Origin of the sequence: Klebsiella sp. JN_Kp126, from assembly GCF_033843325.1 — a bacterium.
Lineage (GTDB): Bacteria > Pseudomonadota > Gammaproteobacteria > Enterobacterales > Enterobacteriaceae > Klebsiella > Klebsiella michiganensis.
In genome coordinates this window covers 57,672-115,183 of sequence record NZ_JAWXQV010000042.1, presented here as the reverse complement: position 1 = coordinate 115,183, position 57,512 = coordinate 57,672, and the positions used below count along the sequence as shown (strand labels likewise).

Annotated in this window: 54 protein-coding genes, 1 pseudogene, 1 riboswitch and 1 other annotated feature (2 of these 57 cut by a window edge); of the genes and pseudogenes, 24 read left to right on the top strand and 31 right to left on the bottom strand. The window is 52.9% G+C overall.

The features are described from left to right. From acnA to topA, 4 genes are all read right to left on the bottom strand, one after another. Positions 1-2,329: the 5' portion of an aconitate hydratase AcnA gene (acnA, locus tag SIK97_RS03450; RefSeq protein WP_025106987.1), read on the bottom strand. 344 nt of this gene lie to the left of the window's left edge; only the first 2,329 of its 2,673 coding nucleotides appear in the window; it begins with the start codon at positions 2,327-2,329; the stop codon falls past the left edge of the window. Positions 2,330-2,724: 395 nt separating this feature from the next. Further along, positions 2,725-2,892: a YmiA family putative membrane protein gene (locus SIK97_RS03445; RefSeq protein ID WP_004121247.1), complete on the bottom strand. Its 168-nt coding sequence runs from the start codon at positions 2,890-2,892 to the stop codon at positions 2,725-2,727. Between the two features lie 245 nt (positions 2,893-3,137). Beyond that, on the bottom strand, positions 3,138-4,112 hold the full coding sequence (cysB, locus tag SIK97_RS03440) for an HTH-type transcriptional regulator CysB (protein WP_004121248.1): 975 nt from the start codon (positions 4,110-4,112) through the stop codon (positions 3,138-3,140). 331 nt (positions 4,113-4,443) lie between these two features. Next, positions 4,444-7,041 (bottom strand): type I DNA topoisomerase, encoded by a 2,598-nt coding sequence (topA, locus tag SIK97_RS03435; RefSeq protein WP_014229012.1) that lies wholly within the window; start codon positions 7,039-7,041, stop codon positions 4,444-4,446. A gap of 410 nt (positions 7,042-7,451) precedes the next feature. Between topA and SIK97_RS03430 the strand changes: the two genes are divergently transcribed. Further along, positions 7,452-7,703 carry a YciN family protein gene (locus SIK97_RS03430; RefSeq protein ID WP_032749442.1) on the top strand — a complete coding sequence of 84 codons (252 nt, stop codon included), beginning with the start codon at positions 7,452-7,454 and terminating at the stop codon, positions 7,701-7,703. A 55-nt stretch (positions 7,704-7,758) separates the two neighbouring features. On the opposite strand, the gene sohB is transcribed toward SIK97_RS03430, so the two are convergent. Beyond that, positions 7,759-8,805, bottom strand: a complete 1,047-nt coding sequence (sohB, locus tag SIK97_RS03425; protein WP_025106986.1) for a protease SohB — start codon at positions 8,803-8,805, stop codon at positions 7,759-7,761. A 254-nt stretch (positions 8,806-9,059) separates the two neighbouring features. Here sohB and SIK97_RS03420 point away from each other — a divergent pair, with 254 nt between their 5' ends. After that, positions 9,060-9,821 (top strand): YciK family oxidoreductase, encoded by a 762-nt coding sequence (locus tag SIK97_RS03420; RefSeq protein WP_014229011.1) that lies wholly within the window; start codon positions 9,060-9,062, stop codon positions 9,819-9,821. Continuing rightward, on the top strand, positions 9,818-10,408 hold the full coding sequence (gene cobO, locus SIK97_RS03415; RefSeq protein WP_004850148.1) for a cob(I)yrinic acid a,c-diamide adenosyltransferase: 591 nt from the start codon (positions 9,818-9,820) through the stop codon (positions 10,406-10,408). The genes SIK97_RS03420 and cobO overlap by 4 nt, the downstream gene beginning before the upstream one ends. Here cobO and SIK97_RS03410 read toward each other — a convergent pair. From SIK97_RS03410 to SIK97_RS03335, 16 genes and pseudogenes are all read right to left on the bottom strand, one after another. Further along, positions 10,380-11,354 (bottom strand): helix-turn-helix transcriptional regulator, encoded by a 975-nt coding sequence (locus SIK97_RS03410; RefSeq protein WP_032692731.1) that lies wholly within the window; start codon positions 11,352-11,354, stop codon positions 10,380-10,382. The genes cobO and SIK97_RS03410 overlap by 29 nt on opposite strands. Positions 11,355-11,367: 13 nt before the next feature. Then, complete coding sequence (locus SIK97_RS03405; protein WP_032749451.1) at positions 11,368-13,728, bottom strand: beta-glucosidase family protein; 2,361 nt, start codon at positions 13,726-13,728, stop codon at positions 11,368-11,370. 18 nt (positions 13,729-13,746) lie between these two features. Next, positions 13,747-15,110: pseudogene (locus SIK97_RS03400) on the bottom strand (MFS transporter). Between the two features lie 165 nt (positions 15,111-15,275). Beyond that, positions 15,276-16,163 (bottom strand): 23S rRNA pseudouridine(2605) synthase RluB, encoded by an 888-nt coding sequence (rluB, locus tag SIK97_RS03395; RefSeq protein ID WP_004121268.1) that lies wholly within the window; start codon positions 16,161-16,163, stop codon positions 15,276-15,278. Between the two features lie 206 nt (positions 16,164-16,369). Then, a complete protein-coding gene (locus tag SIK97_RS03390; protein WP_057174149.1) occupies positions 16,370-16,999 on the bottom strand; it encodes a phage baseplate protein in 630 nt (209 codons plus the stop codon). A gap of 26 nt (positions 17,000-17,025) precedes the next feature. After that, complete coding sequence (locus SIK97_RS03385) at positions 17,026-18,891, bottom strand: hypothetical protein (protein ID WP_239692907.1); 1,866 nt, start codon at positions 18,889-18,891, stop codon at positions 17,026-17,028. After that, positions 18,891-19,079, bottom strand: a complete 189-nt coding sequence (locus SIK97_RS03380; protein WP_057174150.1) for a hypothetical protein — start codon at positions 19,077-19,079, stop codon at positions 18,891-18,893. The genes SIK97_RS03385 and SIK97_RS03380 overlap by 1 nt, the downstream gene beginning before the upstream one ends. Positions 19,080-19,181: 102 nt before the next feature. Beyond that, positions 19,182-20,219, bottom strand: a complete 1,038-nt coding sequence (locus SIK97_RS03375) for a major capsid protein E (protein ID WP_319610923.1) — start codon at positions 20,217-20,219, stop codon at positions 19,182-19,184. A gap of 16 nt (positions 20,220-20,235) precedes the next feature. After that, positions 20,236-20,613, bottom strand: a complete 378-nt coding sequence (locus SIK97_RS03370) for a hypothetical protein (RefSeq protein WP_057174207.1) — start codon at positions 20,611-20,613, stop codon at positions 20,236-20,238. Positions 20,614-20,616: 3 nt separating this feature from the next. Further along, positions 20,617-20,838, bottom strand: coding sequence for a hypothetical protein (locus SIK97_RS03365; protein ID WP_057174206.1), 222 nt, complete (start codon positions 20,836-20,838; stop codon positions 20,617-20,619). A 583-nt stretch (positions 20,839-21,421) separates the two neighbouring features. Next, positions 21,422-21,760: a hypothetical protein gene (locus SIK97_RS03360; protein ID WP_057173360.1), complete on the bottom strand. Its 339-nt coding sequence runs from the start codon at positions 21,758-21,760 to the stop codon at positions 21,422-21,424. After that, the gene (locus tag SIK97_RS03355; protein ID WP_057173361.1) at positions 21,760-21,984 is read right to left on the bottom strand and encodes a hypothetical protein; all 225 of its coding nucleotides are present in this window, start codon (positions 21,982-21,984) and stop codon (positions 21,760-21,762) included. The genes SIK97_RS03360 and SIK97_RS03355 overlap by 1 nt, the downstream gene beginning before the upstream one ends. After that, the gene (locus tag SIK97_RS03350) at positions 21,985-22,395 is read right to left on the bottom strand and encodes a hypothetical protein (protein ID WP_057173362.1); all 411 of its coding nucleotides are present in this window, start codon (positions 22,393-22,395) and stop codon (positions 21,985-21,987) included. Positions 22,396-22,798: 403 nt separating this feature from the next. After that, on the bottom strand, positions 22,799-23,479 hold the full coding sequence (locus SIK97_RS03345; RefSeq protein ID WP_057173363.1) for a helix-turn-helix domain-containing protein: 681 nt from the start codon (positions 23,477-23,479) through the stop codon (positions 22,799-22,801). A 256-nt stretch (positions 23,480-23,735) separates the two neighbouring features. Beyond that, on the bottom strand, positions 23,736-23,909 hold the full coding sequence (locus SIK97_RS03340) for a hypothetical protein (protein ID WP_181936752.1): 174 nt from the start codon (positions 23,907-23,909) through the stop codon (positions 23,736-23,738). 1,095 nt (positions 23,910-25,004) lie between these two features. Next, positions 25,005-25,691, bottom strand: coding sequence for a DNA N-6-adenine-methyltransferase (locus SIK97_RS03335; protein WP_065366248.1), 687 nt, complete (start codon positions 25,689-25,691; stop codon positions 25,005-25,007). A 695-nt stretch (positions 25,692-26,386) separates the two neighbouring features. Between SIK97_RS03335 and SIK97_RS03330 the strand changes: the two genes are divergently transcribed. From SIK97_RS03330 to SIK97_RS03320, 3 genes are all read left to right on the top strand, one after another. Then, a complete protein-coding gene (locus SIK97_RS03330) occupies positions 26,387-26,947 on the top strand; it encodes a tyrosine-type recombinase/integrase (RefSeq protein ID WP_057173365.1) in 561 nt (186 codons plus the stop codon). A gap of 4 nt (positions 26,948-26,951) precedes the next feature. Next, positions 26,952-27,155: a hypothetical protein gene (locus SIK97_RS03325; protein ID WP_057173366.1), complete on the top strand. Its 204-nt coding sequence runs from the start codon at positions 26,952-26,954 to the stop codon at positions 27,153-27,155. Positions 27,156-27,269: 114 nt separating this feature from the next. After that, positions 27,270-28,199: a hypothetical protein gene (locus tag SIK97_RS03320; RefSeq protein ID WP_057173367.1), complete on the top strand. Its 930-nt coding sequence runs from the start codon at positions 27,270-27,272 to the stop codon at positions 28,197-28,199. 300 nt (positions 28,200-28,499) lie between these two features. Here the strand turns inward: SIK97_RS03320 and SIK97_RS03315 are convergent, their stop codons facing one another. From SIK97_RS03315 to rnm, 4 genes are all read right to left on the bottom strand, one after another. Beyond that, complete coding sequence (locus SIK97_RS03315) at positions 28,500-28,850, bottom strand: hypothetical protein (protein WP_057173368.1); 351 nt, start codon at positions 28,848-28,850, stop codon at positions 28,500-28,502. An 81-nt stretch (positions 28,851-28,931) separates the two neighbouring features. Then, positions 28,932-30,587: a tyrosine-type recombinase/integrase gene (locus tag SIK97_RS03310; RefSeq protein WP_057173369.1), complete on the bottom strand. Its 1,656-nt coding sequence runs from the start codon at positions 30,585-30,587 to the stop codon at positions 28,932-28,934. A 461-nt stretch (positions 30,588-31,048) separates the two neighbouring features. Continuing rightward, positions 31,049-31,669 (bottom strand): L-threonylcarbamoyladenylate synthase, encoded by a 621-nt coding sequence (locus SIK97_RS03305; RefSeq protein ID WP_004850139.1) that lies wholly within the window; start codon positions 31,667-31,669, stop codon positions 31,049-31,051. Between the two features lie 9 nt (positions 31,670-31,678). Continuing rightward, positions 31,679-32,548 (bottom strand): RNase RNM, encoded by an 870-nt coding sequence (gene rnm, locus SIK97_RS03300; RefSeq protein WP_032749459.1) that lies wholly within the window; start codon positions 32,546-32,548, stop codon positions 31,679-31,681. A 227-nt stretch (positions 32,549-32,775) separates the two neighbouring features. Beyond that, positions 32,776-32,871, top strand: a sequence feature (Trp leader region). Positions 32,872-32,906: 35 nt separating this feature from the next. On the opposite strand from rnm, the gene SIK97_RS03295 reads away from it, so the two are divergent. From SIK97_RS03295 to trpA, 5 genes are read left to right on the top strand one after another with little or no spacing between them, the layout of a single operon-like run. Then, on the top strand, positions 32,907-34,469 hold the full coding sequence (locus SIK97_RS03295; RefSeq protein WP_032749461.1) for an anthranilate synthase component 1: 1,563 nt from the start codon (positions 32,907-32,909) through the stop codon (positions 34,467-34,469). Continuing rightward, a complete protein-coding gene (trpD, locus tag SIK97_RS03290; protein WP_004850135.1) occupies positions 34,469-36,064 on the top strand; it encodes a bifunctional anthranilate synthase glutamate amidotransferase component TrpG/anthranilate phosphoribosyltransferase TrpD in 1,596 nt (531 codons plus the stop codon). Before SIK97_RS03295 ends, trpD begins: the two co-directional genes overlap by 1 nt. A 3-nt stretch (positions 36,065-36,067) precedes the next feature. After that, positions 36,068-37,426, top strand: coding sequence for a bifunctional indole-3-glycerol-phosphate synthase TrpC/phosphoribosylanthranilate isomerase TrpF (gene trpCF / locus SIK97_RS03285; protein WP_057173370.1), 1,359 nt, complete (start codon positions 36,068-36,070; stop codon positions 37,424-37,426). A 9-nt stretch (positions 37,427-37,435) separates the two neighbouring features. Then, positions 37,436-38,629, top strand: a complete 1,194-nt coding sequence (trpB, locus tag SIK97_RS03280; RefSeq protein WP_004850131.1) for a tryptophan synthase subunit beta — start codon at positions 37,436-37,438, stop codon at positions 38,627-38,629. Then, positions 38,629-39,438 (top strand): tryptophan synthase subunit alpha, encoded by an 810-nt coding sequence (trpA, locus tag SIK97_RS03275; RefSeq protein ID WP_057173372.1) that lies wholly within the window; start codon positions 38,629-38,631, stop codon positions 39,436-39,438. Before trpB ends, trpA begins: the two co-directional genes overlap by 1 nt. A 31-nt stretch (positions 39,439-39,469) precedes the next feature. Here trpA and SIK97_RS03270 read toward each other — a convergent pair whose 3' ends face one another. After that, a complete protein-coding gene (locus tag SIK97_RS03270; protein WP_014838208.1) occupies positions 39,470-39,925 on the bottom strand; it encodes a MarR family winged helix-turn-helix transcriptional regulator in 456 nt (151 codons plus the stop codon). A gap of 77 nt (positions 39,926-40,002) precedes the next feature. Here SIK97_RS03270 and SIK97_RS03265 point away from each other — a divergent pair, with 77 nt between their 5' ends. After that, positions 40,003-40,950 (top strand): quinone oxidoreductase family protein, encoded by a 948-nt coding sequence (locus tag SIK97_RS03265; RefSeq protein ID WP_057173374.1) that lies wholly within the window; start codon positions 40,003-40,005, stop codon positions 40,948-40,950. Positions 40,951-41,104: 154 nt separating this feature from the next. On the opposite strand, the gene SIK97_RS03260 is transcribed toward SIK97_RS03265, so the two are convergent. After that, positions 41,105-42,004, bottom strand: coding sequence for a LysR family transcriptional regulator (locus tag SIK97_RS03260; RefSeq protein ID WP_057173375.1), 900 nt, complete (start codon positions 42,002-42,004; stop codon positions 41,105-41,107). 121 nt (positions 42,005-42,125) lie between these two features. Here SIK97_RS03260 and SIK97_RS03255 point away from each other — a divergent pair, with 121 nt between their 5' ends. Next, the gene (locus tag SIK97_RS03255; RefSeq protein ID WP_047724022.1) at positions 42,126-42,830 is read left to right on the top strand and encodes an SDR family NAD(P)-dependent oxidoreductase; all 705 of its coding nucleotides are present in this window, start codon (positions 42,126-42,128) and stop codon (positions 42,828-42,830) included. 213 nt (positions 42,831-43,043) lie between these two features. Beyond that, positions 43,044-43,289 (top strand): YmjA family protein, encoded by a 246-nt coding sequence (locus SIK97_RS03250; protein ID WP_014228996.1) that lies wholly within the window; start codon positions 43,044-43,046, stop codon positions 43,287-43,289. A 121-nt stretch (positions 43,290-43,410) separates the two neighbouring features. On the opposite strand, the gene ompW is transcribed toward SIK97_RS03250, so the two are convergent. Next, positions 43,411-44,049, bottom strand: coding sequence for an outer membrane protein OmpW (gene ompW, locus SIK97_RS03245; protein WP_004121296.1), 639 nt, complete (start codon positions 44,047-44,049; stop codon positions 43,411-43,413). Between the two features lie 313 nt (positions 44,050-44,362). On the opposite strand from ompW, the gene SIK97_RS03240 reads away from it, so the two are divergent. The 5 genes from SIK97_RS03240 to yciA all read left to right on the top strand — a co-directional run bounded on the left by SIK97_RS03240 (position 44,363) and on the right by yciA (position 50,116). Then, positions 44,363-45,106 carry a YciC family protein gene (locus tag SIK97_RS03240; protein WP_004850117.1) on the top strand — a complete coding sequence of 248 codons (744 nt, stop codon included), beginning with the start codon at positions 44,363-44,365 and terminating at the stop codon, positions 45,104-45,106. Between the two features lie 52 nt (positions 45,107-45,158). Next, complete coding sequence (locus SIK97_RS03235) at positions 45,159-45,698, top strand: septation protein A (RefSeq protein WP_004101360.1); 540 nt, start codon at positions 45,159-45,161, stop codon at positions 45,696-45,698. 99 nt (positions 45,699-45,797) lie between these two features. Then, a riboswitch (Fluoride riboswitch) is annotated at positions 45,798-45,859 on the top strand. A 79-nt stretch (positions 45,860-45,938) separates the two neighbouring features. After that, entirely contained in the window at positions 45,939-47,255 is a 1,317-nt protein-coding gene (locus SIK97_RS03230; RefSeq protein ID WP_057173377.1) for a voltage-gated chloride channel family protein, read from the top strand. 183 nt (positions 47,256-47,438) lie between these two features. Continuing rightward, positions 47,439-49,619 carry a TonB-dependent siderophore receptor gene (locus SIK97_RS03225; RefSeq protein WP_049080476.1) on the top strand — a complete coding sequence of 727 codons (2,181 nt, stop codon included), beginning with the start codon at positions 47,439-47,441 and terminating at the stop codon, positions 49,617-49,619. A gap of 98 nt (positions 49,620-49,717) precedes the next feature. After that, positions 49,718-50,116 carry an acyl-CoA thioester hydrolase YciA gene (yciA, locus tag SIK97_RS03220; protein ID WP_032749471.1) on the top strand — a complete coding sequence of 133 codons (399 nt, stop codon included), beginning with the start codon at positions 49,718-49,720 and terminating at the stop codon, positions 50,114-50,116. Between the two features lie 32 nt (positions 50,117-50,148). Here yciA and SIK97_RS03215 read toward each other — a convergent pair whose 3' ends face one another. Continuing rightward, positions 50,149-50,685, bottom strand: coding sequence for a YniB family protein (locus SIK97_RS03215; protein ID WP_049080475.1), 537 nt, complete (start codon positions 50,683-50,685; stop codon positions 50,149-50,151). Positions 50,686-50,814: 129 nt separating this feature from the next. On the opposite strand from SIK97_RS03215, the gene hxpB reads away from it, so the two are divergent. The 4 genes from hxpB to SIK97_RS03195 all read left to right on the top strand — a co-directional run bounded on the left by hxpB (position 50,815) and on the right by SIK97_RS03195 (position 54,601). Beyond that, positions 50,815-51,483 (top strand): hexitol phosphatase HxpB, encoded by a 669-nt coding sequence (gene hxpB, locus SIK97_RS03210; protein WP_025106974.1) that lies wholly within the window; start codon positions 50,815-50,817, stop codon positions 51,481-51,483. Positions 51,484-51,631: 148 nt separating this feature from the next. Then, positions 51,632-52,393 carry a 2-dehydro-3-deoxy-D-gluconate 5-dehydrogenase KduD gene (gene kduD / locus SIK97_RS03205; RefSeq protein WP_014228989.1) on the top strand — a complete coding sequence of 254 codons (762 nt, stop codon included), beginning with the start codon at positions 51,632-51,634 and terminating at the stop codon, positions 52,391-52,393. Between the two features lie 91 nt (positions 52,394-52,484). Further along, the gene (locus tag SIK97_RS03200; RefSeq protein WP_032749476.1) at positions 52,485-53,075 is read left to right on the top strand and encodes a metal-dependent hydrolase; all 591 of its coding nucleotides are present in this window, start codon (positions 52,485-52,487) and stop codon (positions 53,073-53,075) included. 134 nt (positions 53,076-53,209) lie between these two features. Then, positions 53,210-54,601, top strand: a complete 1,392-nt coding sequence (locus tag SIK97_RS03195; protein WP_047724028.1) for an L-cystine transporter — start codon at positions 53,210-53,212, stop codon at positions 54,599-54,601. A 76-nt stretch (positions 54,602-54,677) separates the two neighbouring features. On the opposite strand, the gene cedA is transcribed toward SIK97_RS03195, so the two are convergent. Further along, positions 54,678-54,932: a cell division activator CedA gene (gene cedA / locus SIK97_RS03190; RefSeq protein WP_071532283.1), complete on the bottom strand. Its 255-nt coding sequence runs from the start codon at positions 54,930-54,932 to the stop codon at positions 54,678-54,680. Positions 54,933-55,113: 181 nt separating this feature from the next. On the opposite strand from cedA, the gene katE reads away from it, so the two are divergent. Then, positions 55,114-57,372: a catalase HPII gene (gene katE, locus SIK97_RS03185; protein ID WP_025106972.1), complete on the top strand. Its 2,259-nt coding sequence runs from the start codon at positions 55,114-55,116 to the stop codon at positions 57,370-57,372. A 42-nt stretch (positions 57,373-57,414) separates the two neighbouring features. On the opposite strand, the gene chbG is transcribed toward katE, so the two are convergent. Next, positions 57,415-57,512, bottom strand: the 3' end of a protein-coding gene (gene chbG, locus SIK97_RS03180; RefSeq protein WP_032749478.1) for a chitin disaccharide deacetylase. It continues 661 nt past the right edge of the window; 98 of the gene's 759 nt are visible here — the last part of the coding sequence; its start codon lies beyond the right edge, outside the window — the gene reads right to left on this strand; its stop codon occupies positions 57,415-57,417.

Sequence of the window (57,512 nt, the reverse complement as noted above, 5' to 3'; positions counted from 1 at the left end):
TGGAGCCGGAACCGTACTCTTTGCCTGCGATCACCGCCAGCGGCGTGCCCTCCGCTTTGTAGAGCATAGCGGCATCGTAAATAGCGATAGGTTGACTATCCGGAAGATGACGGGTCATCCCCCCTTCCACGCCGGGGACCATTTCGTTACGAATACGAATATTGGCAAACGTCCCGCGCATCATCACCTCATGGTTGCCGCGACGGGAGCCGTAGGAGTTAAAATCAATGCGTTCGACGCCGTGATTTTGCAGATAACGGCCCGCGGGGCTATCGGCTTTAATGCTGCCCGCCGGGGAGATATGGTCGGTGGTAACCGAGTCGCCCAACATGGCCAGAATGCGCGCGCCGTGAATATCCTCTACCGGTTTAGGCTCAACGCCCATCTCATCAAAGAACGGCGACAGGCGAATGTAGGTGGAATCATCCTGCCAGTCGTAGGTATCAGAGCGATCCACTTTAATCGCCTTCCACTCGGCTGTCCCTTCAAACACTTCGGCGTACTCTTTACGGAACATCTCCGTTGAGACTTGCTCAACCGCCTGCGCGACTTCGATTCCGCTCGGCCAGATATCCTTCAGATATACCGGCTGACCATCTTTACCCGTCCCTAACGGCTCACGGGTCAGATCGAGATTCATATTCCCCGCCAGGGCGTAGGCGACCACCAGCGGCGGCGACGCCAGCCAGTTGGTTTTTACTAGCGGATGAATACGTCCTTCAAAGTTGCGGTTCCCGGAGAGCACAGCCCCGACGGTCAGATCGCCCTGCTTGATTGCGCGCTCGATCGGGTCCGGCAGCGGTCCGGAGTTACCGATACAGGTGGTACAGCCATAGCCGACCAGGTTGAAGCCCAGTTCATCAAGATACGGCGTCAGCTTTGCGTGGGCCAGATAGTCGGAAACGACCTTCGACCCGGGAGCCAGCGACGCTTTAACCCACGGCTGCGGCTTCAGCCCTCGCTCAACGGCTTTTTTGGCCAGCAAGCCGGCGGCCATCAGGACGCTGGGGTTCGACGTGTTAGTACAGGAGGTAATGGCGGCAATCACCACCGCACCGTCAGGCAGCGAATACTGCTGTCCGTTCAGCGTGTAGTCAATTGGCCGTTTATCTTTCTGCGCGTGATTAACTTCCAGCTCGGTGCTGGCGGCAAAGGCCTGGGGCACATCGCCGAGCGCTACGCGGTCCTGCGGGCGTTTCGGCCCGGCCAGGCTGGCTTCAACGGTTCCCATATCCAGCGCCAGCGTGCTGGTGAATACCGGTTCATCTCCGGGCTGACGCCACATGCCCTGCGCTTTCGCATAGGCTTCTACCAATGCCACCTGCTCTTCGCTGCGGCCGGTCAGGCGCATATAGTCAAGCGTTACCGCATCGATCGGGAAAAAGCCGCAGGTCGCGCCATACTCCGGGGACATATTGGCAATCGTCGCGCGGTCCGCCAGCGGCAGAGAATCGAGGCCATCGCCGTAGAATTCAACAAACTTACCCACAACGCCGTGTTTACGCAGCATTTGGGTGACCGTCAGGACCAGGTCCGTCGCGGTAATGCCTTCACGCAGCTTGCCGCTCAGCTTGAAGCCAACAACGTCCGGGATCAGCATGGAAACCGGCTGACCGAGCATGGCGGCTTCCGCTTCGATACCGCCGACGCCCCAGCCCAGAACGCCTAAACCGTTAATCATCGTGGTATGGGAATCGGTGCCGACCAGGGTGTCGGGGAAAGCCACCCACTCGCCGTTTTGCTGTTCGCTCCACACCGCCCGGCCAAGGTATTCGAGGTTTACCTGGTGGCAAATACCGGTACCCGGCGGTACTACGCTGAATCGGCTGAATGCCTGCTGCCCCCAGCGCAAAAAGACGTAGCGCTCATGGTTGCGCTCCATCTCAAGCCGGACGTTCTCTTCAAAAGCATCATCGTCACCAAAACGGTCTACGGTGACCGAGTGGTCAATCACCAGGTCGACGGGCGAAAGCGGGTTCACTTTGGCGGTATCGCCGCCCAGGCGTTTGACCGCTTCGCGCATCGCCGCCAGGTCCACCACGGCAGGAACCCCGGTAAAGTCCTGCATCAGGACGCGCGCCGGACGGTAGGCAATCTCCCTGTCGGCATGGGCATGCTTCAGCCATCCGGCCAGGGCATGAATATCTTCGGCGGTCACGGAATCGCCGTCCTGCCAGCGCAGCAGGTTTTCCAGTAGCACTTTGAGCGATTTGGGCAAGCGCGAGAGATCGCCCAGTTGTTTAGCGGCCAGCGGTAAGCTGTAGTAATGCCAGGTTTTATCTTTAACCTGGAGCGTATCCTTACTGGCTGCTCGTAGGGTTGACGACATAGCTCCTCCTTTACCTTAGGGATAGCATCCCCTGATCCTCCTCAGGGTCATTATTAAAGATAACACATCTTTGATGTAACATTTTGATAACAACCCAAATTGCTAAAATAGGCGTAACGCATTAAGACAGGAAATTTGAATAATGAGGGCGGATATATTGAGAGGGATTGAAGAAGTCAGGTTTGCGTCGGCGAGCGCGTCGTATTAGTACACGAGTACAAAGAAAGACTAATCGCCATTATTCTGGCGATTAGTCCAATAGAGAAAATTTATCGAGCGAGTCTAAAAAGGGAAAAATTATATCCTCCTTATTACCGCTATTTTATCAGATACAAATAATTCTCAATAATTCACTTGTCATAAAACTGACATAACTGCTGTGACTGGAAGGTGCTCTAGCTTAGTAACCAAACGTTGCAGACAACCAGAGCAATGACGCTCCAGAACATCGCAAGCCCAAGGATAACGGCGCTCCAGGCCTTACTTCTCAAAACTGGATCTATCTCAGTCTTGTCACGTTCCTGTGACATCGCAAACTTCATATAATCGATATCACTAATCATTTTTTCACCACCAATCGCTAAGAATTACTAACCACAGATAAATCTTAATTATGGATTGACTATTAATCCAGTGAATTCGCTTTTCAGCAGATATCTTTCATCATTAATTTGATCGCGGCAGGTATATTTGCAAATGTGGTACGAGGAGTTAACAAAAATTGTGATTCAGACGAGGTTTAGATATTCCATTTCAGGCCATTATAGGCTTTGGCATCCCCGAGAGGATGCCATTATTTTTTCTGTGGTTATTTTTCCGGTAATTTAATATCTTTGAACATCGCTTCAATATCTTCATTTGAGCGCAAAGCAACGGCGGTATCGACCACATCCCGGGTCAGATGCGGCGCAAATCGCTGAATAAAATCATACATATAGCTTCGCAAGAAGGTACTGCGACGGAAACCTATTTTCGTGGTGCTGTGGCTGAAAATACCATTGGCGTCCAGCTTCACCAGGTCCGGGTCGGAAACCGGATCCACCGCCATACTGGCAATTACCCCTACCCCAAGGCCCAGACGCACGTAGGTTTTAATCACATCGGCGTCGGTGGCGGTGAAAACGATGCGCGGCGTTAAGCCGGCGCGATTAAAGGCGGTATCCAGCTCGGAGCGGCCGGTGAAGCCGAAGGTGTAAGTCACCAGCGGATACTGCGCCAGCTCCTCAATCGATACCGACTCTCGCGACGCCAGCGGATGCTCTGGCGTGACGACCACGGAGCGGTTCCAGTGGTAGCACGGCAGCATCACCAAATCATCATAAAGATGAAGCGCTTCGGTCGCGATAGCGAAGTCAGCATTGCCTTTCGACACCGCCTCGGCGATTTGCGTTGGCGACCCCTGATGCATGTGCAAGGAGACGCGGGGATAGCGTTCGATAAAGCCTTTGATAACGCCCGGTAGCGCGTAGCGGGCCTGGGTGTGGGTAGTTGCTACGTACAGCGACCCCTTATCAGGCCAGGTATGCTCCCCCGCTACCGATTTGATCGCATCGACCTTCGACAGGACCTCGCGAGCGATGCGTATGATCTCCTGGCCTGCGGGCGTGACCTGGGTCAAATGTTTGCCGCTGCGGGCGAAAATCTGAATTCCCAGCTCATCCTCCAGCATGCGAACCTGCTTGCTGATGCCCGGCTGTGAGGTGTACAGGCCTTCGGCCGTGGAGGAGACGTTCAGATTATGGTTAACAACCTCAACGATATAGCGGAGCTGCTGTAGTTTCATGGCTGATATCCGATAGCACGTAAAATAAACCCGCTTAATACATTTTACGCTCAGGTCACTTGGCGGTGGACGGGCTAGCCCGAACCTCCCTGCGACTCGCCGTGTTGGCGCCACAACGTATCCTGATGACGGTGATGTATAAGACGATAAGATAATAAAAAAGGGATTAGCTATAACCACTATATCATTTATATCTACAGTGTATAGATACTAACAAAAAATAATAAGGCGGTTATAAGGAGAGAGGAGGAACAGAGTAATATCTTGGATATCAACAACATGTGATGTCAAAAAAGGGCCGCGACGCGGCCCTTTTATCAGATGATAGCAGTTACTTCTTTGCTTCAGTCCATTTGCCATCTATATAGAAAGCTGACCAGCCGGTGGCTTTGCCATCTTTCTCTGAGGCAACGTACTGCTGCTTAGTTTTACGGCTAAAACGCACCATCGTTTTGTTGCCTTCCGGATCCTGCTGCGGCGCATCGGCCAGATAGCGCAGCTTCTCCGCCAGGCGGTCGCGGAAGCGGTACAGCTCTTCCACGAGCGGCGCGCGGGTTTCGCGCGATTTCGGGAAGGTGTTGGCGGCCAGGAAGACGCCCGCCGCGCCATCGCGCAGAACAAAGTAAGCGTCCGATTTCTCGCACGGCAGCTCCGGCAGCGGCACCGGATCTTCTTTCGGCGGCGCCACTTCCCCGTTACGCAGGATCTTACGGGTGTTTTTACACTCGTCGTTGGTGCAGGCCATATACTTACCAAAACGCCCCATCTTCAGGTGCATTTCGGAGCCACATTTTTCACACTCAACGATCGGGCCGTCATAGCCCTTGATGCGGAACTCGCCCTCTTCGATCTCGTAGCCATCGCAGGTCGGGTTATTACCGCAGACGTGCAGCTTGCGCTTCGGATCGATGAGGTAGCTGTCCATCGCCGTGCCGCATTTTTTACAGCGGCGTTTAGCGCGCAGCGCGTTGGTTTCAGCGTCATCGCCTTCCAGCACGTTGAGCACTTCGTTTTCCGGCACCAGGTTAATGGTGGTTTTACAGCGCTCTTTTGGCGACAGCGCGTAGCCCGAGCAGCCGAGGAATACGCCGGTGCTGGCGGTACGGATCCCCATCTTGCGCCCGCAGGTTGGGCAGTCGATGGTGGTCAGCACCATTGGGTTCGGCTGCATGCCGCCCTCTTCCGGATCTTTCTCTGCCGTCTGCAGCTGCGAGGTAAAGTCTCCGAAGAAGCTGTCGAGGACCTGCTTCCACTCGGCCTGATGGTTAGCCACCTGGTCGAGGCGGTCTTCCATCTGCGCGGTGAAATCATAGTTCATCAGATCGCGGAAGTTCTCTTCCAGACGATCGGTGACGATTTCGCCCATCTTTTCCGCATAGAAGCGGCGGTTTTCCACCCGCACGTAGCCGCGATCCTGAATGGTCGAAATGATCGACGCATAGGTGGACGGACGACCGATGCCGCGTTTTTCCAGCTCTTTAACCAGCGAAGCCTCGCTAAAACGCGCCGGCGGCTTGGTAAAGTGCTGCGCAGGGGTCAGCTCGACCAGGCTCAGGCTGTCGCCCTTATTGACCATCGGTAAAGTACGGTCTTCATCGCCTTTACGCAGAGCTGGCATTACTTTGGTCCAGCCGTCAAAGCGCAGCGTACGCCCGCGGGCTTTCAGTTTGAAATCGCCGGCTTTCACCGTCAGCGTGGTGGAGTCGTACTGCGCAGGCGTCATCTGACAGGCGACAAACTGGCGCCAGATCAGCTGATACAGTTTCTGCGCATCAGATTCCATATCTTTTAACGTTTCGGCCAGCACGTTGACGTCGGATGGACGAATCGCCTCGTGCGCTTCCTGCGAGTTTTCTTTGCTGGCGTACTGATTCGCGCTCTCCGGCAGATATTTCTTACCGAAGTTGTCGCCAATGTAGCCGCGCACCATGCTCAGCGCGTCCTGGCTCAGGTTCGTCGAGTCGGTACGCATATAGGTAATGTGGCCCGCTTCGTAGAGACGCTGCGCCATCATCATGGTTTTCTTCACGCCGAAGCCAAGACGCGTGCTGGCGGCCTGCTGCAGCGTGGAGGTGATAAACGGCGCGCCCGGCTTGCTGCTGGTCGGCTTATCTTCACGCTCCAGCACGCTGTAGCTGGCTTTCTCAAGCAGCGCGACCGCCGCCATGGTTTCATCACGGTTTACCGGACGGAACGGCTTATCGCCGTTATGCGTGACCTGCAGCGGTAACGCATCGCCGCCAGGGGTCGTGGTGCTGGCGTCAACTTCCCAGTACTCTTCCGGAACGAACGCTTTAATTTCGCGCTCGCGCTCGACCACCAGACGCACCGCAACCGACTGGACGCGGCCTGCTGACAGACCGCGGGCAATTTTTTTCCACAGCAGTGGAGAGACCATGTAGCCCACCACGCGATCCATAAAACGGCGCGCCTGCTGAGCGTTGACACGGTCAATATTCAGTTCGCCCGGCTTTTCGAAAGCCTGACGAATCGCATTCTTCGTGATCTCGTTGAACACCACGCGGCTATAGCGCTGTTCATCACCGCCGATAACTTCCCGCAGGTGCCATGCGATGGCTTCCCCTTCGCGGTCAAGGTCGGTTGCGAGATAGATGTGGTCAGCTTTTTCCGCCAACTGTTTGAGTTCAGAAACGACCTTTTCTTTACCCGGGAGTATTTCATAGTGCGCATTCCAGTCATGCCACGGGTCCACGCCCATACGGTTGACCAGAGCGCCGCGTTCATCCTTCTTAGGCTTTTTAGCCCCTTTGGTGGAGGTAGAGTCGGCGCTCTTTTTGGAAGCTGAGCCACTGGTCGGCAAATCGCGGATATGACCGACGCTGGACTTAACCACGTAGTCATTACCCAGATACTTATTGATCGTTTTGGCTTTTGCCGGGGACTCAACGATAACGAGAGCTTTACCCATATTCACCTTTACCTAATTTGATTCATCCAGGAATACATCGCACATTGATTCACCATCCACTGGCGACACGTCACAACCTATGTTGCGTCGTTATCGATGGATATCAACCCCTTGCACCGGTTTCGCATCCATAAAACCAGATAGCTGAGTTTGCTGGCTTTTTCTCGCCAGGCGACATAGCACGAATAATTTTTGGCCGAATGTCAAGCAAATCTGTTGCCAGATCGCTGAAAGCGTCACACTGTACCTGATAAAATTCGTTACGCAACTTTATTAGCATGCAAAAGCAAATCCCGCCACTAAACTGATGTTTATTAGGCTTCTGCGATTACCCCTGCAAGATCAATGGAAAATTTGCCCCTCGCCGCCGCGCGGCGTAGACTAGCCGCGAAGAAACACAGGAGGCATTTATGCAAGGTACAACCCAACCCATCGATCGCCAGACGCTTCTGGAAAAAGCCAACAAACTCATTCGCGAACATGAAGATACGTTAGCCGGGATCGAGGCCACCGACGTCGTTCAGCGTAACGGCGTGCTGGTGTTCAGCGGCGAGTTCTATCTTGACGAGCAGGGTCTGCCAACGGCGAAGAGTACGGCGGTATTTAATATGTTTAAATACCTCGCACACGAGCTGTCTGATAAGTACCACCTGGCGGAATAACCGCTGCCTGCAGGGCTATGACAACAACGCGAGGCCGAAGCCTCGCGTTGTTTGTTTACATCAGCGGCTTTTGCCCGCGCTGCCACCAGCGCAGCAGAAGTTTATCGGCGCTTTCCGCCGCGCTGCCGGTAAACCGCTCGAGCATTTTCTTACGCTGCTGATAGCGCACGCTGATAACCTCGTGCTTATCCATCAGCCCCAGCAGAAGTTCATCGCTGGTTTCCACCGCGTCCACAAGGCCTTTTTCCAGCGCCTGAACGCCGTACCAGTGTTCACCCGTCGCTACCTGCTCGATATCCAGCCCGGGGCGCATCTGATGGACAAAATCTTTGAATAGCCGATGAGTATCGTTGAGGTCTTCGCGAAATTTCTGCCGCCCTTCTTCGGTATTTTCACCCAGCATCGTCAGGGTGCGTTTGTACTGCCCGGCCGTATGCAGCTCAATGTCGATATCTTTATTTTTCAGGAAGCGATTGATGTTGGGAATTTGCGCCACAACGCCAATAGAGCCCAGGATAGCAAAGGGTGCACTGACGATTTTGTTCGCCACGCAGGCCATCATATAGCCGCCGCTGGCCGCGACTTTATCGACCGCGACCGTTAACGGGATCTGCTTGTCGCGCAGGCGCTGCAGCTGTGAAGCCGCCAGGCCGTAACCGTGAACCACGCCGCCTGGGCTTTCAAGGCGAATGACGACCTGGTCGCGCGCTTTTGCCGCCGCCAGAACGGCGGTTATTTCTTCGCGCAGGCTGCTGACTTCATGGGCATCCATACTGCCTTTAAAATCCAGCACCCAGACGCGCGGTTTGACGTCCGGCTCCGGTGTGCCGAGCTTCGCCCGCGCCTTTGACGCCTTTGCTTCCTGCTTGAGCTTTTTCTTTTGCGCTTTATGCCACAGCTTCTGCTGCGGCCCATCGAGCAACGAAACCGCCAGCTCTTCCTTCATCTCCTTATATTGCTCGCTAAGATTGGTGACCCGCAGCTCGCCGCGCTGTTTTTTGCGCTGAGTCAGGTTAACAATAATGGCGACGATAACCGCAATTGCGACAACGATGGTCGCGATTTTGGCCAAAAACAGGCCATATTGAGCAAGTAATTCCACGTTTTCACCTTGTGTAAACCGCTGACGTTGGCGCACAGTGTACATCAGCCGTCGGCGAGAAGTCTTTGTGCTTTGTGTCGCACGCGAGGCGCCTTCCTGTTTTTTTCAGCGACGATGAAATCGTTGCAAGATATTAATTCCGCGAAGAGTTTCCGCTTCGCCGATTGCAATAGCGGGCGCTTTCAGGCATAAAGCGCAAAAGTGAGATACCGAACAGCAAGCGCGATCGTCAGCAGATCGCCCGAGGAGTCGCCGTGCACTATCAACCGCAACGTCACCTGTTACAGGACCGCATCATCCTGGTTACCGGCGCCAGCGACGGCATTGGCCGTGAAGCCGCCCTGACCTATTCCCGCTATAGCGCCAGCGTTATCCTGGTCGGCCGCAACGAAGAAAAGCTGCGCAGCGTCGCGCACGAAATTCAGCAGGCGGGCGGCATTCCCGCCCGCTGGTTTACTCTCGACCTGTTAACCTGCACGCCGCAGGAGTGCCAGCAGCTGGCGCAGAAAATAGCCATCCACTACCCGCGCCTCGACGGGGTGCTGCACAACGCGGGTCTGTTGGGCGACGTGTGCCCGATGGATCAACAAAAGCCGGAAGTATGGCAGCAGGTGATGCAGGTGAACGTGAACGGCACCTTTATGCTCACCCAGGCGCTGCTTCCTTTATTACTTAAATCCGAATCGGGTTCGCTGGTCTTTACCTCTTCCAGCGTCGGCCGCCAGGGACGCGCGAACTGGGGCGCGTACGCCGCGTCGAAATTCGCCACCGAGGGCATGATGCAGGTGCTGGCCGAGGAGTATCAGAACCGTCATCTGCGGGTCAACTGCATTAACCCAGGCGGCACCCGCACCAAAATGCGCGCCAATGCGTTCCCGACGGAAGATCCGCAAAAATTGAAAACCCCCGCTGATATCATGCCGGTTTACCTGTGGCTGATGGGCGACGACAGTCGTCGCAAAACGGGAATGACCTTTGACGCCCAGCCGGGCCGCAAACCAGGAATCGCACAATGAGTGATGAACGCCACCGCGAACGCCAGCAGCGGGTAAAAGATAAAGTTGACGCTCGCGTCGCCGCCGCGCAGGAAGAGCGCGGCATCGTGATCGTCTTTACCGGCAACGGTAAAGGCAAAACCACCGCCGCTTTTGGCACCGTCACCCGCGCCGTCGGCCACGGTAAAAAAGCCGCCGTCGTGCAGTTTATTAAAGGTACCTGGCCAAACGGCGAGCGCAACCTGCTTGAGCCGCACGGCGTTGAGTTTCAGGTGATGGCGACCGGTTTTACCTGGAATACGCAGGATCGCGAAAGCGACACCGCCGCCTGCCTCGCGGTCTGGGAGCACGGGCGCCGCATGCTGGCTGATGAAAGCCTCGACCTCGTTTTGCTGGACGAGCTAACCTACATGGTGGCTTATGATTACCTGCCGCTGGAAGAGGTGCTTACCGCGCTGCGCAACCGCCCGGCGCACCAGACGGTGATTATTACCGGCCGCGGCTGCCACCGTGAGATTACCGAACTGGCCGATACCGTCAGCGAGCTGCGCCCGGTGAAGCACGCCTTTGACGCCGGAATCAAAGCGCAGATGGGGATCGACTACTAGCCGCCAGCCGCTCGAGCAACGCATGATTCAGCGGCAGGCACAGGCAATCCTCCCCCAGCGCCAGTTCGCTTTCGCGCATATTTTGCCGCGAGACGAAGCGCTTGCGGTATTCGGTTGGCGTGACGCCGCAGTATTTATTAAAGGCGGCGATCAGATACTTGTGTTCCTGAAAGCCGCAGCTGTGGCTAATCTCCGTGATCGGGGTGCGGGTATCGCGCAGCAGGGTGCGGGCTTTATTTAGCCGCACCAGCGTCAGATACTCTTTAAAATTATACCGGCTCACCTTTTTGAACAGCCGCGAGAACCAGGAGTAGCTCATCCCGCTATGGCAGGCGACCTCGCTCAGCGTCAGCGGCTGATCAAAGTGTTGATTGATAAAATCAATGCCTTTTTTGATCATCGCCTCGTCGCGCAGCGAGCTTTCGGCGCGCCGCGTCGGCTTTCCGGCGGAGACGACCGCATCCAGCAGCAGATAAATCGCCGCGATACGCTGAAATGGCGCGTGGTTATCAATCAGCTGTTCCAGTAGCCTCGCCAGCCGCTGGCGTACCTCGCTGTCCGCCGGAGAGTAAGGTCGTCCGCAGGTACTCCAGTCCAGCTGCGGCGAGGGATGAAGTTCATCAAACAGGCCGGGGGAAAACTGTACGGTGAGCAGCTGGCTGCCCGCCTCCTCGGCGCTCAGCGAATGGACCTCTTCGGCATTGATATACAGCATGTCTCCCTGCGCCAGCTCCAGGCTTTGCTGGCCGACGACGAGGGTAAATCGCCCCGCCAGCACGGTAATCAGCTCCGGAGCCGGATGCCAGTGAGGCTCGCAGTAGCGAACCTCCGCGGCAAACACGTTCAGCTTCTCCGCGTCAAAGGCAATCAGCTCGTAGCCGCTGTTCGCCGTTTGTCGTCCGCTCTGGGTGACCGAGCGAGGGTGAGTCACTGAAAAAGGAAACATGCGCACTCTCCTGTCATTGGCAATGATGAGCGCCGGCCAGCACGGCGTTAAGCTCGTCGCGTTCGATATCCAGCGCCAGGAATTCGGTCAGCGCAATCAGCAGCCCGCAGAACAGATCCGGCGCCAGGCGAATCAGTTTTTCACGCACCTGCTCCGCCGGCATCTGGCTCTTATCGGCAATCAGCTTCACTACGCGGGCAAAGGCCTCCGGCTGCTGGATCAGCTGTTGTAGAGAGTTATCATCGCGCAGCGGGACGTACCGCTGCGGACAATCTACCTCAATCTCCGCGATCAACGGCAGATCCCGTGATGAGGCGCCGACGCGAACCTGCCAGATGCCCGGCGTCACGACCCAATCACCCAGGCCCGGATGATAGCAGGCCAGCTCGCCAATGGGCAGCTGCAGGCTCACGCGACGGGTCTCTCCGGCGGCCAGCGCCACTTTGCTGAACGCTTTTAATGACTGCACTTCGCGAATCAGCTCCCCCTTCGGCGCGCTAACGTACAGCTGGACGATCTCTTTGCCCGCATACTCTCCGCAGTTGGTCAGGTCGAACGACACGGTAAGCGTCTCGCCTGCGCCTGCACGGCGGGCTGACAGCGCGATATTATCGTACGCAAACCGGGTATAGCTTAAGCCAAAGCCAAACGGAAACTGCGGCGTCATACGACGTTTATCATAATAGCGATAGCCGACAAAAAGCCCTTCTCCGTAATGATGACGCAGGTTTTCGCCCGGATAGTGCAGCCAGGCCGGCGTTTCCTCCAGGGAATTAGGTACCGTTACCGTCAGTTTGCCGCAGGGGTTACGCTGGCCGAAGAGGATTTCCGCCACCGCGCGCCCCATCCCTTGCCCGGCAAAGAACGTTTCCAGCAGCGCTTTGCACTCGCCGAGCCACGGCATCACCACCGCATCGCTATTCGCCAGCACCACCACGATATTCGGCTGGACCGTCGCCACTTCGCGAATCAACCGTTCGTGTACCGGCAGAATATGCAGATCCTGACGATCGCCGTTTTCGCCATCTTCACCTACGGCGGTGCTGACGAAGATCACCGCCACGTCGGCCTCCTGCGCGACGCGGCAGGCCTGCGCCAGCGCCTGTTCATCGCAGCGCAGATCGTCCGGCGCGCCCACGGCCCAGGAGACGCTGAAGTCATCGCCGGCGAGGTCAAAAATTTCATCCAGCGGCCGATCGAGCAGATACGGCACCGTGGTCGCGCATCCGGACCCCTGGATCACCGGCTCCTGAGCCGGTTTACCCAGCACCGCGACGCGCGGCGTTTTCTCCGGACGCAGCGGCAGCAGATTATCTTCATTTTTCAGCAAGACAATGGATTCACCGGCAAGCCGCTGCGCCAGCGCGTGGTGCGCCGTAAAATCGGCTCGCGTTTGCGGGCGGCGATGGCGCTGGACCTTGTCGAGCAGTTCCAGCATGCGGAGACAGGCGCGGTCCACCACCGCCATCGGCACCTCTCCGGCTTCAATCGCCGCCAGCAGAGTTTGTTTATCGCGGCGGGTTTCGGGCATCGCCAGATCGTTACCCGCCATCAGCGATGCGGGGCGATCTTTAATACCGTACCAGTCGGACATCACCAGCCCTTCATATCCCCACTCATCGCGCAAAACCTGAGTGAGCAAAAACGGATCCTGGGAGGTTTGCACGCCGTTAAGACGATTGTAGGAAGACATCACCGTCCACGGCCGGGATTTCGCAATCGCGCGCTGGAAACCCGCCAGATAGATTTCCCGCAGCGCCCGTTCTTCAATAATCGAATCCATTTCCGTGCGGCGGTACTCCGAGTTGTTCGCCGCAAAGTGTTTCAGGCTGGCACCAACCCCCTCCTGCTGCAGGCCGTTGATCAGCGCAGCGGCAATATCGCCGCTGACCACCGGGTCTTCGGCGTAATATTCATAGCCTCGCCCGGCCAGCGGCGTACGGCGAATGTTAATCCCCGGCCCGAGCAGAATCCCGACGCCCATTTGCTGACACTCCCGCCCCAGCGCTTCCCCCATCTGATGCACCAGCTCCACGTCCCAGCTGCAGGCCAGGCTGGAACCATTAGGAAAGCAGGTCGCCGGTAGCGAAGTGCTGAATAGCGCCTCACTCCCCCCTTTCGCGGCGGGCTCTTCCGCGCTGGCCTGGTCTGCGGTTTGGGTGATGACCGAGATAAAATCATCCATGCTCCACTTTTCCCGGCCATCAATCTGCGCGCTGCTGTAGCGCACGCCGTAGGTGCCGTCGGTCATAATGATATCTTCGATACCGTGCTGCGGCAGCGAGGCCGTCCGCCACAGGCCGCTGCCGGTCAGCAGCGCCACTTTTTCTTCCGCGCTCATCGCGGCGAGGGTGGTGTTAAAATCGTTATTCATCTCTCTGGCTCCCTGAGGTTAAAGCGCGTTCTGTTTGCGTAGGCTGATTTTTTGCACAATATCGCGATAGGTTTTTTCATCCAGCGAATAGCAGGCGACAAACAGTGCGCTGAGCGCAAACATCGCGCCGGGAAATAGCGTCATCAGTACGTTAATGCCGTTAATCGCGCTGGCGGTAATGTTGCCCGCGTCATAGTGGTAATAGTCCAGCATCCAGCCCGCACAGCCGCCGCCAATGGCCATCGCTATTTTGGTGATGAAATTAAAGAAACCGTAAATTGCGCCTTCGGTGCGCACCCCATGGTGCCACTCGGCATATTCCACGGTATCGGCAATCATTGACCACATTGAAACAAAACCCATCCCCAGCGTAATACTGTACAGACACACGCCGGTCATGATCAGCCAGATATTGTCGCCAGCGATAAAATATTGCATCAGTACGCCCGCAATGCCGATCAACAGCGCCACCAGCGTCATTTTCTTTTTACCTATCAACGCAATGATTTTTTCCGAAATAACGGTACCGACAATATAAGCCGCCGACTGAATCATAAAGAAGGTGGAAGTAAAACCTTCGCTACCAATTATATATTTGATAAAGTAAATAGCGATCGCCATCCACACGGTATAGGCAATATAAAAAAGACGGTGAACATAGAGAGGTTAATTAGCGGCGCGTTGCCTGCCACCGCCTTCAACATTTCCCGCAGCGTTGGCGCCGGGGTCTCTTCCTCTTCTTCACCAACGCGCTCTTTGGTCATCCCGAAGCAGGCAAGGAACAAAAACGTCGCCAGCAGCGCAAAGCAAGAGACGGCGAAGACGTACCCCAGCTGTTTATCGCTAAACGGGGAAATCAGCCTGTCCGCGGTCGTGGACACAATCAGATAGCCAACAATCGCCAGGACAAACCGGTATACCGACAGCGATGAGCGGGAGGCTTCATGCTGGGTTAAACGGTTGGTCAGCGCCGAATAAGGCGTATTTACCGCCGTATAGGCCAGGCAATAAATAGTATAGGAAATCAGTGCGAAGTAGAATTTCGCCTCACCGCCGAAAGGCACAAAGCAGAGCACCGTTAAGAAGCCGAGCGGAATTGAACCATACAACAACCAGGGTCGAAGCTTACCGTAGCGGCTGTGGGTTTTATCGATGGCAAAACCAATCAGAATATTAAATGCCGCATCAACCACGCGGGCAATAACAAAGATCAGGCTCGCCTGTACGGCGCTAATGCCGTAAATATTGGTATAGAAAAAAAGTAAAAACAGAGAAACGAAGCCGAAGGATAAATTAGAGGCGAAATCGCCAAAACCATACCCTATTTTTTCTTTAACGCCGATAACCACATAGCTTGCCGAAAGTTTTCCTGCTGTTTCCATTTTAGGCTACCTGTTAATGTAATCAGTGGCCTCAGTATATGGCGTCGCCTGGCGCACCGCTTTGCGTTATTTGTCCGGGCATTTCCTGTTTTTTGTCTTTATGCAGAAGTGTGAAAGGAGTCACAGGAGGGAGAATTCCGGCGGTGACCGCCGGAACTGGAATAATTAACCGTTACCGTTATTACGGCTGCTGGAACGACGGTTGTTATTATTATTGCTCACCTGGCTGTGGCGCTTAACCGCGCGGCGAATCTGATTCGCCTTCATGCGACGGCGATCCTTTTCGACGGCGACCTTAGAGGTGGTTTCCGGCGTAAGCTCAACCAGTTCGCGCAGGTAGTTGGTTTGCGCCAGGTCCAGCTCGGTGTAGCCGCCGCGCGGCAGGCCTTTCGGCAGCAGAATATCGCCGTAGCGCACGCGGATCAGGCGGCTGACCTGTACGCCAACGGCTTCCCACAGGCGGCGAACTTCGCGGTTACGGCCTTCGGTCAGCGTGACGTTGTACCACTGGTTAATCCCTTCGCCACCGGTAAACTTGATGGTTTTGAACGCCGCCGGGCCGTCTTCCAACTGCACGCCGCGCGAGAGTTGGCGCAGCTTGTCATCATCTATCTGGCCAAATACGCGCACCGCGTATTCACGTTCCACTTCGCGGCTCGGGTGCATCAGGCGGTTCGCCAGTTCACCGTCGGTGGTAAACAGCAGCAGGCCGCAGGTGTTGACGTCAAGACGACCGACGGCAATCCAGCGCGCGCCGCGCAGCTTTGGCAGACGATCGAACACCGTCGGTCGCCCTTCCGGGTCGTTACGGGTACAGAGTTCGCCTTCCGGCTTGTAGTAAGCCAGCACGCGACAAATCTGTTCCGCAGACTCTTTCACCGAAATCAGATGACCGTCGATGCGAATTTTTAAACCCGGGACAATTTCAACGCGATCGCCAAGCGTGGCGATTTTGCCATCGACGCTGACGCGGCCAGCTTCGATTTTGGCTTCGATTTCACGGCGGGAGCCGTGGCCAGCGCGGGCCAGCACTTTTTGTAATTTCTCGCTCATTGAGCTTCCTTAAGGTGTCGCCTTCCCAGGCGTCGGGATATTTTATATAAACCTATATAAATCAATGCGTTAGCACATTTCATTGCATGCTATTATACGCACTTTTCACCAGTTTGTAACCCAGTTTGTTGTACAGTGCATAGGTTTAAACAAGTTTAGCTCTAACTCGAATTTTAGACATGAAAAAGGGGCGTAATGCCCCTCTCTTATTTATTAAACGATGGTGTCACCGTGTCAGAGCTGGCTTTAGCCTTGCTTGATGGCCCTTTTTGTTTAACTGTTCCACCTACGTTTTTATTTCCTTGCGTCTTTGTAGCAATAACATTAGTTTCAGCGTAACTTACCAGGCGCACTTGTTCAAACTCCAGATCAAATTGCATAGCGTGCTCAGATTTATAATCATAGGAAATCCCTGTAAGGATAACATTCTCATACACCTTATGTTCTGTTATTAGGATAATAGGCTGTCTTGCTTCGAAGATTTGATCTAAATAGGTGATAGCTTGACTAATACGAGTACCATTCACCCCAGCACTGTATAATAAATCTCTAACAGCTCTGATTGGTGTTTCAGTGATCATTCCTGATAGTTTAAATGTGTTATTTCTGATTTGCACATGATCAGATACATTAGCTCCACTTTCTACAGGATAGCTCGTCACATCGGCTTGTCTGCGTATTCCTGTAGATGGCGTGCTATCAAATGTTAGAGCCTGATAGCTCTGTATATAGCTATCCGACGCTGTATTATACAAGCTGGACAGAATACAAAAACCATTCTGCCCTTTATCTGTAGTGGTAGTGTTTGTGTTTGATGTATTGTTTATTGTTGCCATTATTATTATATTCCATGCAGGGAGTATTAGCCCCCTGTTGAAGATTGTCCACTTGCTATAGATAAAACAAGACGCTGATTAGCCTGAGCTATTTTCTGATCCACAGTAGCATTTAGCATATTTCCAAAGGTTGGATCAGGAGCAATATTGAGGGTAATCATCCCCTCCGGTAGGTTATTCTGTAGCACCACAGGAGCCACTACAGGCGCTTGTGTAGGCGTAGCGGTAGCTGTTGCACTCTGTTTCAGCATAGAGACAGGAGAATAGCTGCCATCTTTGTTAGACGAATAACTGGTAACATCCCTGGCATCGCTTGTGCCATACCACCACCCGCGCAACGTATCAAACACATTAGGCTCATGTGTGCCGTCTGCTTTAGGCTGAGTTGCCCCGTAGGCATTAGCTACAGGATTGCTTCCAGGAGCTACAGGAGCGCTTGTAGTGCCGTAGTGCTGGCTCACTGCCTCTTTGGTAGTGTTGTCCCCGTTTAATAGCGTCAGCTTGCCGTTAATCCACGCTGTTAATCTCATTAATCCATCAACAACATCGCCAGCGGCTTTTCCTACGCCTTTAAAGAACGGGAGAGCATCTTGCATAGCCTGCTTAAATTCTTTCATTGTTTCAGGGTCAATCTCTGACATAAACCCTTCGAAGAATGCCAGCTTCTGGCTATCGGATAGAATACTCATTTCCTGATTGAATTTACGATATGCTACGAGCTGGTCTTGTTGTTCCTTATCCAACCATTGCCCGTTACGCTTGAGCACGTCCACCTGATCAGTGAGCGCCTTACCACCATTCATAAAGGCTTTGGCGTAAAGCCCGAGATCATCCCCGAGGTCTTCGAGATTGTGCAAAATTTCCTGTTCACTCAATCCCTTAGATTGCATTGTGTTGGTGTATGAAGAGACAAAACCAAACGGATTTTTAGCCCATTCTTTAAGCTGTTCAGGCGTATACCCCATGTTCAAAGCAGTGTTAATGCCTGTTGGTGCTCCTGTCCATTCACCTTGTTTATTACGTTTCGCATTCAGCGCACCGTCTGCGAGTTTCTCGGACACATCTTTTGCTACATCAAGGTTTTTTCTGGCTCCCTGCGTACCGATACCGGAATCAATCCCGTTAGCTTGTGCAAACTGGCCTAACGATTGCAATAAGTTATAATCCACATTACCTAAACGTGCTCTAGCTACAATCTCGCTTCTTTCCTCCTGAGAGGAAATAGCATCCTTGCCCCAATTATATGCGCCATAAGCAGCAGCGCCCACGCCAGCGCCAGCTAATACACGAGAGCCAAGCCCCATAATACTACCTGTAATAATACCATTACCCGGCATATTGCCAGCCACTTTAGCGTAATTAGGAGAAGCGGCTTGTTTACGTTGAGCGTTAATACGTCTGTAACTCTGTTGTAAACGTTTAATCTCGCTGTTTTGGCGTTGTAGGCTGATTGTTCCGTCAGCATATGCTTTAGTGATTTTACTAGCCTGTAATGCAGCTTGTGTTAATTCAATATTGGTGAGGTGTTGCATTGATTTAAAGCTGGAAGCGGTATCCAATAGCTTCAATTCAGCCCGTTCACGGCGCTGTGCTGCTCTTGCGGCCTCTTTCGCGGTCTGAGCTTCTGCACGGGCTTGCGCCTTTGCTGCACGCTCTGCTTCACGTTGGCTATTATCCCGGGGCTTAGAGGCGGCTTTAGAGGCCTTCTCTACCGTTTTCTGAGCCTGTTTCATGTTTTGATTAAAACGTTTGAAATTAAGCTTGGGGTCTTGCAGCTTTTCAAAAGCTTTTCGTAGTCCCTCTACTGTAGACATAGCCTCTTTAAGACTATTTTTATCGACCACAAAAGAAACCGTAGATTTGATGGAAGCTACATTAATATCTAACGACATTATTCGCCCCCTTTAGCTAATAGTTCTCTAATAGCTGTGTCTACATCCTGCCCTCTGTGAATACGTTGTTTCAGTGCGGGATAGCTAATGTCGAGCATCTCAGCCAGAGCTTTTATTTTAATTAAATCTGTAGCATTACTGGCATCAAGGGCGATATGAATATCGTGTGATTTGAGTATTAATTTCATTTGGTTTTCTCCATAGAAAACAAAAAAGCCTGACAGAAACCCCGGAGATTTGCGCTCTCATGTGTCGGAATCCCTATCAGGCCTATATTTTTATTTATTGTATTATTCAGTAACGCTACCGAAAATAATCGCTTCTGGAATATTCACGATCGGGAGATAGCTACATTCCGTTGCTACAGCGGGGTATCCCCAACGCTGATCAACTGTAACGTATTGATGATACAGATTTGCATCCTTCCCTTGTGTCGCATGGCGAACACCAACACCAGAGTGAAGAACATAAGCGTTAGATTCAGGAGTCATTACAGGAATACTCACGAACGAATCAACACCAATACGATCAGTAATCAGAGAGTATCCGGTTACATCGATCACGGTTACGCCGTTTAGCGTCCAGGTTTCAAAAGCAGGGTTTGCACCTTTAGTACGGGTGTAGAAGTTATCGCCTTGCTCAAGCGGCAGGGTATAGACCATGAAATCCTTCACGGATGGATGGTAACGCAGTGCTACGGCAGCTTTGCCCGAGGCAAGGATCACTACGCCCTGTTTAGCTTGTGCAAGCCCTGAGCCTAGTTTCACGTTCTGGATTCGTCCGATCTCGCTTAATTGCTGGAATACGTTAGCACTGGCGCTAATATCCATTGTATACGTGGTTTTGCTACCACCTGCGAGGAAATCTAAATCTCCCTGTCCTGCATATTGTGACTGCACACGGAGCCCTAATAATGCCTCTACGAGGTCAACCTCTACAGTGTTACTCACCTGCGCGTACTGTGCATCGCTGAAATCATTGATAGCTAATGCAATCTGATCACCCTGATCCATAACACCACGCTGGCGATATTGCTCTAGATCTCGACTACTCACCTCGTTCAGAGAATTTGTATATTTTTGCTGGTACAATACGGAGCTATATTCAGGACGTGAGGCAGAGTTCCAATCTGAATGGGCGTAGGGCATCTTTTCAGGTGCTACAAGATTTTTAATATCGGTAATCTTATCTAGGGCAATGCTGTTAACACTGTGATGTTCAACCTTGAACAATGATAGATTACTAACGATTTGGTTGATCTGGGTACTAAATGTGAATGGACTGGCAAAATCATACATATTGCCAGAAAAAATATCTGTGTATGCCATTATTATTATATTCCTATTAAGAGGTGCGTAGTGCTAAAGTGCCATAATCGGCAAATGTAAACCCTTTGTTTGCAAGGGCAATCAAAACCGCTGTTTCATCGAGATTACGGAATTCAATCCCCGCTTTAGCGAGAATAACATGATGCGGGTCAGCCACTACGAAAGCTTTTTTACCTGCAAGCACTGGTTCTACCACTACGTATTCAATCACATCAACCGAGGTTGCAAGGTTGCCGTTACTATCGACCAAATCACCGACGATTAAGGAATCGGGGATTCCTGCATCTACGCGAATGAGTTTATCCTGAAGTACAGCATCCGAGGCATACGAAATTACTTTATATCGTGCATGGCTGTTATCACCATTCAGAGTTTGAAATGTTCCAAATTGCATTGGTTATTGTCCTTTTGCTAATTGTTTTAATAGTTCCTGAAGCCCTTTAGATGATTTATCATTCGTGGGCGTTTCAGCAGAAAACTTAGTGATTAACATATCCACCTCATCTATAGAGACGTCTAACGATTTAGCAATAAATGTTTTCTGCTCTACGCTGAGATTTTTAAAATCGTCTTGCATTTTCTGGATTTTATGTTTTTCGGGCTGGTTCATTAGAAGCATTGCATGCCTCCTTTTTTATATTTATAAAACACCTGTATTTACTCTCGTAAAAATAAATATAGCTATTTTTGATAGAAAAAGCCGGGCATTACTCCGGCTTTGTACAGGAATCCCATTACGATAGCTCTTAGGAGGTGCATCTCATAACGGAGTGATTTTACATGCCAGCTATTATCATAGCTCCCTAGCGAACTAGTTATAAGAACAATATGATAATAGTTAAATAAAATCACAGGGAAATAACCTTCTGTGAAATTTCCTTTTTCAAATACACTGAGAGGAGAAGCAGCAGGGGGATCACCGTCCCTACTGCTTTCCTGGAGGAACATCCGAAACAACAAATAATATTAACGGCGGAAATCACATCTCAACAATGCATTTCAAAAAGGATATTTCATGGAGTTACATAAAAATGTTACTTTTAAGTAACCCCTATATATTATATTACCAGCAAAACATTATTCTGTCAAGATATTATTGACAAAATATTTAAAATGTGTTATGTGAGAGTAACGATTAGGAATATCCCTAATATAGGAACATTCCTAGTATAGGATTATTCCTAGTGGTTGTATAACGCCTCTCACGTGTTGTTGTTCGGCGCCAGTTCAAGCGCCATTTCGCCCGTCTCCTCAATGCACTGGAATAGCAGCATCAGGGCATCAGAGATTTCCTCAGAAATACTATCTGCCTCCTCCTGTGTTAGTGTGGAGTGTTCCGTAGCCGCTATACGGCTCGCTACGTCGCCAACGTGCTCGAGCATTGCCTGTGCCAGGTCTTGCGCCTTAATCGCCGCCAGGAGGCTTTCAGGCGTTCTGTCACGCTGCATGGAAAGCAATAGGCGCAGCATCGGGATAGCGTAATTATCGTGATAGGTTTGTAATACAGATTGAAGAGTATTATAAGAAGTGGAGTTATTCATTATTGATCCTGTAATTGTTTAATTGCTGTTCTGATTTTATCGCTCAATACGATGAGAGGAGCTTGCATAGTTAGCGATTTATCTAGGAGTTCCTCAAGCGCTGCTATTTTTTCCTCTTCGCTCAGATAAGCATCCTCAAGAATAAACCCCATCTCTCTCACCTGCCCCTGGCACCAATTGAGGATTCTATTAAAGTGTTTTGTTTGTGTTGTTTTTTGATGCACTTATTCGTTCTCCTTATCTGCATACACTGCGTCAAAATCTTTTACAAGGTTATTTAATCCGTTAACGCTGAGATAGCTAGTGTAGTGTATATAATCTTCAAAACCCAGCACCTGATATTTCCTCAAATCAGAGCTATCCATAATGTATTCTTTTCTTTTGCGAGGATTAAAATATACACCACCATCACAGGAGGAGAGAATATCATCTAGGGCGTTCTGCTCTTCCTCTGATAACGGAAGACTATCGTGCTCGATAATCTCTGTGCGCCATTCTCCCGGCTTTGAGTTCCATTCCAGTGCTATTCTGGAGATTTCCTTAAAGGCGCTGCGAGAGGCTAATGATTTGGCTGGCGGGAGTGATTTGGATTGTCGTTCAATACGGGCTATTACGTTGCGTTCTCTTTTTCCCATTATTATTTTTTTCCTTGTATGAGGAAAACATCCCTGAATAATAAACTGTTACATAGATAAAAAGCGTCCAATAAAGCATGATCATAGATGTTTCCTGATTATTGTTATTCAGAAGATTTCTGATTAGAAGTTTGAATAAATAAACTCGATGTTATCTTGTTCTATACGTTTTAGAGTGAATGATAAATAACAAGATTCATCGTCAATCTCAATAACGCCTAGATTTTTTAATGCTCTCATCCAGAATAGACACCCCGAATGAGAAACATTTGATTTTTCTTCGAGTTCTCCCCAGGAGATTTGTGTTTTTCGTCCCTTCCAAACCACAGCAGGGAATAATAAACCTGTTTGCCTGAGTCGTTTATTTGGATTTGGTTTGTGTTGTTCAGTTTTATGTATTGTATCAATTAGTCCTCGCTAACTGTCGTTGTATTTGTTCTGTTCTAAGTTGTAGATAATCCAGCGCATAAGCATTAGTGAGTGCGCCCTGTGCCTTGAATAGTGCCAAATACGGGAGATCAAAATCTGTAAATGTGGTAAACCGCTCTGCACCCTGATAGTGCTTTAGATAAAACCAATCCTTCGTTTCATCACGTGGACTCTTAAACTCGAATGGAGAAAGGGTTTGTTGTTTGGCGGGTGCTTTCTTAGCCGCGGGCTTCGGCGCTGGCTTCACTTTTTCCGGCGCTGGCGCTTCCTCTTCCTTCATTTCTTGAGATGTATCTTCTTCTGTATCATCAAAGAAAAAACTATCTACAATTTCCGGCATATCTGGAGTCTGCCCTACTTCGTTAGACTCTTCCTGCCCAGGGATTTCTAACACCTCGTAGAGGTTAGAAGATGAAAAGCGACGTGTTTTTATAACAAGGCCAAGCTCTACTAATTTTTTAACTCGTTCCTCTGCCGCTCGTGCGGATATACCAAAAACCTCGCCTATTTTAGAATATGATGGAAACGCTTTATCAAATCCTTTTAAGTAGCAATATAATGTTTTTGAGTTATCAGAGAATTTAATTCCGTTGATATGGCTAATGCTAAGAATGCGCATAGGCATTTTAATGAATTGATCATCGTATGTTGTCATTTATATTTTATTCCTATTTTGTAATCGCGCTCGCGGCGCTACTAAGGTGATAATGGGATCACTTACCCTTGTTAAGATGGGTTGCCTCTTTATGTAGAACGTTGAGGATATACTCTGTAACTGTCACTCTCTGATTTCTCGCTTCCTTAAATAAGACTTGAAATATTTCATCAGGTATGTGTAGGCAAGTGCGCGGTTGTTTCTTTGCGTTTATAATGTCGCTCATATTGTTTTCTCCTTTGTCAGAGACGGTGGGTTATTCTTTTGCTGCTTTTGCTTCATCGATAATACGCAATGCTTCATCAAACACTGCGGCTCTTTCTGGGTATCCACGGCGGCGGGCCGTATTCCTGTTCATTCTAATTTGATAACGTGTGATAGTGCCTTCATTAAACGCATTAACCACATCTTCTGCTTTGAACCATTTCATAATTGATTTTCCTTATAAATAGAAAAACACCATTCAGCCAAATGGCTAATAGTGCATTGTTGATTTATTTGATAGATGGAGAATAGGTTTTCTCTGTCCCTAATACCAATATAACATGGGTGGGTGCATTTGTCAACCCCTAGAGAAAATAAATTGATCATTTTCAATGCATTACAAACATTCTTAACATAACGTGCTGTGAATGAGTAATTCATTCTCTAATCTTGATAAAACGCTCTGTAACGCATTCTAAGCGATTTAAACACATTACCCAGCAAATCATATTACCGTATCAATAAAATCGCTCACAACGCTATACAGGCGCTTATAGAGCCTCATATGATTATGGCGTAGAATATCATCAGCAAAAAACCATTCTATTACGCCAAAACATATTGCATGTATATCAATTAACTAATTCACAAACTAACAAAACTATCTATTCATATATTACACATGCAAACACCAAACCCAAGAAACCTAGCACGTAATGAAATGAGTGATTGGTTGATTGGTAAGTTTGGCTTAGTGAACTTGCACCAGATACGGGGTGAGTGAGCCTTAGCCGCTCTACCTTCGAGAATTAGCACAGGAAACTAACGACTAATAGGAGTTAGGTTAATGGGTTAATTGAAGTTAGGTAGAGTTGGCATGTGGTCAATCATCGTCAGATGGTTGGGTACATGGTTACTATTACGCGCACAGCGCAATAGCTATTGTGCCTCGTTTCACGAAGGCCAAAGCCTGGCACAAGTAAAGGCGCTACGCTGTGTTATGAGCGGGTCGAACCGTAAGCCCCACGAGGGAGCGTAGGGAGATTTCCCGGCGAGTAACACGAGTAATATATATTGATCTAATAAATTATTTAATAGTTGATCTAATAATTAATTTAATAACTCACAGAATTCTGTTATACCCTATAACAAAAAGTTGTTATAGCTCTAACAAAAAGTTGTTATAGCCTATACCAAAAATCTGTTATAGCTCGTGATTAATCTCTACCCACTATAACAAAAAGTTGTTATAGCAAATCTCACCCATGTAACAGAATTCTGTTATAGCTATAACAGAAAGTTGTTATAGCTATAGGTGCTATCACTTCACCCAGCGGTAGATACTGCGCCGCGACACCTTCCCCTCGTACTTCTTCACCAACTCCGCAACGGTGGTGCCTCGTTGGTATTCCTGTATAATTTTATTTCTGATGCTGTGCCCATGTTCCAGGGGATGGCCTGGCCTCTGCCCCGCCACCACATGCAATGTATGGAGACTATCTGCACAGTTGACGGTGATTAATAAATCACGCTCCCTCTCCTCTTGTCTATAAACCAGTATGCAACACGGCATTGGACTACGTACCGACTCCACCCTATCAGGATGAATAAAACGTATACCACGATGGATTATCATCATTTCGTGCAAATGTTGTGAAGCCCAGACATAACGCAGGAAGAACCCGGTTTGCGGTCTAAACGGAATCAAAAATACTGCTGTCTCTGGCTCGTGGGCTTTAGCCAGGAAACTTTCCACCCTAGAATAAGGCGGATTTATAAATAATGATTTCTCCTGAGTCCAATCCATTAATAAGGCATCATCTTCTTTAGTCCAATATCGAGCACAATGGCTATTCTGTTTTGTAGCTGCTGCATCACGAGTGAATTGGAAACGTTTATTCAACGCCTCATAAATAACTCTGGGCGTCTGCCAGTCGTCAGACCCGGTTTCTGTAATCTTCGCTCCGTGTCGTAAATATCTACTTAAATCTATCCCCTGCTCTGCCATTTAATCTGTGTCACTATTGAAGCTAAATGTGGCACAAATAGACCACTAAACACACAATAAATCAACCATTAACACAGTATTAATAGCCCTGAATGTTCACGGGATAATGTAGCCAAGCTGCATAAGTCACTTTCATTGTAGAAATGGTCTACTATGTCGAAGCCTTATGCCATGCGGGTTACAGCGATCATTGTTCACAATGTCCCTTTGCGCCTGTGCAAGAATTGTTGAACGAGATTTCAAAAGCGTAATTTTAAAAGCACAAAATGTTATAATATAACAATCAATTGATGCAAATAACAACCATTATCATTTACTATGCAAATCCCTATCTCACGGTATTGTAGTAATGTGAGGTAGGCAATCTAACCTATTGATTCAAATAACAAACAAATCTATCACCACCCTTTCACCATCTCCACTATGCAAGGTTTATTCAGTGTTTATGCATAAGCCGTTTTTCATTTGGCAAGAATAAACATGTGTTTATAAATGCCAACACATTGATTTATAAGAAGATATTTGAAACTGGCGAAAATTTGAAATGATGGGGCGTGCTTTTTTGCGTTAAGCACCCTAAGCAAGGGATCTCCCCGCCCCTATAAATCAGATAAAAAGTGAGATTTAATCATTGTAACTAACTGATAATGATCATAATCTTATCTCACAGTTTCAATATTGACGGAGATAAGCAGATGGCGACCACGAAGATAATCACACAGGCAGAAGCATTTAAGCTGGTTAGTTGGCTTGAGAGTCATAACAAACAGCTATTCGCAGACGTAGCCATAGCTATGGCCTCTTTATGCCTACGTGTCGGGGATACGGTGAATTTGAAGTTCAGCCAGTTCAAGGAAGGAAACACGCTGGAAGTGTTGGAGAGTAAGACGGGCAAGAAGAAGGAGATCGTCGTCCCTGCAAAGGTATGGGAGATAGTGCAGAGGAGGAAAGCCATTTTTCCACGTGACACCTATCTATTCACCTCTCATTCAAACCGTGCAAGTGGTCTGAAGCCCGTGAGCCGTGAGCAAGTGAACCGGGAGCTAAAACAAGCGGCTGAGAATGTAGGGATTAGAGGAACGGTAGGGTGTCACTCGTTTAGAAAGTTTGCCGCTACGCAGGTATTTGAACAGAGCAACGGCAACCTGGCTTTAGCAATGCGTACCCTCAACCATTCCGACCCAAAAGTCACAATGAACTATTTGAAAATCGACGTTAAGAGCGTAGGCGCTGCACTTGCTAACATTTGGGAGTAATCACATGAAACCGTTAATCGTGCTAACGCTAGCGCTCATAAGCGTACAATCTCATGCAGGACAGATAACAATGGTCAGTCCACAGGAGGAGCAAACAGAGAACGGGAAAACGCTATGCATCTATGAGAACAGCATGTACTCATTCACCTACATTACCAAAGGCGCTTGTCCCTATGCAAAAACCTTTGATACAGAGGATTCGGAATAGTTATGAGGACGTAGAACGGATAAATAAGAATTTAAATTGGCAAGGCTATTGCTACAAATTTTAATGCGTTATGATAGAATATACAAAATCCCATCTAAAACGTAAAGGTTTAAAATGAGTCATGATGCTGAGATAATCGCCCAGGCTATTACAGCGATTAAACCCACACCCGATTATCTGAAAGATTATATATTCCCTTTTGTCATTGCTTTTTTCTCTGCCCTTCTTGGTGGGATTTCAGCTATTTATATTAACAGGCATCAAGAACTAAAGAACATTGCCAAAGAAAACTATATCTCTGCCAATCAGGTGTTTTTGTTAGCTCAGGAGTGCTTATCTAATTTGCTCGCCATAAAATACAATTATGAAGATATCAAATCAGACCACCCACTAGTTAGGGCTGGACATTTTCCAACAATAATTACAAATCTTGATGATGTCACATTCAATGCTCACTCCCTTTATTTTATACGAACAATACCAACGGCAAACAAAAAAGCCTGGCAGAAACTAGTTGGATTTATAAAATACAGAATACTAAGAAAGAAAATCGAACAACCATCGGCTGAAGAACTACGAAAATCATGGAGAAACATTGTAAAAATCTCTTCTATGTTTGGTAATTATAACCAGGTGATGGGCCTTTTACGTATGAGAAACTCTATGAATGAGGAAGTTAAGCAATTATTATCAGAAGGTAATAATATAATGCTTTACGCCCCTATTGAAGAGGTTAGAAAAAGAATTGGGGATAAACTCTGTGGTGGCTTTGTTGATGTTACAGAATCTGTCATCTCCCTAACTGATTATGTTATGCAGGAACTACACAATTTTCTACTTGAGTTCTCTGAAATAGCTGAAAGCAACATTGAACTTAAAAGAATAAAAGAATGGGGCCGATTCCCAATATATAAAAACACTCAAGAAGCATTTTTGGAATGTATGAAACCAATCATCAAGCCAAATTATAAGATTTTATCTGAATATACAGGGGCTCCGGAGGAGAAACTACGAAACAAATACAATTTTAATGAGCTGGCTTAGGTCATTCTAGCTATTCGTAGTGAAGTAATTACAAGAGGGGCTTAGGCCCCTAAAGTTTATGGGACAGGTACAACGGAAATAATGGAGAATCCCGAAACAACCGTGCTCCTATTAGAAGGTGAGTTAAATCTTGTCGTATCTCTTCTTACTGCATCATATATTTCATCTTGTGTTGGTTCGGTGTCAGATTGAAGTAACACTTCTTCCGATCTGGTTTCGTTACCATCTCTGTGTTCGTAAGTGATTTTATACGTAACGCTCATCGGTAATCCTCTTGGTTGATTTGTATATTTTTGTTCACTAAAGTGTGGTCAGTAGCTTGACTTGGACAAGCTGAACGAGCTCAATCATTGCAACAGGAAAAATATCTTTGAACATTCTCATTCTAATATCACTCTCTTGATCTTCTGGAGGAGCAAGACCTTCGATTAAAGCATAGCAAACCTCATCTCCTTCCCATTTGCTTTTGAAATCATCCTGATTAAGATGGATAACATAAAAACCCCCATCAATGCGCTTTAGATCGCGGTCTTTGTATCCTACAAGGCGCGTCTCTTCAAATCTTATCAACAAATTATCGCTTTCATGTTCAACAAGTTGTTGCGTAGGTGCGATATGGTAAGGGTTGGATATTGCATAAATTTGTGTCATTTGATGCTCCTTCGATTTTCAGTCATCCGATAGTAGCCCAACATCAAGCAAATAGAAGCCATAAAGCGTCGTTAGCACTGCTTACCAACTTACACAATCTACTACGGTTAGTAGTTGGTTTAGCGCTGGTCTATGCGTATATCTTGCAGTAATCCCCAATGACTGAGTACGGCTATGACCAACTACAAACTGCACCAATGCTGCATTACCAGTTTTGGCTATAGCCTCAGATATGAAAGTGTGGCGCAAGGCATGAATCACACGTTTCTGCCCAAACTCGTTGTATTTAGGGATATTGCACTCATTCATTAAGTTATGCCATTGAATAGCGGTATATTCATAGGTTGGCAAGTCGCTAAACACAAGATCACCAGAATTAAGGGGCTTGATACGTGCTAACAACAAAGCTTCAATACTTTTACTGATCGGGATTTGTCTTTGTGCGTGCTCAGATTTACCGTCCTCAACAAATATATAGTAGCGCCCTGTTTCCTCATCCTTGCGTATGTGTTCCTTACGGATAGCCGCCATTTCACCCCGGCGAGCACCTGTATAGATCAAAGTCAGGAAGTAGTCTTTACGCCAATCGGTGAACGTAGATAACCGTTCTATAAGCCGTTGCATCTCAGGCCGCGAGTAATGCCCGCCCTTATTCTCTGTCACCTCATACTTGATCCCCTCAGTAGGTGATTTTTCTAAGATATCTTTCTCATCTTTAAGGAACACTTTGAAAAATGAGGAATAAATCTTGAGGTGTTTTTTAACGTTAGCACTACTGATCAGATCGTCCTCTGGCACATCCAAATCTATGCATTCATCAAGACTCATATCAGAATACGGTTTGAGATTACGTCGCGGTAAGTTCTCAATCACTGCCAGTGTTTGGCGTATATGCTGTTTGGTAATGCTGCCTACGGGAATATCCCCTAAAACGTGCTTCAGCACCTCGTAGAAGCGATTATTCTCCCGAGCTATGGTGATAGCCCAGTTTTTCCCCTTCTCCGCTACAAACAGTTTCCACGCATCTGAGAGTAACGGTGTATCTGAATGGTCAGGAGCATCAACAGTAGCTACAGCTTGTTTAATTGCTGGCTGCTTCAGTTTTTCGGTATCGGCTAGCTGTGATTGCATGGATTCAACAAGAGCACGATAGCGGACGATATCGCCAGAATAGAACGCTTCATAAGCCTGATGCAGCATTGCTTGATGCATGTCTATCTGCCCAGCCACCTCATAGGCCTGATCTAAATCTTTTTGACTGAAAGCAACCTTCTTTTGGTGAAGGGCTGCCAGCATCATGCGAGCGGTAGAGTCATCACCGTTATAGACACGATTCAAATGTATATCGGCACGGCCTTTTGCCTCTGTGACTGTAGCAGCAGGTGAGATAGCAGTTTCAGAATCTATTTTACGCTGGAAACGCCCCAGGTCAGGCATCCGCTTAGCCTCCTCAACCCCCATTCTCAACCAGTCCAACAGATAAGTATCAAAATCGCGCTGAGTGGCCTCACGGAAACCATCTATATGCATTTTGAATTGCTCGACAGACAGCGAGCCATTTTGAACAAGAGGGATGTATGGGCTTAGGCGACTCATGGTCACTTCAACCGCTCTTAGTGAATCAGTGCCTAAACTACGACGAAAGAAAGTCCCGTCAGGGAGACGAAAATTGATGTAGTAGGTGTTGCCGCGTTTGGTAGTGAATTTCGGGGCTTTGTTGTCCACTCTGTTACCCATTGCGTTGACCCTTTTGTTATACATTTCATAGAGTTAACGCTAACGACTTGATTTATTATGTAGATTTATGGCCTTCCCAGGCGTCTGGTATACTTCGAAAAACAGGGCGCGAGGCAAAATGAAACCTAACACCCTGTTCTGTAAAATTTTTTTGCATCAGCGCGTGCCGTTATCTATGTTGCTACAGCAGACATGACAGAGACACGCCTTCTCGCGTGGGCGAACATGGTACACGAACTTTAAAATGAATGCTTCTTTGCGTTACGAGCATAGCACAACTTACCGCGCACCTCCGTCCGGGCGCATGGCGCGCTGATGGAAGCCAGGTAGCACAATAGGGTCTTTTGCAGAGGATGAACCATCAAAAGGCGCGCGGCATTGCGCCGCGTTGAACGGCGGCAAATAAAAGCGGCGAGCGGGTATTCATTACATGACGATTCCTTCCATGGAAACAGGCGTCATTACAGGAACGGCGTTACGTCCCCCACGCCTTCACGCACCACAACCGGCGCATCTTCAGTGAGGTCGATAACCGTGGTCGGCTGCTGGCCCAGATAGCCGCCGTGAATAATCAGGTCAACCTGCTTCTCCAGACGATCTTTGATCTCTTCCGGGTCGGATTCGGTAAAGTCGCTTCCCGGCAGCATCAACGAAGTGGAGAGCATCGGCTCGCCCAACGTTTCCAGCAGCATTTGCGCAATCGGGTTGGACGGCACGCGCATACCGATGGTCTTACGCTTATCCTGCAGCAGACGGCGCGGAACTTCTTTGGTGCCCTTGAGGATAAACGTGTAGTTACCCGGGGTATTGTTTTTAATCAGACGAAAGGCCACGTTATCAACGAATGAATAGGTCGACAGTTCGGACAAATCGCGGCACATCAGGGTGAAGTTGTGGCCGTTTGGCAGATTACGGATCCGGCAAATCCGCTCCATCGCGCCTTTATCTTCAATTTTGCAGCCTAACGCGTAGCCGGAGTCGGTCGGATAGACGATGACCCCGCCTTTACGCACAATGTCCACCGCCTGGTTAATTAACCGCGCCTGTGGATTTTCCGGATGGATATAAAAAAACTGGCTCATACTTCCCTCTCAATTTTGTTCTACGGCCACTTCCCAACTGCGCCAGATCCCTTCCACGCCCGCGGGTAGCCAAAGTTTGCGGCCCAGTTCGATCCACGGGCAGGGCTGATGAAAATCAGACCCCTGCGAGGCATCCAGGCCATACTGCACGGCGTAAGCGGCAAGCTGTGCGCGCTCGTGAGGCGCCTGCTGACACTGCGCCACCTCCATCGCATCGCCCCCCTGCTCGCTAAAATGGGCCAACAGCCGTTTTAACCACTTGGCGGAGAGATCGTAGCGCCCGGGATGGGCAATGACCGCTTTACCGCCAGAATGATGAATGACATCAATCGCTTGTTTTATTGTACACCACTGAGGCGGAACGTAACCGGTTTTCCCGCGCGCCAGATACTTCTTAAATACGTCAGCCATATTGTTGGCATAGCCGGCCTCCACCAGAAAACGGGCAAAATGGCCGCGCGTCACCGCACCGCCGTCCGCCAGCTTCAGCGCCCCTTCCCAGGCGCCCGGGATCCGCGCTTTTTCCAGCCGCTCGGCGATCTGCTGACCCCGCATCTGGCGACGTGCTTTCTGTTCATCGAGCAGCGCGGTCATCGCCGGATGGTCGATATCGATATTCAGCCCGACAATATGAATTTCATGATTTTCCCACAGCGTGGAAATTTCCACCCCGGTAATCAGCGCCAACGGTAAACCGGCACGTTCAATTTCACGCTGAGCCGCGGGAATTGCCGCCACGGTATCGTGGTCGGTAATCGCCAGGGTGCCGACGCGCATCTGGTGGGCGCGATGGACAAGTTCTTCTGGAGTCAGACGCCCGTCAGAGGCGATGGTATGGCTGTGCAGGTCGTAAATCACTGCGTAATTGGTGTTGCTCAAGATGACTCCTGCTGGACATGAACCGGTACCCGTCATACTTTAAGTCACAGGCAGATTGACTGTGGTTCTGCAGCTTAAGTGATTAAGGATAGTAATAAGCGCATCATCATACCGACTGATAGAGAAAATCTGCAAACAGGGGTTGACTTTAATCCCTCGGACTAGTTAACTAGTACGCAAGTTCACATGAAGGGGTATCAACAATGAAAACGCAATTCATCACTCTGCACGGCTGGTGGCGCACCTCCTGTTATCGGGCGGCGTGATCGCGTTTTGCACTCAGCATACAGATACCCGGCCCGCCAATGAGCGGGCTTTTTATTGGACAAATTATTATAGCGAACAGGCGACAACAATAATGCAAACATCAAAACCGGCACTCGAGCTTCTCACCAGCGACGCCATCTATCGGGAAAACCCCACGGCGCTGTTCCACCAGCTATGCGGCGCGCGTCCAGCCACCCTGCTGCTGGAATCCGCGGATATCGACAGTAAGGATGATTTAAAGAGCCTGCTGCTGGTGGATAGCGCGCTGCGCATTACCGCGCTAGGTGACACTGTCACTATTCACACATTTTCCGCCAACGGTACTGCGTTACTCGAACTGCTGGATAGCGCGCTGCCATCCGGCATCGATAACCAGCGTCAGCCAAATAGCCGGGTATTAACCTTCCCGCCGGTCAGCGCGCTGTTGGATGAAGATGCCCGCCTGTGTTCACTCTCGGTATTCGACGCTTTTCGCCTGCTGCAGGATCTGATAACCGTCCCGCAGCAGGAGCGCGAAGCGATGTTCTTCGGCGGCCTGTTCGCCTATGACCTGGTCGCTGGCTTTGAAGACCTGCCGCCGCTGGAGAGCGACACCGCCTGCCCGGATTACTGCTTCTATCTGGCGGAAACGCTGCTGGTTATCGACCATCAGACCAAAAATACCCGTATCCAGGCGAGCCTGTTCACGCCGCTGGAAAGCGAAAAACAACGTCTGCTACAGCGGCTCGCTCAGCTTCGTCAGCAGCTAAACGAGCCGCCGGCGCCGCTGCCGGTGACCACGGTTGCCGAAATGAGCTGCGACTGCGATCAGAGCGACGAAGAGTACGGCGCCGTCGTGCGTAAAATGCAGCGCGCCATCCGCGCGGGCGAGATTTTTCAGGTCGTGCCGTCACGCCGCTTCTCGCTGCCCTGCCCGTCGCCGCTGGCCGCTTATGATGTGCTGAAGAAGAGCAACCCGAGCCCGTACATGTTCTTTATGCAGGACAACGATTTCACCCTCTTCGGCGCGTCGCCGGAGAGTTCTCTCAAGTACGATGCCACCAATCGCCAGATTGAAATCTATCCCATTGCCGGTACCCGCCCGCGCGGCCGCCGAGCGGATGGTTCGCTGGATCGCGATCTCGACAGCCGCATTGAGCTGGAGATGCGCACCGACCATAAAGAGCTCTCCGAGCATCTGATGCTGGTCGACCTTGCGCGTAACGACCTCGCGCGCATCTGTACGCCGGGTAGCCGCTACGTCGCCGACCTGACCAAAGTCGACCGCTACTCCTTTGTGATGCACCTCGTCTCCCGCGTGGTTGGCGAGCTGCGCCGCGACCTTGACGTGCTGCATGCCTACCGTGCCTGTATGAATATGGGCACCCTCAGCGGGGCGCCGAAAGTGCGCGCCATGCAGCTTATCGCCGCCGCTGAAGGCAAACGCCGCGGCAGCTACGGCGGCGCGGTGGGCTACTTTACCGCCCACGGCGACCTCGATACCTGCATCGTGATCCGCTCCGCCTACGTGCAGGATGGCGTCGCCACGGTGCAGGCCGGCGCCGGTATCGTGCTCGACTCCGTTCCCCAGTCAGAAGCGGATGAAACCCGTAATAAAGCTCGCGCGGTGCTGCGCGCTATCGCCCAGGCCCACCACGCGAAGGAGATCTTCTAATGGCCGACATTCTGCTGCTCGATAATATCGACTCTTTTACCTATAACCTGGCAGACCAGCTGCGTTCGAACGGCCATAACGTGGTGATTTACCGCAACTCCGTCCCGGCGCAGGCGCTGATTGAGCGCATCGGCACCATGAAAAACCCGGTACTGATGCTTTCTCCGGGGCCGGGGACGCCGAGCGAAGCGGGCTGCATGCCGGAGCTGCTGACCCGCATGCGCGGCAAGCTGCCGATTATCGGTATCTGCCTCGGCCATCAGGCGATTGTCGAAGCCTACGGCGGCTACGTCGGTCAGGCCGGTGAAATTCTTCACGGGAAGGCGTCAAGCATTGAGCACGATGGCCAGGCGATGTTTGCCGGACTGAGCAATCCGCTGCCTGTCGCCCGCTATCACTCGCTGGTGGGCAGCAATATCCCGGCCGGACTCACCATCAACGCCCACTTCAACGGTATGGTGATGGCGGTGCGTCACGACGCGGATCGCGTCTGCGGCTTCCAGTTCCACCCTGAGTCAATTCTGACCACCCAGGGGGCACGCCTGCTGGAGCAAACCCTGGCCTGGGCGCTGCAGAAGCTGGAGCAGACCAACACCCTCCAGCCGATTCTGGAAAAACTGTACCAGGCCGAAACCCTGAGCCAGCAGGAGAGCCATCAGCTGTTCTCTGCGGTGGTGCGCGGTGAAGTCAAACCCGAGCAGCTGGCCGCCGCGCTGGTGAGTATGAAAGTACGCGGTGAGCATCCGCAGGAAATCGCCGGCGCCGCCACCGCGCTGCTGGAAAACGCCGCGCCGTTCCCGCGTCCGGATTATCCGTTTGCCGATATCGTCGGTACCGGCGGCGACGGCAGCAACAGTATCAATATTTCGACCGCCAGCGCGTTTGTGGCCGCCGCCTGCGGCCTGAAGGTCGCCAAACACGGCAACCGCAGCGTGTCGAGCAAGTCCGGCTCTTCCGACCTGCTGGCGGCGTTCGGTATCAATCTCGATATGAATGCCGATAAATCTCGCCAGGCGCTGGATGAACTGGGCGTTTGCTTCCTGTTCGCACCGAAGTACCACACTGGTTTCCGCCACGCGATGCCGGTCCGTCAGCAGCTTAAAACCCGCACCCTGTTTAACGTGCTTGGGCCGCTGATCAACCCGGCTCATCCGCCGCTGGCGCTGATTGGCGTCTATAGCCCGGAACTGGTGCTGCCGATTGCGGAAACCCTGCGCGTGCTGGGCTATCAGCGCGCCGCGGTGGTGCATAGCGGCGGTATGGATGAAGTGTCGCTGCACGCGCCGACGGTGGTCGCGGAACTGAACCATGGCGAAATCAAGAGCTACCAGCTCACCGCCGCCGACTTTGGCCTGACGCCTTACCATCAGGAGCAGCTGGCAGGCGGCACGCCGGAAGAAAACCGTGACATTCTTACGCGCTTGCTACAAGGTAAAGGTGAAGCCGCTCACGAAGCCGCCGTTGCCGCCAACGTCGCCATGTTGATGCGTTTACATGGACACGAAGACCTGAAGGCCAACGCGCAGCAAGTCATCGATGTGCTGCATAGCGGAGCGGCCTATGACAGAGTGACCGCATTAGCGGCAAGAGGGTAAAAAATGCAGACCGTTTTAGCAAAAATCGTGGCCGACAAAGCGATTTGGGTAGAAGCCCGCAAACAACAACAACCGTTAGCCAGTTTTCAAAATGAAGTGGTACCGACGCAGCGCAATTTTTACGATGCCCTCGCCGGAACTCGCACCGCGTTTATTCTCGAGTGCAAAAAGGCCTCACCATCAAAAGGCCTGATTCGCGAAGATTTTGACCCGGCGGCCATCGCCGGCGTCTACAAGCACTACGCCTCGGCTATCTCGGTGCTGTGCGACGAGAAATATTTCCAGGGCAGCTTCGATTTCCTGCCGATGGTCAGTAAGGTCGCGCCACAGCCGATTCTCTGTAAGGACTTCACCATCGATCCTTATCAGATTTACCTGGCGCGCTACTACCAGGCCGACGCCTGTCTGCTGATGCTTTCAGTGCTGGATGATGAGCAGTATCGCCAGCTCTCCGCCGTCGCGCACAGCCTGAACATGGGCGTGCTGACCGAAGTGAGTAATGAAGAGGAGCTGGAGCGCGCGATTGCGCTGAAGGCGAAAGTGGTCGGCATCAACAACCGCGATCTGCGCGATATGTCGATTGATCTCAACCGTACCCGTACCCTGGCGCCTAAGCTCGGTCACGATGTCACGGTGATCAGCGAGTCCGGCATCCATACCTACGCGGAAGTGCGCGAACTGAGCCACTTCGCCAACGGTTTCCTGATTGGCTCAGCGCTGATGGAGCACGCCGATCTGAACGCCGCCGTGAAGCGCGTGCTGCTCGGCGAGAATAAGGTCTGCGGCCTGACCCGCCCCCAGGATGCCCAGGTGGCGTATGAATCCGGCGCGGTCTACGGCGGCCTGATTTTTGTCCCGACGTCGCCGCGCGCGGTGAACGAGGCGCAGGCGCAAGCGGTGATCGCCAGCGCGCCTCTGAGCTATGTCGGCGTATTCCGCAATACCCCGGTGGCGGAAGTGATCGCCCGGGCGGAAAACCTCGACTTAGCCGCCGTACAGCTGCACGGCAGCGAAGACCAGACCTATATTGATACCCTGCGCGCCGAACTTCCGCCGAAGGTGCAAATCTGGAAAGCCCTCAGCGTAGGTGAAACGCTACCGCCGCGCGAGCTGCGCCATGTCGAAAAATACGTTCTCGACAACGGTCAGGGCGGCACCGGCCAGCGTTTCGACTGGTCCCTGCTGCAGGGCCAGGACCTGCATAACGTCATGCTGGCAGGCGGCCTCGGCGCCGATAACTGCGTAGAAGCCGCCAAAAGCGGCTGTGCCGGACTCGATTTTAATTCAGGCGTAGAGTCGCAGCCGGGTATTAAAGATGCCGACAAGCTGTCCTCTGTGTTTCAAACGCTGCGCGCATATTAAGGAGCAACAATGAGTACTTTACTGAACCCCTACTTTGGCGAATTCGGCGGAATGTACGTTCCGCAGATCCTGATGCCCGCCCTGCGCCAGCTGGAAGACGCGTTCGTCAGCGCGCAAAAAGATCCGGCATTCCAGGCCGAATTTACCGACCTGCTGAAAAACTACGCCGGTCGTCCGACGGCGCTGACCAAATGCCGCAACCTCACTGAAGGCACCCGCACGACGCTGTATCTGAAACGTGAAGACCTGCTGCACGGCGGCGCGCATAAAACTAACCAGGTGCTCGGCCAGGCTCTGCTGGCGAAACGGATGGGCAAAACGGAAATTATCGCCGAAACCGGCGCCGGCCAGCACGGCGTGGCCTCTGCCCTCGCCAGCGCCCTGCTCGGCCTGAAGTGCCGCATCTACATGGGCGCGAAGGATATCGAACGCCAGTCGCCGAACGTTTTCCGCATGCGCCTGATGGGGGCGGAAGTGATCCCGGTTCATAGCGGCTCTTCTACGCTGAAAGATGCCTGCAACGAGGCCCTGCGCGACTGGTCCGGCAGCTACGAAAAAGCCCACTATATGCTCGGCACCGCCGCGGGTCCGCACCCGTTCCCGACCATCGTGCGTGAATTCCAGCGCATGATTGGCGAAGAGACCAAAGCGCAGATCCTCGAGAAAGAAGGTCGCCTGCCGGATGCGGTTATCGCCTGCGTCGGCGGCGGATCGAACGCCATCGGCATGTTCGCCGATTTTATCGACGAAACCGCTGTTGGCCTGATTGGCGTGGAGCCGGCAGGTCACGGTATTGAGTCCGGCGAGCACGGCGCGCCGCTTAAGCACGGTCGTGTGGGCATCTACTTCGGTATGAAATCGCCGATGATGCAAACCGAAGAAGGCCAGATAGAGGAGTCCTACTCCATCTCCGCCGGGCTCGATTTCCCGTCAGTGGGTCCGCAGCATGCTTATTTAAACAGCATTGGCCGCGCCGATTACGTGTCGATTACCGATGACGAAGCGCTGGAGGCCTTTAAAGAGCTATCACGCCATGAAGGGATTATCCCGGCGCTGGAATCCTCCCACGCCCTGGCGCACGCGCTGAAAATGATGCGTGAAAACCCGGAAAAAGAGCAGCTGCTGGTGGTTAACCTCTCCGGCCGCGGCGATAAAGACATCTTCACCGTACATGATATTTTAAAAGCGCGAGGGGAAATCTGATGGAACGTTACGAGACGCTGTTTGCACAACTGAAAGATCGCCGGGAAGGCGCGTTTGTTCCCTTCGTCACCCTCGGCGATCCGAATCCGGAACAGTCGCTGAATATTATCGATACGCTGATTGAAGCCGGTGCCGACGCGCTGGAGCTGGGCATTCCTTTCTCCGACCCGCTGGCGGATGGCCCGACCATTCAGGACGCCACCCTGCGCGCTTTTGCCGCCGGGGTGACGCCCGCGCAGTGCTTCGAAATGCTGACGGCGATTCGCCAGAAACACCCTACCATTCCTATCGGCCTGCTGATGTACGCCAACCTGGTGTTCAGCCCCGGCATCGATGAATTCTACGCCGCGTGCGAACGCGCGGGCGTCGATTCCGTGCTGGTTGCCGATGTCCCCGTGGAAGAGTCCGCGCCGTTCCGCCAGGCCGCGCTGCGCCACAATATCGCGCCGATTTTCATCTGCCCGCCCAATGCCGATGACGATCTGCTGCGCCAGATAGCCTCTTACGGCCGCGGTTATACCTACCTGCTGTCGCGGGCGGGCGTGACCGGTGCGGAAAACCGCGCCGCGCTGCCGCTGCATCATCTGATTGAAAAGCTGGCCGAGTACCACGCCGCGCCGCCGCTGCAGGGCTTTGGCATCTCGGCGCCGGAGCAGGTTACCGCCGCGATTGAGGCCGGCGCGGCCGGCGCGATTTCCGGCTCTGCCATCGTCAAAATCATCGAGCGGAACGTGAATGATCCGCAGGCCATGCTGGCGGAACTCAAGGCTTTCGCCCGAAGCCTGAAAGCCGCCACTAAAGCGGCTTAACGTGCCTGCCGTCCGGCCCCGGGCCGGGCGGTTATTTCAGTTGTAAGCTGTCGGCGTATTTACGCGTCAGGCGAAACAGCGCCATTACCTCTTCTTGCGTCCATCCGGCCAGCACCTCATTCATCAGCCGCGTTCTTGCTCCCGCGATACGATCGATCATCGCCTGCCCCGCTTCGCTGAGCGTCACCTCGCTAATCCGGCGATCTTTTGCATTGGGCTGCTTGAGTACCAGCTGCTGCGCTTCCAGCTTCTTCACCTGCCTGCTGACGGTGGTGTAATCGCGACCGAGGCTATCCGCCAGTTCAACGACCCCAACGGGTCCCCTGCGCCCTATTGCCACCAGCAGCGGGAAGAGGATCCGATCGAGCTGGACCCCAGCCGCCTGCAGTATCTGCTCGTCGCGCATTGGCTGGTTCATCACGCTGATGATATCGAGCAGCGCGCCGTGAAAGCCGGTGATGTCGTAATTATTATGTGCATCTTGCATATATTAGTTAACCGGGTATAGTGCCGTTATCAGATACGTGCATTTTACACATAACTATCCCACAGGGGGAGAAGACAATGAAAGCAGCCGTGGTTTTTGACCTGCAGCAGGGTCCGGTGTGGTCCGATTTTCGCGATCCGCAGCCCGGTGAGCATCAGGCGTTAGTCGAGGTTCGGGCCGCCGCCATCAGTCATGTAGTGAAAGGCCGGGCCTCCGGTAAGCATTATAGTTTCGATGGCCGCCTGCCTTTTGTCCCGGGTATCGACGGCACCGGTATCTTACCCGGCGGAGAGCGCGTCTATTTCGCCTTCCCCGTCGCGCCCTGGGGCAGCATGGCGCAACGGGCTCCCGTCGCCTTAAACCACTGTCTGCCGCTGCCGGATGCGCTGGACGATATCACCGCCGCGGCAATGGCTAATCCGGGGATGTCGGCCTGGGCGGCGCTGGTCAAACGCGCCGGGATGAAAGCCGGGGAAACGGTACTGATCAACGGCGCCACCGGCAGCGCCGGGCAGCTGGCGGTACAAATCGCCCGTTTTCTCGGCGCCAGAAAAGTGATCGCCTGCGGGCGAAACGTGGAGAAGCTGGCCACCCTCAGCGCTGATGAAACCGTTAACTTAAGTCAGGATGAGGCGGACTTACGGACGCAGTTTGCCGGGCTGGCGGCGCAGCAGATTGATGTCGTCGTCGATTATCTGTGGGGACGTAGCGCCGAACTTTTGCTGCCAGCGCTGGCAAAACACAGCCCAGGAAATGCGCCGGTACGTTTTATTCAGGTCGGTTCCCTTTCCGCCGCCGATATCTCTCTCAATGGCGCGGTGCTACGCTCCTCGCCGCTGCAGCTGATGGGCAGCGGAATTGGCAGCCTTTCTGTGCCCCAGCTGCTGGCCGCCACCGGGGAGATGCTGCAGGCCGCCGTCGCCGGCGGATTGACTATCGCCACGACTCCCCGGCCGCTTCGCGAGGTCGCCACGGCGTGGCCGCAGGACGACAGCCAGAAACGCACCGTCTTTGTCGTCGATTAAAAAAATCGCTTCTGCACAAAAGTTGGGGTTGATATCTTAAATGAGAAATATTATCTTTCTCATTACTGAATAGTTGAGCAAACAGCTCAGGTATTCGGTACGACATTGCTCACATTGCTTCCAGTATTTTTGCCCGCACTTGTGCGGGCTTTTTTTATGGTTGTCGACACACTCTGCGCACCAGCTGCCTTAGCCAGCGATGTGCCAATTCATGCTCGTGGCGAGGATGCCACATTTGTGACACCGTTATCTCCGGCGTACTCACCGGGAGAGGAAAAGCGACCATCTCTTTTCCCGCCGCGCTCTGCAGGCAGGAGGCCGGGACAACGGCGATGAGCTGAGAATCCCGGGCCACGGCCAGCTCGGCGGAAAAACCAGGCACCACCGCGGCAATCCTGCGGCGCATGCCACACGCCGCCAGCGCGTCATCAACCGGCCCGCGTATCAACCCGCGACGGGAGGTAATGACGTGCCCCACGGAAACAAATTGTTCCCGCGACATGTCGGCAAAGGCGGCCAGCGGATGGTTTTTGGCCAGCGCGACGACAAAACGATCGCGAAACAGCGCCTGCAGGCGGATCTCCGGTCCCATATTTTTCAGTACGCCAATTTCCAGGTCCACCCGCCCCTCGCGTAAAAATCGGGCATCTTTCTCCGGCTTAGCGACAAACTCCAGCGTCACGCCCGGTGCTTCCCGCGCGGCGGCGTTCACCAGCGCCGGGCCAAAAGCGTCTATAAATCCCTCATTGGTACGCAAAGTAAATCGCTTCTCGAGGGTCGATAAACTCAGCGGTGCCGGCGAAGCGTTGAGCACCGCGCGCATCTCGGAGACAACGTTTTTTGCCCGCGCCTGCAGACTTTCTGCGTGCGGAGTCAGCACCATGTTTCGCCCGGCTCTGACCAGTAGCGGGTCGCCGGTGACCTGCCGTAGGCGCGTCAGCGTGCGGCTCATCGCCGAAGCGCTGAGCTCAAGCCGTTTAGCCGCCCCGGCAACGCTTTTCTCGCTCAACAGTACATCCAGCGCCGCCAGTAAATTGAAATCAGGATCGTTCATCTTTTCTCCACTCCAGGATAAGGCGTCTGATGCACTTTATTATTGCAAATGCTGCGCCTTCCGCCTGCTACAGCACCAGCCTATATTTACCCCATCATGTATTTGCTCAGGAGTTATGCCCATGGTCACTTCCCCTAAAACAGTATTGATCGCAGGCGCGTCACGCGGGCTTGGGCACGCCATGGCTGAACAGTTTCTGCTGCATGGCTGGCAGGTCATCGGCACCGTACGCGATCTCTCACAAACGACGCCGCTGCACCATCTGGCCGAGGCTTATCCTGGACGGGTGCGCATTGAGGCGCTGGATATTTGTGATAGCGACGGGATCGCGGCGCTGCGCAATGCGCTTGCCGATAGCGCGCTGGATATGCTGTTCGTCAACGCGGGCACCACCAACCGCGATCCCACACAAACCATCGGCGAGATCGCGACGGAAGAGTTTATTCACGTCATGCTGACCAACGCGCTCGCACCGATGCGGGTCATAGAAAATCTGCAGGCGCTGGTGCTGCCGCAGGGGCTGATTGGCGTTATGTCTTCAGGACAAGGCAGTTTGAGCAATAATACCGGCGGGCAGCGCGAGCTGTATCGCGGGAGCAAAGCCGCGCTGAATATGTTTATGCGCAGCTTTGCCGCCCGCCCTGCCAGCGTATCGCATCCGATGGTGGTCATGGCGCCGGGATGGATCCGCACGGCCCTTGGCGGCGAGAGCGCCCCGCTCACCATGGCGGAGACCATCCCCTCGCTGGTGAACGTGCTGCTGGAAAAACAAAATCGTCCCGGATTAGAGTATCTGGATTATCGCGGATGTCGCGTGCCGTGGTGATAAGTCTATGCGTATGAATGGCCTGCAGAAGGGTTCATGGCAGTCAATTTTCGCTTTTTACACTATTACACCCCGATAATGGAGAATTTTGGACCCGTTGCGCATAGTGTGGGCTAGTCATACGTTTTTCTGGGCGTTCCTGAGCTAAAGCCAGGCAGGGGTGATATTATTCAAGCCAGAAAATACAGGCACAACGTCAACCGGGAGCGATTTATGCACGAGGAAGTACCACTGAAATATTACGACATTGCGGATGAGTATTCGACGGAGTCCGCCGAGCCCGTCAGCGAGTCAGAACGTGAGCCCCTGGCGCGCTATTTTCAACTGCTGATTACGCGGCTGATGAATAACGAAGAAATCAGCGAGGAGGCGCAGGGAGAGATGGCCATACAAGCGGGCATCGATCGGCAGCGTATCGATGATATCGCGGTATTCCTGAATAAATGGGGTAATGAGTAGCGGTTGACGCAGACGTTCCGGGGAGTGCTTGCGGCAAATGACGCATCGGCAATCGCAGCAGCGGACTTCGCGTCGGGACGTGCAATAAAGCTGGTCATTGCGACCAGCTTTACCTGAGACTTTAGAACCGGTATCCGGCAGAGAACATAAACACCCACGGATCCAGACGGATGCTGTCGTGCTGCTGCGCGCCCGCCAGCTTATAGTTGGCGGTGGTGTCGATATCCATGTACCACACCGACATGTTAATCAGCCAGTCGCGGTTAATCAGATAGTCCATCCCCACCTGTCCCGCCGCCCCCCAGGAGTCTTTCAGGCTCAGATCGGATATGCCGGTCTTTTTACCCGTATCGTTCACGCTCTCATCGAAGAAGGTCGTGTAGTTGATACCCGCGCCAATGTATGGACGCAGCTTGCTGCTGGAGTCGCCAAAATACCACTGCGCCATTAGCGTCGGCGGTAAATGGTGAACGGTCGCAATATTGCCGGTTGCCGCGGTCCCGACTTTATGGCGGAACGGCGTGGCGGCCAGCAGTTCAACGCCGATGTTATCCGTTGCCATATAGGTGAACGTCAAACCCAGTTGCGTATTATTGCTGACGTTAAAGCCCCCCAGGCTGCCTAACGTGCCGCCCGCGCCTTCGGTCGGTCTGACCGTTGCCGAACCCGCGCGAATAAAAAATTCACCGGCTTCATGCGCCCAGACGCTGCTGCCGGAAAGACTGCTCAGAATAACAACCGCCGCTGCTAACTTTTTCATACCCACTTCCTCATTATGGTTATTCAGCGCCAGAATATACCTACATTGAAGTATGTTTGATCCAACATAGATCACATTAAGTGGGCAAATTTAACATTTATTGATCCAGATTAATTTTCACTTTCTCAATACAATCAGTGAGAAGCGTGTCGTATCAAATTTCTTGCTTTATGACACTCAAGGCAGCGCGTCGCTGATTTCCTCTTCTATTTACAAAGATATACTTAGCGTGCAGGAGCAGAGACTGCTACCCAGCCGCGATTTGCGGTACAATCGCCGGCTAGTTAACACCTGCAATACTCAAGGAGAATGCATGTCTATCACGGCGAAGTCCGTCTACCGTGACACCGGGAACTTTTTCCGCAATCAGTTCGTTACTATCCTGCTGATTGCGCTGCTATGCGCGTTCATTACGGTAGTACTTGGCCATGCCTTTTCACCCAGTGAAGAGCAGCTGTCAATACTGAGCCAGGGCGATAGCCTGGCGGGTAGCGGCGGGCTGTTCGAACTGGTCCAGAGCATGACGCCGGAGCAGCAGCAAATCCTGCTGCGCGCGTCTGCGGCCTCCACCTTCTCAGGGCTGGTAGGTAACGCCATTCTTGCCGGCGGCGTTCTGCTTATGATTCAGATGGTCTCCGCCGGCCAGCGAGTCAGCGCCCTGCGTGCGATCGGCGCTTCTGCGCCGGTGCTGCCAAAGCTGCTGCTGCTGATCCTGCTGACGACGTTTATCGTGCAGATGGGAATGATGCTGGTGGTGGTGCCGGGCGTCCTGCTGGCTATCGTGCTCTCTTTCGCACCGGTTATGCTGGTGCAGGATAAAATGGGGATTTTCAGCGCCATGCGTAGCAGTATGCGTCTGGCCTGGGCCAACGTACGTCTGGTGGCGCCGGCCATTATCGGCTGGCTGCTGGCGAAAACGCTGCTGCTGCTGTTTGCCTCCAGCTTCGCGGTCCTGACACCAAACGTTGGCGCGGTGGTAATAAATACCCTCAGCAATCTTATCTCCGCATTGTTGCTGATCTATTTATTTCGCTTGTATATGCTCATTCGTAACTAACCTAATCCGGGGCGGGTGCTCCCTGCCCCAACCTGAACGACGGAATCGATGTATGAAGCAGTTTCTGGATTTTTTACCGCTGGTAGTCTTCTTCGCATTCTACAAGCTTTATGATATCTACGCCGCGACGACCGCGCTGATTATCGCTACCGCCATCGTGCTGATTTACAGCTGGGTGCGCTATCGTAAAGTCGAGAAAATGGCGCTGATTACCTTTGTGCTGGTGGCCGTATTTGGCGGCTTAACCATCTTCTTCCATAACGATGAGTTTATTAAATGGAAGGTGACGGTTATCTACGTGCTGTTTGCCAGCGCGCTGCTGTTTAGCCAGTGGGTGATGAAGAAGCCGCTGATCCAGCGCATGCTGGGTAAAGAGCTGACGCTGCCGCAGCAGGTGTGGTCGCGTCTGAATCTTGCCTGGGCGGTGTTTTTCATCCTTTGCGGACTGGCGAATATCTATATCGCTTTCTGGCTGCCGCAGAATATCTGGGTCAACTTCAAGGTCTTTGGTTTGACCGCCCTGACGCTGGTATTCACCCTGCTGAGCGGCGTGTATATCTATCGCCATATGCCGCAGGACGACAACCACTAAGCTGGCTTTCCCACGGCACGCCGGACGGCGTGCCGCGTCCTCCGCTTTTCCCCTCACCGCATAAATCGCTTCAGCTGAAACGATTCGTAATGTAAGCTATTTCTCACAGGAGATGGCATTCCTCCTTGAACCGCCATGTGGCTAATGATGCCTGCTTTTTATTCCCGGACCGGGAATGGGCAGGCATATCTGAATTGCAGGCACCGCGTCCGGGAAGGTTAATCTTCTAAGGAACTGACGATGCGTGCAAACCGCTTTTCATCACTCTCTCTGCTTTTCTTCCTCGGAAAATGGCTGCTCCTCGCCTTTATCATCGCGGTGCTGGCGGGTACGGCATCGGCGTTTTTTCTTTTCTCACTGCAGTGGGCCACGGCAACGCGTGAAGCTCACCGCTGGCTTATCGGGCTCCTGCCGTTGGCCGGTTTTGCCGTCGGCTGGATCTACCTGCGCTACGGCACCCGCGTGGAGGCCGGCAATAACCTGATTCTGGAAGAGATTCACGACCCTCAGCGCGTCATTCCCTTGCGCATGGCGCCGCTGGTCTTTTTCGGCACCGTTGTTTCTCATCTGTTTGGCGCCTCCGTCGGGCGTGAAGGCACGGCGGTGCAGATGGGTGCCTCGATTGCCGACCGTTTTACGGCCCTTTTCCGCCTTAACGACGATGCCCGGCGAATGATACTGATGGCCGGGATCAGCGCCGGTTTCTCTTCGGTTTTCGGTACCCCGCTCGCGGGAGCGCTATTCGGGATCGAGGTCCTGGCTATTGGACGGATGGACTACAGCGCCATTCTTCCCTGTCTGTTTGCCGCGATTATCGCCGATCGGGTCGGCATCATGTGGGGCGTGCAGCATACGCACTACTTTATTACCGGCTTTCCCACGCTGACGCTCTGGACGCTGCTGGCCATCATTATCGCCGGCTGCTGCTTTGGCCTCGCGGCGCGCATTTTCGCCGACAGCGCGCATGCGGTCGGCGCCTTGATGAAAAAACGGATTCACTACGCGCCGCTGCGGCCGTTTATTGGCGGACTGGCGATTGCCGGCGCCGTCTGGCTGCTGCACGGAGAGCGCTATATTGGCCTGGGCATACCGGTGATAGTGGACGCTTTCCAGCATCCGCTGGCGCCGTGGGATTGCTTCGGCAAACTGATCTTCACCGTTGTCTCTTTAGGCAGCGGATTTAAAGGTGGTGAAGTCACCCCGCTGTTTTACGTCGGCGCGACGCTGGGCAATGCGCTGGCGCCGCTGCTGCATATGCCGCCAGGTTTTCTGGCCGGGATAGGTTTTGTCGCCGTCTTTGCCGGCGCGGCGAATACCCCCATCGCCTCGACGCTGATGGCGATTGAGCTATTTGGCGCGGAAATCGGTGTTTACGCGGCGCTGGCCTGCGTGGTGGCATGGCTGGTCTCGGGCTATACCGGTATTTATCGTTCCCAGCGCATAGCCTGCCTGAAACAAAGCTATGTCCCGACCGGCATCAGACTTGCTGAGCTCCCGGCGTGGTACCAATCGCAAACACGCCGTCAAAAAACCGACAACGAAACCCCCACCTCCTGACGAACGCGCCCGTAAACCGGAGGGTTCAGGCTCGCCGGTTTCTTCATGATATCTACCACATGCCGGAAAGTTGCGGCAATTGTGAGGATTTAATGGAGATTAGCGTCGCTTTATTGAAACGATAATGATTATCATTGATATTCTCTATCTCAATTTTTTCATGATTTGATATGGATATTTATAATGAGAACGCAGAAAAATCACATAGCAACGCCCCTGGCCCTGGCCATTGCGGGCTTACTCAGCCCAGGGGTCTTCGCCGAAGAGGTGGAACAGGATACGGAGACCATGGTGGTTCATGGCACCGCCGAAGAGGCGCTGAAGCAGCAGCCGGGCGTCTCGATCATCACTGCGGAAGATATTGCTAAAGATCCCCCGGTTAACGATCTCTCAGAAATCATCCGTAAAATGCCCGGCGTCAACCTGACCGGCAACAGCGCCAGCGGCAGCCGCGGCAACAACCGTCAGATCGACATTCGCGGAATGGGACCGGAAAACACGCTGATTCTTATCGACGGCGTGCCCGTCACCTCCCGCAATTCAGTGCGCTATAGCTGGCGCGGCGAGCGCGATACCCGCGGCGACAGCAACTGGGTACCGCCGGAAATGGTGGAACGCATTGAAGTTCTGCGCGGCCCTGCCGCAGCGCGCTACGGCTCAGGCGCCGCGGGCGGCGTTGTCAATATCATCACCAAACGCCCCACCAACGACTGGCACGGCTCGCTTTCGCTGTATACCAATCAGCCGGAAAATAATAAAGAAGGCGCCACCAACCGAGCTAACTTCAGCCTCAACGGACCGCTGGCGGGAGATGCCCTGACCATGCGTTTGTACGGCAACATTAACAAAACGGAGCCCGATGCCTGGGATATTAACCGCGCGCAAAATGGCTCTTACGCGGCGGGCCGCGAAGGGGTACGCAACAAAGATATTAACGCCCTGCTGTCGTGGAAAGTTACGCCGCAGCAGATCCTGGATTTTAGCTACGCCTATAGCCGCCAGGGCAATATTTATGCCGGCGATACGCAGTACAGCAACAGCAATATGAGCCCAAATGGCCTGGTGGATACGCTGTACGGTCAGGAAACCAACCGGCTATATCGGCAGACCTGGGGCCTGACCTACAACGGGATCTGGGACTGGGGCCAGTCGAAGGCGGGCGTCTACTACGAAAAAACCAACAATACCCGCCTGCAGGAGGGCACCACCGGCCGCGTTGAAGGGATGATCAATAGCGATGTCTATGACACCAGCCGCCTGGAGTCGTGGCGCTCAACCGCAGAGGTGAATCTCCCCTTCAACTGGCTCGCTGAACAGACCCTGACTCTGGGCATGGAATGGAATCGCGATGAGCTAAACGATCCGGCGTCCATGCAGGCCACCACCACCACGGATGCTCTCCCCGGGATTTCGGGCGATCCTTCACAACGCAGCCCTAAAAACAGCGCCACCCTGACCGGTATTTATCTGGAAGACAATATCGAAGCGACGCCGGGCACCAATATTATCCCGGGTCTGCGCTTCGACTATCATAACGACTTCGGCAGCAACTGGAGCCCGAGCCTGAACCTGTCGCAGGATCTGGGCGATATGTTTAAGGTCAAAGCGGGCATCGCCCGGGTATTTAAAGCGCCGAACCTGTATCAGTCCAGTGAGGGGTATCTTCTTTCGACGCGGGGCAACGGCTGCCCGATAAGTATTGCCGATGGCAACTGCTATCTGTTGGGTAACCCGGACCTCGATCCGGAAATCAGCATCAACAAGGAGATCGGCCTTGAGTTTAACCTGAACGGTTACAACGCCGGCGTCACCTGGTTTCGCAACGACTACAAAAACAAGATCGTCTCCGGTACCGAGATTCTGGGTAATACCGCGACCGGAGCGAATATCCTGCAGTGGGAGAACGGCGGGAAAGCGGTCGTCGAAGGCCTTGAAGGCACGCTGCTGGTTCCGGTCATTGTCGATACGCTCAGCTGGCGCACCAATGCCACTTATATGATCAAATCGGAAAACAAAGATACCGGAAACCCGCTGTCCGTTATTCCGAAATACACCATCAATACCCTGCTCGACTGGCAGGTGACCAGCAAGTTTTCGGCGAACGTCAACTGGACTCTGTACGGTCGGCAGAAACCGCGGGAATATGCGGAAATTCGTACTGAAAACGGCGTACTGGCCACCAATGAAGTGGGCTCCTATTCCGTGGTTGGTATCGGCGGCAACTATCAGCTAATGAAAGACCTGCGCCTGAACGCCGGGATCAGTAACCTGTTCGATAAGCAAATTTATCGTGAAAACGAAGGGGCTTCGACCTATAACGAACCGGGTCGCGCCTATTACGCTGGCGTCACGATCTCCTTCTAACCCCTCACGCCCGCTATCGCGGGCGTATTCCCTATTCTCTCAGCGTCATTTTCATAGTAGCATCCGCCTGATCATCTTTGACTAGTACAGAGTATAGAATGACAACAACAGATCTTACGCCGAAGGGCGAATTGGTATTACGCACCCTGGCGATGCCGGCGGACACCAACGCTAACGGCGATATTTTCGGCGGCTGGCTGATGTCGCAGATGGATATTGGCGGGGCGATTATGGCCAAAGAGATTGCCCACGGTCGCGTCGTGACCGTGCGCGTCGACGGCATGACTTTTTTACGCCCGGTCGCGGTCGGCGACGTGGTGTGCTGCTACGCCAGCTGCGTGAAGCGCGGCAATACGTCGATAACCATCAATATGGAAGTGTGGGTCAAGAAGGTGTCGTCTGAACCCATCGGCCAGCGCTACAAAGCAACCGAAGCGCTGTTTATCTACGTCGCGGTAGATAATGAGGGTAAACCGCGCGCCCTTCCCGCCAAGTAATTCTGCCGGCCCGGCGCTTCCGGGCCGGTATTTTACAGAAAGCCGAGTAAAGAGAAGAAGAAGTAGCCCAGCACAATAATAATAACCGGCAGGACGTATAGCGGAAAATACTGCACCAGGATGGTATGGCGCGGCACCACAACGCGTTCAGAGATTTGTTCGCGCGTCAGCCCTTCGGCCCCTTTCGCCTGCTCCAGAATCAGCTGATCCTCAACGCCCTCGCGCAGAAACTTCGCCTGGCGCCCCATCCGCGCTCCGGAGGCCTGTAGCGCCATGCCGACGAACACCAGAATATAGATGATCCAGAAACCGATATTCATGCCGTGCTTAAAATCCGGTAGCGGCGAGTTGTACCAGAAGAAATTGAGGAACGGCGTGTTAAAGCGCATCATCTCGATCATCACATGAGCAAAGTCCATCATCACCGCGTCGATGCCCGGTTTTTTCTCGCTGTGCTCGTACATAAACTTCAGCACGGAGATCAGCGTCGAGATAACCGCCGGGATAAATACCACCCACCCCAAAATACGTTTAAGTACTGCAACGCGTCCAGCTTGTTGATACGTCATGGGTTCCCCTTGTTAAGACGCCTGTCTACCCTAAGTCTACCTTCGTCGGCGAATTTCGCCCAATAATGCGCGGTATGATATACCATGAGTGCCGATTCGTTATCTACTTACGCTACAGGAGAGGGACTTATGTCAGCCAGGCGCCAGATTCACGCCGCGATTTTTGATATGGATGGTTTACTGATTGATTCTGAGCCGCTGTGGGATAAAGCGGAGCTGGAGGTGATGGCAAGCCTCGGGGTGGATATCAGCCGCCGCCATGAAATGCCCGATATCCTGGGGCTGCGCATCGATTTAGTCGTCGATCTGTGGTTTGCCCAGCAGCCGTGGAAAGGCCCGGATCGTGCCGAAGTCACCGCGCGGATCATCAACCGCGCCATCCAGCTGGTGGAAGAAGCGCGTCCGCTCCTCCCCGGTGCGCGGGAAGCGGTGGCGATGTGCAAAGCCCAGGGGTTGAAAATTGGCCTGGCGTCGGCTTCGCCGCTGCGGATGCTGGAAAAAGTCCTCACCATGTTTGAACTGCGCGATCAATTTGACGCCCTCGCTTCCGCCGAAGGGCTGCCGTTCAGCAAACCGCACCCGCAGGTCTATCTGGACTGCGCCGCCAGACTCGGCGTCAGCCCGATGCACTGCGTGGCGCTGGAAGACTCGGTTAACGGCATGATTGCCAGCAAAGCGGCCCGAATGCGATCTATCGTCGTACCGGAAGCGGAAAACAGCCGCGATCCGCGCTTCGTGCTGGCGGACGTGAAGCTTGCCACCCTTGAATCCCTCACCCTGAGCGACCTGCTCGGTTAATCCTGCCGCTGATGATGAGATAGCGGCACCGTCTCATCATCACAAAATTAAAACAGCGTTTCATTTTTATTTGTTTTTTCTTCTCCCGCCCTCTATGCTTGTCTCAACGGCGTTATTTAACGCGTGAAATCAGCATACAGAGGTGCATATGGTACTGAACGCCTTTGACCTTACGGGCAAGGTCGCTATCGTGACGGGTTGTGATACCGGGCTGGGCCAGGGAATGACGCTGGGCCTTGCGCAGGCCGGGTGCGATATCGTCGGCGTGAATCGCCGGATCCCCCATGAAACCGCAGAGAAGGTTCAGGCGCTGGGCCGACGCTTTACCGCTATTCAGGCCGATCTGAGCCGGCAGGATGAGATTGAAACCATTGTCGATCGGGCCGTGGCCGCCATGGGCCGGGTAGATATTCTGGTCAACAATGCGGGAACCATCCGCCGCGCCGATGCGCTCTCCTTTAGCGAAAAAGACTGGGACGAGGTGATTAACCTGAATCTGAAGTCGGTGTTCTTTCTTTCACAGGCGGTCGCCAGGCAGTTTATTCAGCAGGGTGACGGCGGAAAAATTGTTAACATTGCCTCAATGCTCTCCTTTCAGGGGGGGATTCGGGTACCCTCCTACACCGCGTCAAAAAGCGGCGTACTGGGCATTACCCGCCTGATGGCCAACGAATGGGCGGGGCATCGCATCAACGTTAACGCCATTGCCCCGGGATACATGGCTACCAACAATACTCAGCAGCTGCGTGAAGACGCCGAGCGCAGCAAAGCGATTCTCGATCGTATTCCGGCCGGGCGCTGGGGCGTGCCTGATGACCTTCAGGGGCCGGTGGTTTTTCTCGCCTCCCGGGCGGCGGATTACATTAGCGGCTTTACGCTGGCGGTAGATGGCGGCTGGCTGGCACGCTGATGTTTTTGTGACAAAGAGTTACACCGTCACCTCTTCCGCACACTGTATAAAAACCCTATACTGTATGAATTGACAGTTTAGGGTGTTTATCATGACGGCGGAAGGCCACCTCCTCTTCTCTATCGCCTGTGCGGTATTTGCGAAAAACGCGGAATTGACCCCCGTGCTGGCTCAGGGCGACTGGTGGCACATCGTTCCTTCCGCCATCCTGACCTGTCTGCTGCCGGATATCGATCACCCTAAGTCGTTTCTCGGTCAGCGATTAAGCTGGATATCAAAACCGATAGCTCGCGCCTTTGGCCATCGCGGCTTCACCCATAGCCTGCTGGTGGTCTTTGGCGCGGTCGCGATTTTCTCATTGAAAGTACCGGAAAGCTGGATAGTGCCGGCAGATGCGGTTCAGGGCCTGGTTCTTGGCTACCTCAGCCATATTCTCGCCGACATGCTCACCCCGGCAGGTGTTCCGCTGCTCTGGCCCTGCCGCTGGCGTTTTCGCCTGCCCCTGCTTGCACCGCGCAAGGGTAACCAGCTGGAGCGCGCGCTGTGTATGGCGCTGTTTATCTATGCCGTATGGATGCCGCAAAACGTTGCCGAAAACAGCGCCATTCGCTGGTCATCGGACATGATTAATTCTTTGCAAACCACCTTTAATCGCTTAATTAGCCACCAGGGTGGACGATAAACCAGCGAATTATTCAATTGGTTATAATCAATTCCATTTGAATATAAGTAACGAATAACGCCTTCTGCTACCCTTGCCGTCATAAGAGCTGGTTATTGACCAGCCCGGTAATAAAAGATATCAGGAGAACGGGGATGAACTTTCCATTAATAGCGAACGTAGTCGTGTTCGCGGTTTTACTGTTGGCGCTGGCCCAAACCCGCCATAAACAGTGGAGCCTCGCTAAAAAAGTGCTGGTCGGTCTGGCGATCGGCGTTGTCTTCGGCCTGGCGCTACAGCTTATCTATGGTTCCGACAGCTCGGTGCTGAAGGATTCTATCCAGTGGTTCAATATCGTCGGTAACGGCTATGTTCAACTGCTGCAAATGATCGTCATGCCGCTGGTTTTCGCCTCCATTCTGAGCGCGGTCGCCCGTCTGCATAATGCCTCGCAGCTGGGTAAAATCAGCTTCCTCAGTATTGGAACCCTGCTGTTCACCACGCTGATTGCGGCGCTGGTCGGGGTGCTGGTCACTAATATGTTTGGCCTGACCGCCGAAGGGCTGGTTCAGGGCAGCGCGGAGACCGCTCGCCTCAACGCCATTCAGAGCAATTACGCCGGTAAAGTCGCGGACCTGAGCGTCCCGCAGCTGATCCTCTCTTTCGTACCGAAAAACCCGTTTGCCGATCTGACCGGCGCGAACCCAACGTCGATTATCAGCGTGGTTATCTTCGCCGCGTTCCTCGGCGTCGCGGCGCTGAAATTGCTGAAAGATGACGTCGCCAAAGGCCAGCGCGTACTCACCGCCATCGACACGCTGCAGAGCTGGGTAATGAAGCTGGTGCGCCTGGTGATGCAGTTAACGCCGTACGGCGTGCTGGCGCTGATGACCAAGGTGGTCGCGGGCTCTAACCTGCAGGACATCATCAAGCTCGGCAGCTTCGTTATCGCCTCCTATATTGGTCTGGGCATCATGTTCGTGGTGCACGGTCTGCTGCTGGCGGTCAACGGCGTGAGTCCTCTGAAGTACTTCCGTAAAGTCTGGCCGGTATTGACCTTCGCCTTTACCAGCCGCTCCAGCGCGGCGTCTATTCCGCTGAACGTGGAAGCGCAAACGCGTCGCCTGGGCGTGCCGGAGTCTATCGCCAGCTTCTCCGCATCGTTCGGCGCCACGATCGGGCAGAACGGCTGCGCGGGCCTCTATCCGGCGATGCTCGCCGTGATGGTCGCCCCTACCGTCGGTATTAACCCGCTCGATCCGCTGTGGATTGCGACGCTGGTGGGCATCGTGACCGTCAGTTCCGCTGGGGTCGCTGGCGTGGGCGGCGGCGCGACCTTTGCCGCCCTGATCGTCCTGCCGGCGATGGGCCTGCCGGTCACGCTGGTGGCGCTGCTGATCTCGGTTGAGCCGCTGATTGATATGGGCCGTACCGCGCTGAACGTAAGCGGTTCCATGACCGCCGGTACCCTGACCAGCCAGTGGCTGCGTCAAACCGATAAAGCTATTCTCGATAGCGAAGAAGACGCGGAGCTCGCGCACCGCTAAGCGGGCCCGCACTTCAGGTTATTAAAAACAAAAAACCGCTGATTTTTCAGCGGTTTTTTTATTGTGCCCGGCACATTCAGGCGTCGATTTCACCTTCCTGCCTCATTTGCGTCGCCCAGCGCTGCGCCGCTTCCGGCACGTTAAACGGCGGGGAGCGACGAAAATGTTCGTCTATTAGCACAAAAGCAACATATTTACCCCGCAAAACCCAGACGTCGCGAAAACCATCCATTTTGACGGCGTGTTCCGGCGGCGCAGGCTCGACTCGCGGCACGTAGCTAATGACCTGACGATTTTGTTGGCGAAGTGGTTTCATCACAAATAGATTCACTAAACACAGCGGGAAACAGAAACCCCTATCATAGCCGAAAAAGCCCCCTTTCGTCGCCCCCAGCTTGCGGCCCTTTAGTAGTAAAACTCTTATAAAAATATATTCTTGAAATGATGTTCTACAATTAGAAGGGTTTTGGTTTAGCAACGACCATTTTCAGCAATGAAAGCAGGAGCGAGCAATGTCTGATAAACACCATAACCCGCAACCCCATCAATCACCGGTTCACGACGACCGGGAAGCAAAACCAGGTCTGGATGCCTTAGCCCCCGAAGATCAGAACTGGCGGCCCACGCCGCATCCCACCGCTCCAGGTGAAGAGCCGACCGCCCCGGGCAGTATGAAAGCCCCGGATACGCACAGCGAAAAGCTCGATGCCCTTGAAAAACAGCGTAAAGGCGGCGAGGATTTTGCGCTCACCACCAATCAGGGCGTACGCATCGCAGACGACCAGAACTCGCTGCGCGCGGGCAAGCGCGGCCCCACGCTGCTGGAAGATTTTATCCTGCGCGAAAAAATCACCCATTTTGACCACGAGCGCATTCCTGAGAGGATCGTCCATGCCCGCGGCTCCGCTGCGCACGGCTATTTCCAGGCGTACAGCGATTTAAGCGATATCACCAAAGCGGCTTTCCTCTGCGATCCGCAGAAAAAAACGCCGGTCTTCGTCCGGTTTTCCACCGTTCAGGGCGGCGCAGGCTCCGCCGATACGGTGCGCGACATCCGCGGCTTTGCCACCAAGTTTTATACCGACGAGGGCATCTTTGACCTGGTCGGCAACAACACGCCGATCTTTTTTATTCAGGACGCGATCAAGTTCCCTGATTTCGTCCACGCGGTCAAACCCGAGCCGCACTGGGCCGTCCCGCAGGGGCAAAGCGCGCACGACACGTTCTGGGATTACGTCTCACTGCAGCCCGAAACGCTGCATAACGTGATGTGGGCGATGTCCGACCGCGGACTGCCCCGCAGCTACCGCACGATGGAAGGGTTCGGCATCCACACCTTCCGCCTGATTAACGCGGAAGGTAAAGCCACCTTCGTACGTTTTCACTGGAAGCCGGTCGCGGGCAAAGCCTCCCTGGTATGGGACGAGTCGCAAAAGCTGACCGGTCGCGATCCCGATTTCCACCGCCGTGATTTATGGGAAGCGATTGAAGCCGGCGATTATCCTGAGTACGAGCTGGGCTTACAGCTGATCCCGGAAGAGGACGAGTTTGCTTTTGATTTCGATCTGCTGGATCCCACCAAGCTGATTCCGGAAGCGCTGGTCCCGGTGCAGCGCGTCGGTAAGATGGTACTCAATCGCAACCCGGACAACTTCTTTGCCGAAAATGAACAGGCGGCCTTCCATCCAGGGCATATCGTTCCGGGGATAGACTTCAGCAACGATCCGCTGCTGCAGGGCCGACTCTTCTCCTATACCGATACGCAGATCAGCCGCCTCGGCGGGCCGAATTTCCATGAAATCCCGATCAATAAACCCACCTGCCCGTACCATAATTTCCAGCGCGACGGCATGCACCGGATGGATATTGATACCAACCCGGCAAACTATGAACCTAACTCCATCAACGATAACTGGCCGCGGGAGACGCCGCCGGCCGCTAAACGCGGCGGCTTTGAATCCTATGCCGAGCGGGTTGACGGGGAAAAAATTCGCCAGCGCAGTCCGTCGTTTGGCGAATATTACTCGCAGCCCCTGCTGTTCTGGCGTAGCCAGACGCCTATTGAGCAGCAGCATATTATCGACGGATTCAGCTTCGAGCTGAGCAAGGTCGTCAGGGAGTGGATCCGCGAGCGGGTGGTCGATCAGCTGGCGCATATCGACCTGCAGCTGGCTCAGGCGGTGGGTAAAAATCTGGGTATTGAGCTCACCGACGAACAGCGCAGCATCACGCCGCCGCCTGATGTTAACGGTCTGAAAAAGGATCCTACGTTAAGCCTGTACGCTATTCCCAGCGGTGACGTAAAAGGCCGGGTGGTAGCGGTACTGCTTAACGATCGTCCGGTCGCCAAAGAGCTCCTGACGCTGCTCAAGGCGCTCAAAGCGCACGGGGTGCATGCCAAATTACTCTATTCCCGAATGGGGAAAGTGCAGGCCGATGACGGCACCGAGCTGCCGGTGGCCGGGACCTTTGCCGGGTCGCCATCGCTTACCGTGGACGCGGTCATTGTTCCCGGCGGCGATCTGCAAAGCCTGAGCAACAATGGTGATTTCCACTACTACCTGCTGGAAGCCTATAAACACCTGAAGCCGATTCTGCTGGCAGGCGATGCCCGGCAGTGCAAAGCGCCGCTGCAGGTTGCCAGTCAGGGGGAAGAAGGCATCGTTGAGACGGACGCCATCGATAATGCGTCGGTGGATGCGCTGATTACCCTGATGGCGGCGCATCGGGTGTGGTCGAGAAGCGCCAAAATCTCCGCGATCCCGGCGTAAAAAAAGCCCGGCATTTCTGCCGGGCTTCTCACTTCTCTTTACTTACACATCGCGATAGGTGCCGAGCCGGTAGCCGCGCTCGGCAATCGCATACCTCAGCGACTCGGCGGTGAGCACGTCCAGTTCGGTCAGGCGCGGGT

What these genes read in the sequence shown, in the direction of transcription:
- SIK97_RS03250 (WP_014228996.1), top strand. Translation starts at nt 43,044, where the DNA reads ATGCACGAGGAAGTACCACTGAAATATTACGACATTGCGGATGAGTAT.
- SIK97_RS03325 (WP_057173366.1), top strand. Translation starts at nt 26,952, where the DNA reads ATGAAACCGTTAATCGTGCTAACGCTAGCGCTCATAAGCGTACAATCT.
- SIK97_RS03240 (WP_004850117.1), top strand. Translation starts at nt 44,363, where the DNA reads ATGTCTATCACGGCGAAGTCCGTCTACCGTGACACCGGGAACTTTTTC.
- SIK97_RS03365 (WP_057174206.1), bottom strand. Translation starts at nt 20,838, where the DNA reads ATGCTTCTAATGAACCAGCCCGAAAAACATAAAATCCAGAAAATGCAA.
- SIK97_RS03255 (WP_047724022.1), top strand. Translation starts at nt 42,126, where the DNA reads ATGGTCACTTCCCCTAAAACAGTATTGATCGCAGGCGCGTCACGCGGG.
- SIK97_RS03310 (WP_057173369.1), bottom strand. Translation starts at nt 30,587, where the DNA reads ATGGGTAACAGAGTGGACAACAAAGCCCCGAAATTCACTACCAAACGC.
- SIK97_RS03295 (WP_032749461.1), top strand. Translation starts at nt 32,907, where the DNA reads ATGCAAACATCAAAACCGGCACTCGAGCTTCTCACCAGCGACGCCATC.
- SIK97_RS03390 (WP_057174149.1), bottom strand. Translation starts at nt 16,999, where the DNA reads ATGGCAACAATAAACAATACATCAAACACAAACACTACCACTACAGAT.
- SIK97_RS03350 (WP_057173362.1), bottom strand. Translation starts at nt 22,395, where the DNA reads ATGGGAAAAAGAGAACGCAACGTAATAGCCCGTATTGAACGACAATCC.
- SIK97_RS03305 (WP_004850139.1), bottom strand. Translation starts at nt 31,669, where the DNA reads ATGAGCCAGTTTTTTTATATCCATCCGGAAAATCCACAGGCGCGGTTA.
- SIK97_RS03315 (WP_057173368.1), bottom strand. Translation starts at nt 28,850, where the DNA reads ATGACACAAATTTATGCAATATCCAACCCTTACCATATCGCACCTACG.
- SIK97_RS03225 (WP_049080476.1), top strand. Translation starts at nt 47,439, where the DNA reads ATGAGAACGCAGAAAAATCACATAGCAACGCCCCTGGCCCTGGCCATT.
- ompW (WP_004121296.1), bottom strand. Translation starts at nt 44,049, where the DNA reads ATGAAAAAGTTAGCAGCGGCGGTTGTTATTCTGAGCAGTCTTTCCGGC.
- yciA (WP_032749471.1), top strand. Translation starts at nt 49,718, where the DNA reads ATGACAACAACAGATCTTACGCCGAAGGGCGAATTGGTATTACGCACC.
- SIK97_RS03265 (WP_057173374.1), top strand. Translation starts at nt 40,003, where the DNA reads ATGAAAGCAGCCGTGGTTTTTGACCTGCAGCAGGGTCCGGTGTGGTCC.
- SIK97_RS03370 (WP_057174207.1), bottom strand. Translation starts at nt 20,613, where the DNA reads ATGCAATTTGGAACATTTCAAACTCTGAATGGTGATAACAGCCATGCA.
- SIK97_RS03260 (WP_057173375.1), bottom strand. Translation starts at nt 42,004, where the DNA reads ATGAACGATCCTGATTTCAATTTACTGGCGGCGCTGGATGTACTGTTG.
- trpB (WP_004850131.1), top strand. Translation starts at nt 37,436, where the DNA reads ATGAGTACTTTACTGAACCCCTACTTTGGCGAATTCGGCGGAATGTAC.
- SIK97_RS03270 (WP_014838208.1), bottom strand. Translation starts at nt 39,925, where the DNA reads ATGCAAGATGCACATAATAATTACGACATCACCGGCTTTCACGGCGCG.
- SIK97_RS03445 (WP_004121247.1), bottom strand. Translation starts at nt 2,892, where the DNA reads ATGATTAGTGATATCGATTATATGAAGTTTGCGATGTCACAGGAACGT.
- cysB (WP_004121248.1), bottom strand. Translation starts at nt 4,112, where the DNA reads ATGAAACTACAGCAGCTCCGCTATATCGTTGAGGTTGTTAACCATAAT.
- SIK97_RS03405 (WP_032749451.1), bottom strand. Translation starts at nt 13,728, where the DNA reads ATGAATAACGATTTTAACACCACCCTCGCCGCGATGAGCGCGGAAGAA.
- SIK97_RS03360 (WP_057173360.1), bottom strand. Translation starts at nt 21,760, where the DNA reads ATGAATAACTCCACTTCTTATAATACTCTTCAATCTGTATTACAAACC.
- SIK97_RS03215 (WP_049080475.1), bottom strand. Translation starts at nt 50,685, where the DNA reads ATGACGTATCAACAAGCTGGACGCGTTGCAGTACTTAAACGTATTTTG.
- SIK97_RS03195 (WP_047724028.1), top strand. Translation starts at nt 53,210, where the DNA reads ATGAACTTTCCATTAATAGCGAACGTAGTCGTGTTCGCGGTTTTACTG.
- SIK97_RS03345 (WP_057173363.1), bottom strand. Translation starts at nt 23,479, where the DNA reads ATGACAACATACGATGATCAATTCATTAAAATGCCTATGCGCATTCTT.
- SIK97_RS03430 (WP_032749442.1), top strand. Translation starts at nt 7,452, where the DNA reads ATGCAAGGTACAACCCAACCCATCGATCGCCAGACGCTTCTGGAAAAA.
- kduD (WP_014228989.1), top strand. Translation starts at nt 51,632, where the DNA reads ATGGTACTGAACGCCTTTGACCTTACGGGCAAGGTCGCTATCGTGACG.
- SIK97_RS03385 (WP_239692907.1), bottom strand. Translation starts at nt 18,891, where the DNA reads ATGTCGTTAGATATTAATGTAGCTTCCATCAAATCTACGGTTTCTTTT.
- hxpB (WP_025106974.1), top strand. Translation starts at nt 50,815, where the DNA reads ATGTCAGCCAGGCGCCAGATTCACGCCGCGATTTTTGATATGGATGGT.
- SIK97_RS03380 (WP_057174150.1), bottom strand. Translation starts at nt 19,079, where the DNA reads ATGAAATTAATACTCAAATCACACGATATTCATATCGCCCTTGATGCC.
- SIK97_RS03340 (WP_181936752.1), bottom strand. Translation starts at nt 23,909, where the DNA reads ATGAAATGGTTCAAAGCAGAAGATGTGGTTAATGCGTTTAATGAAGGC.
- trpA (WP_057173372.1), top strand. Translation starts at nt 38,629, where the DNA reads ATGGAACGTTACGAGACGCTGTTTGCACAACTGAAAGATCGCCGGGAA.
- SIK97_RS03320 (WP_057173367.1), top strand. Translation starts at nt 27,270, where the DNA reads ATGAGTCATGATGCTGAGATAATCGCCCAGGCTATTACAGCGATTAAA.
- trpD (WP_004850135.1), top strand. Translation starts at nt 34,469, where the DNA reads ATGGCCGACATTCTGCTGCTCGATAATATCGACTCTTTTACCTATAAC.
- cobO (WP_004850148.1), top strand. Translation starts at nt 9,818, where the DNA reads ATGAGTGATGAACGCCACCGCGAACGCCAGCAGCGGGTAAAAGATAAA.
- SIK97_RS03230 (WP_057173377.1), top strand. Translation starts at nt 45,939, where the DNA reads ATGCGTGCAAACCGCTTTTCATCACTCTCTCTGCTTTTCTTCCTCGGA.
- SIK97_RS03330 (WP_057173365.1), top strand. Translation starts at nt 26,387, where the DNA reads ATGGCGACCACGAAGATAATCACACAGGCAGAAGCATTTAAGCTGGTT.
- topA (WP_014229012.1), bottom strand. Translation starts at nt 7,041, where the DNA reads ATGGGTAAAGCTCTCGTTATCGTTGAGTCCCCGGCAAAAGCCAAAACG.
- trpCF (WP_057173370.1), top strand. Translation starts at nt 36,068, where the DNA reads ATGCAGACCGTTTTAGCAAAAATCGTGGCCGACAAAGCGATTTGGGTA.
- rluB (WP_004121268.1), bottom strand. Translation starts at nt 16,163, where the DNA reads ATGAGCGAGAAATTACAAAAAGTGCTGGCCCGCGCTGGCCACGGCTCC.
- SIK97_RS03410 (WP_032692731.1), bottom strand. Translation starts at nt 11,354, where the DNA reads ATGTTTCCTTTTTCAGTGACTCACCCTCGCTCGGTCACCCAGAGCGGA.
- katE (WP_025106972.1), top strand. Translation starts at nt 55,114, where the DNA reads ATGTCTGATAAACACCATAACCCGCAACCCCATCAATCACCGGTTCAC.
- SIK97_RS03235 (WP_004101360.1), top strand. Translation starts at nt 45,159, where the DNA reads ATGAAGCAGTTTCTGGATTTTTTACCGCTGGTAGTCTTCTTCGCATTC.
- SIK97_RS03375 (WP_319610923.1), bottom strand. Translation starts at nt 20,219, where the DNA reads ATGGCATACACAGATATTTTTTCTGGCAATATGTATGATTTTGCCAGT.
- SIK97_RS03200 (WP_032749476.1), top strand. Translation starts at nt 52,485, where the DNA reads ATGACGGCGGAAGGCCACCTCCTCTTCTCTATCGCCTGTGCGGTATTT.
- SIK97_RS03335 (WP_065366248.1), bottom strand. Translation starts at nt 25,691, where the DNA reads ATGGCAGAGCAGGGGATAGATTTAAGTAGATATTTACGACACGGAGCG.